Source organism: Actinoplanes sp. GCM10030250, from assembly GCF_042666575.1.
GTDB lineage: Bacteria > Actinomycetota > Actinomycetes > Mycobacteriales > Micromonosporaceae > Actinoplanes.
Map to the genome: position 1 here is coordinate 224,232 of NZ_JBHTDO010000004.1, position 55,478 is coordinate 279,709.

Consider the following 55,478-nt stretch of genomic DNA (forward strand, 5'->3'; position numbering starts at 1 on the left):
CCACCATCAGCGCCCCCGACGGAACCCTCCTCGTCTTCGGCCTCCTCCCACCCCTGCCGAGCGCGGCCGCGATGCCCCCAGCCCCGCCCAACGACGAGTCCGAGGGCCGCGAAGTCCTGTACGGCCCCACCGAACTCGGCTTCAGCATCCACACCGCCATAGCCACCCGCTACTTCACCGAGGCCGCCCACCTCACCTAACGCCCCCTCAACGCCAGCCGCCCAAACCAGCTGGCGCCCAGAGGTGCCTCCCAGCCCAAAACACCCCACTCAACGCCAGCCGACCAAACCAGCTGGCTCCCAGAGGTGCCTCCCAGCCCAAAACACCCCACTCAACGCCAGCCGAACCCCACCGGCTGGCTTTCAGTGTTGTCTCGGAGCGCGGGAAGCAGCACTGAGCACCAACTTTCCGCACAGCTCGGAAGGCCGGCGTCGCCGCCGCGCCGCCGTCAGTCGGGAATGTCCCAGGCTGACACCCGCAGCGAAATGGTTCGGTCCTGCGCAACTCCGGTGACGGTCACGATGGCCATCTTCCAGGTGTCGCCGGCGGTCTGGGCTTTGCCGCGCGAGGTCCGGACGCAGTACACGTCACCGGTCTTGACCGGTTGCCGGCCGTCGTTGGCGAGCGGGCCGCGATCGATGCTCGGGCCGCACTCCTCCACCTTGAGGGTTTCTTTGTGCCCTCCGCTGCCCTTGATCCCGGACTCGAGCTCGAAATAGGGGGTCGCATTGCAGGAGTCGTAGAACCTCAACTCGGCCACCTGCGCGTCCACCTGCACCTGAGGTTTGTCGAGGTCGAGATTGACGTAATTGCCGCAGGAGGCCGGAATTTTCAGATCCGTGCCGGTGTACCGCACCGCGTATTGGGTCTGCGGGCCGAGGGTCGGGATCGCTTCCGGGTCCGTGGTGGTCGGATCCGGGGCACCCGTCGGATCGGTCGCCGTGGAGAGCGCCGGCTCCGGCGCCGGTCCGGGCGGCACGGCGGTGGCAGTGGCGGTGGCGACCGGAGCGGCCCGGAGGCTGTCCGCCTTGTCCGCCGCATCCGTGGCGACGCTGTAGGCGCGCCACGAGAGCAGCACCGCGACCAGGGACAACACAAGGGCGGGCACCGCGACGAGAGTGGCCAACCAGTTCCGTTTGCGGGCCGGCTGTTTCGCCGGACCTCCCGGTGGAGGCGGGGGCACTGCCGGATCTTGCCGGTGAGGAGGTTCGTTGCTCACGGTTGAGGCATCCTTTGTGATCAATCACCGAGGTACCCGGCACCCTAGCGCCGCGAGCGGCGCGTATTACTGTCGCGAATACGTCATTTCGCGGTGGACGTGATCATGGTCCGTCAATCCATAATGTTCAGCCCGCATTCAGCGACGACTTCCCCGGGTGGCAATCGTGAGCAGCACTCCTCCGGCTCCACGGCCGAAGCGCGACATGGTCGCCTTGATTTCCACGGTGGCGGCCGTCGTGGGCGTCGTGGTGGCCGTCTTGGCGTGGCGATGGCCGGAGGCACCGCCCTCCGAGCAGGATCAGAAGGCCGTCACGGCCCCCACCACGACAGGTGGCACCGCTACCTCCCCCGCGCCGGCCGGCGGAACACCAGCGCCCTCCGCGGCGGCCTACCTTGATGCGCTACCCGTGAAGGGAGGCAGCCTAGCCGAGGTGCCCCGGAAGATCCGTGACCAGGCGGACTACCGCTCGCATCCGATCGCCGTCGCCTGCCCCTCGAACCAGATCGGCGACAAGGCGACGGAGGTGACGTGGCAGCTCGACCGCAACTACGTGGAGTTCCACGCTGACGTCCGGCCGTACTATCCGGCGGCAGGTGAGCAGCGGGCAGTCACCTACGTGACGGCGCTCAAAGGTGTCCGGCAGCGCGACACGACCGACAAGTTCGAGGAAATGGGCAGCCAGAAGACCGCACGGCCGGGTGGCAGCGCGCCGATCAGCGCCGACCTCGACGGGGGCGACACACTCACCCTCAAGATCGAGTGCCAGTACCCGGGCGGTTTCGTGATCCTCACCGATGCCCGCCTGGTTCCCGCAGGCTGAGCCTCAGTCGATCAGGCCGGCGGCGACAAGTTCGCTGAGCAACCGCTGGATGGCAGGCGCACACCGGTCCGCCTCAGCAGACGAGAACCAGGCCAGCTCCGCGATCTCGTTGGCCGCCTCCGGCTCCCCGCCGGCCGGCCCGACGAAGCACACCAGACGAACCCGAGTCCCCGCCGGCCGATTGTGCGCCGGCGCCTCGATGGTCGTGAAGAGCCGCAGCGCAGCCGGATCCACCGGCATCCCGACTTCCTCGAACACCTCTCGCGCGGCCGCTTCGGCGTGCGTCTCCCCCGGCTCCGGCTTGCCGCCCGGCAGGTAGAACGCATCCGAGCCGTCAGCGCGCACCACCAGCACCCGCCGCTCCCGGACGCACACCCACGCCGCCGCGACGACCTCGGGCGCCGTCATGCGAGCCGGAACGCGTCGCCGGCCTCGAACCGGGCCAGGTCCGCCAGCGTGGGCCGCACCGACCCGGACAGGTCCGAGGGCAGTTCATCGACCGCGTAGAACCCGGCGTCCAGGGTTTCGTCGGTGACCCGCACCAACTCCCCGGACCAGGAGTCCACCCGGCAGGCGAGGGAGACATGCTGGTACGTCGCCCCGTACGGATTGGTGTACAGGTTCTCCCCCGAGTACAACGCGAACGGCGTCACCGCGTGTGCGGTCAGACCCGTCTCCTCGTACACCTCACGGATCGCGCAGTCCCGCAGCGTCTGACCCAGCTCCATCGACCCCGCCGGCAGCGCCCAGCGCGCGTTGTCGTTGCGCTGGATCAACAAAACCCGGCCCTCGGGGTCACGGACCACCGCCCGCGCCCCGATCGTCATCAGTACCGGATCCGGCCCGGTCAGGGCACGCAGCTGACCGAGGTAGGACTCCTCCCACGGCACGACCGGTTCAGATCTCGTCGATCAGGTCGGCGACCGAGTTGACGATCCGCGACGGCCGGTACGGATAGGTCTCGCTCTCCAGCCGGCTGCTGATCCCGGTCAGCACCAGGATGGTCTCCAGTCCCGCCTCCAGACCACAGAGCACGTCGGTGTCCATCCGGTCGCCGATCATCGCCGTGGTCTCGCTGTGTGCCCCGATGGCGTTCAGCGCCGACCGCATCATCATCGGGTTGGGCTTGCCGACGAAGTACGGCTTCACACCTGTCGCCTTCGACACCATCGCGGCGACCGAACCGGCGGCCGGGAGCAGGCCGTCGTTGGAGGGGCCGGTGGCGTCCGGGTTGGTGCAGATGAACCGGGCGCCGCCGCTGATCAGGCGGATCGCCTTGGTGATCGCCTCGAAGCTGTAGGTGCGGGTCTCGCCCAGCACCACGTAGTCGGGGTCGAACTCGGTGAGGATGTAACCGGAGGCGTGCATCGCGGTGGTCAGGCCGGCTTCGCCGATCACGTACGCCGTACCCCCAGGCCTTTGATCGGCGAGGAACTGTGCGGTCGCCAGAGCCGCCGTCCAGATCGACTGCTCGTCGACCTCGAAGCCCATCCGGTAGAGGCGGGCCTGCAGGTCACGCGGAGTGTAGATGGAGTTGTTGGTGAGGATCAGGAACGGCTTGCCGGAGGCCTTCATTCGATTCACGAACTCGGGTGCGCCCGGCACCGGCTCACCCTCGTGGACGAGCACTCCGTCCATGTCGGTGAGCCAGCTCTCGATCGCCTTGCGCTCCTTCATGCTGGTGCTCCTCGTCGCGCGGGTGGGGGGCAGCAGTCCGCGGGGCAGACGTCCCAGGTCGGCACTGTACCGAGCGCGGCTTTCGGCCGGTCAGCGGTACGTTCCTGCACGAGTTCGCGCACCATCGACACGAACTTCGGGTGAATTCCGGGGCTGGCGGCACGGGCGAAACCGAGGCCGAGCCGGTCCGCGGTCTCCTTCGCCTCGTTGTCCAGGTCCCAGACGACTTCGAGGTGGTCGGAGACGAAGCCGATCGGGCTGAGCACCACATCGGTCACGCCCTTCTGGGCGAGCAGTTCGAGGTGGTCGTTGATGTCCGGTTCGAGCCAGGGGACCTGCGGAGGACCGGAGCGGCTCTGCCAGACCAGGTCGTAGCCGAGGTCGGCGGCGGCAGCGGCGTGGACCAGCCGGGCGGTCTCCTCGAGCTGGGTGGTGTAGCGCCCGCCGGTGGGACCGGCGGTGTCGGCCATGCTGACCGGAATCGAGTGTGCGGTGAAGATCAACCGGGTGGAGGCCCGGCGGTCCGGGTCCAGCTTTCCAAGAGCTTCCTGTACGGCCGACGCATGCGGTTCCACGAACCCGGGGTGGTCGTGGAACTGCCGCAGCTTGGCGATCCGCGGTGCGCCGGGGCCGACGTGCGCCCGGGCCGCGGCGATGTCCTCCCAGTACTGCTTGCACGAGGAGTAACCGCCGTACGCGCTGGTGGCGAACCCCAGCGCGTTCTCGACACCGTCGTCGCGCATCTGGGCGAGGGTGTCGGCGAGCATCGGGTGCCAGTTGCGGTTGCCCCAGTACAGGGGCAGGCCGATGCCGTGCTCGTCGAACTCGGCCCGCAGGGCGGCCAGCAGGTCGCGGCATTGCTGGTTGATCGGTGACACCCCGCCGAAGTGCATGTAGTGCTCGCGCACCTCGGCGAGGCGCTCGTCCGGGACCCCGCGCCCGCGCACCACGTTGCGCAGGAACGGCATCACGTCATCGGGCTTCTCTGGTCCGCCGAAGGAGAGCAGGACGAAGGCGTCGTATACCACCCGCCAATCCTGCCACCGTGCTAGGCGGCAATAGCGTGGTAACCCCCGTCAACGTGCACCATCTCACCCGTCGTGGCCGGGAACCAGTCCGAGAGCAGCGCGCAGACGGCGCGGGCCGTCGGCTCCGGGTCGGTCAGGTTCCAGCCCAGCGGCGCCCGCTGGGTCCAGGCGTCCTCGAAGTCGCTGAAGCCCGGGATCGACTTGGCCGCCATCGTGCGCAGCGGGCCGGCCGAGACCATGTTGCTGCGGATACCCTGCTTGCCCAGGTGCAGCGCGAGGTAGCGGGACGCCGACTCGAGCCCGGCCTTGGCCACGCCCATCCAGTCGTAGAGCGGGTACGCCTTGGTCGCGTCGAACGTCATGCCGACGATCGAACCGCCGGCCTGCATCAGCGGCAGGCAGGCCGCCGCCAGCGACTTGTACGAGTACGTCGACACCTGCAGAGCCTGGGCGACCTCTTCCCAGGTCGTCTCCAGGAAGGCGCCGCCGAGGGCGTTCTGCGGAGCGAAGCCGATGGAGTGGACAACGCCGTCCAGTCCGTCGACGTGCTCGCGGACCCGGTCGGCGAGGCCGTCCAGCTGTTCCTGATTGGTCACGTCGAGTTCGATGACGGGTGCGGGCTCGGGCAGCCGCTTGGCGATCCGCTCCACGAGCGACATCCGGCCGAACCCGGTGAGCACCACCTTGGCGCCGTTCTCCTGCGCCAGTTTCGCCACCGAGAACGCGATCGAGGCGTCCGTGATCACCCCGGTGACGAGCAGCCGTTTACCGGCCAGCAGTCCAGACAAAATTCTCTCCTGAAAAACTCGTTCTCGGAAACTTCGGTGAGCAATCTTCAACCTGGCATCGGGCTGCGGCTGCCGGGCCGTTGTCCGGCGCCGGCGACCGAGGCCCTCGCCACATTGAAAAAGGCTCAATGGCCCATGCCGAGGCCCCCGTCGACCGGGAGCACGGCGCCCGAGATGTACGCCGCACTGTCGCTCGCCAGGAAGGTCACCGCCGCGGCGACCTCGTCGGCTCCGGCCAGCCGACCGGCCGGTACGGCCTTGATGATCTCGGCCTTGCGCGCCTCGGGCAAGACGGCCGTCATCTCGGTCTCGATGAAACCGGGCGCCACCACGTTCGCGGTGATGTTGCGGGTGCCCAGCTCACGGGTGATGCTACGAGCCATGCCGACCAGACCCGCCTTGCTCGCCGCGTAGTTCACCTGGCCGGGTCCGCCGTACAGGCCGACCACCGAGGAAATGAAGATCATCCGGCCCCAGCGGGCGCGCAGCATCTTGGAGCTGGCCCGCTTGGCGCACCGGAACGCACCGGTCAGGTTGGTGTCGAGCACCCGCTCGAACTGGTCCTCGCTCATCCGCATCATCAGCGTGTCGTCGGTGATCCCGGCGTTCGCGACGAGCACCTCGACCGGGCCCAGCTCGTTCTCGACGACGGTGAAGGCGGCGTCGACGGCGGACGAGTCGGTGATGTCGCACTGCACGCCGAACAGCCCCTCGGGCGCACCCGAGCCGCGGTGGGTGACGGCAACCCGGTCACCCTGCTTCGCGAAAGCCTGGGCGATGGCCAGGCCGATACCGCGATTTCCTCCGGTCACCAGAACGGTGCGAGCCACAGCGCACTCCTTCGTCGCGTCATACCCAGGTAGGGGGTGCCGGGTGGCACCTGAGGGTCACGACAGCCGCGTACCAGCGCCGTAACCTGCTGGGAATGGAGACTATCGGCCCCCGGTCGCGTGACGGAGTGATGGGGCCGCTGACTTACCTAACGTTCAAAAGGGAAACACCGAGGCCACCGGGCCGCCACCGGTTCCTGGGCTATCTGCTGCCGGTGGCGCTGCTGGTGCTCACCGCGCTCTTTTTCGTGGCCTATGACGAGTTGAGCTCGAACCGGGACCTGCCCGACTGGTTCACCACGGTGCTCGCCGCGGGCTCCGTGGTCCCGGTGCTGCTGGCGCCCCGGTGGCCGCTGCTGGCCTGGCGGATCGCGTTCCCGATGCTCTTCCTCGGCGTGATCGACGCACCCAATGACGACTCCTGGCCGTGGAACGTGGTGCAGATCCTCGGTTTCCTCTTCATCCAGGCCCGGCTGGCCGCCGTCAGCGAGTCCATGATCACCATCTGGGCCACCGCCCTGGCCCTGGTCCCGGTCTTCGCCTTCGCACCCGACGCGAACGCCTATGGTGCCGCGCTCCTGATCGTCACGCTCGCGGCCCTCGGCGACATCGTGTCCCGCCGCCGCCGCACCAGCGAGATCCTCGCCGAGCAGTCCGAGCTCAACGAGCAGGAGCGGGCCAAACGCGCGGTCCTCGAGGAACGGGCCCGGATCGCCCGGGAGATGCACGACGTGGTCGCGCACCACATGTCGATGATCGCCGTGCAGGCCGAGACCGCGCCCTACCGGGTGGACGATCTTCCCGAGGCGGCCAAGGAGGAGCTGACCTCGATCGCGGCCGCGGCCAGGGAGGCGCTCACCGACATGCGCCGGCTGCTCGGCGTGCTGCGCGCCGAGGAGGATCAAACCCTGAAGACCCCACAACCGGGGTACGCACAAATTACCGCCCTCGTCTCGACCGCCCAGCGGGCCGGCCTCCCGGTCACCACGGACCTGCCCGCCGTCGAGGACCTTCCGGAGGCCGTCGGGCTCACGGCGTACCGCATAGTGCAGGAAGCTCTCGCCAACGCGGCGCGACACGCGCCCGGCGGCCCGGTGCGGCTGCGCGCTCGCGTCGATCCCGCCCTGCTCGAGCTGCACGTGCGCAACGAACTGACCGGCCCGGTGCAGACCGGCAAGCGTGGTCACGGGCTGGTCGGCATGCGTGAACGCGTCGCGCTGCTCGGCGGCGATCTGACCGCCGGTCCCGACGGCGCGGGCGGCTACCAGGTGACCGCCCGGCTCCCCCGGCAACCGCAATCACCAGGAACCGAAGCCGCCGCAGGCCGCCGGCATCGCGAACCGGAGGCATCGTGAACTTGATCAAGGTGTTGATCGCGGATGATCAGGCGATGGTCCGGCAGGGGTTCGGAGCTCTGCTCGGCGCCCAGCCCGACCTGCTGATGGTCGGCGACGCTCCGAACGGCGCGGCGGCGGTCGAGGCCGCTCGCGAGCTCCGGCCGGACGTCGTACTGATGGACGTCCGCATGCCGGTGATGGACGGCCTCGAGGCGACCCGCAGGATCACCGCCGCCCACCCGACCGGCGGACCGAAAGTGCTCATCCTGACCACCTTCGACCTCGACGACTACGTCTATGAGGCGCTGCGGGCCGGTGCCAGCGGTTTCCTGCTCAAGGACGCCCCCGCCGCCGACCTGGTGCAGGCGGTCCGGGTGGTGGCGGCCGGTGAGGCGCTGCTCGCGCCCTCGGTGACCCGGCGGCTGATCGCCGAGTTCGCCGCCCGGCCGCACCGCGACCGCCCCCGGCCGGTGGCGCTGAACGCGCTCACCCCGCGGGAGACCGACGTGCTGCGGCTGATCGCCCGTGGCCGCTCCAACACCGAGATCGCCGCCGATCTGGTGGTGGCCGAGCAGACGGTGAAGACCCACATCGGGCGGATCCTGAGCAAACTCGGACTCCGCGACAGGGCCCAGGCGGTCGTCTTCTCCTACGAGACGGGGCTGGTCGCCGCGGGAGAGTGACCCGATTTTCTTAAGCGGCACTTAAGGAGTACGCTCCCACACGGTTCCCAGGCCCGACGACTTTGTGGAGGTGATCGCTGTGCGAGATAGCGATCCTCCTAGTCGCGGCCGGGACGCTCGTCAGCGCCTCTGACCGCTGACCTGTTCTCACACCCCGCACCGTCCGGCTCTGCCATGGGCCGATCCGACCGTGCGCGGGTTTTCCGGCCGCGACGTGACCCTGACCTTGTTCAGTCACCAGGTTCAGTCACCAGCGGAAGTCGGTTCCCATGAAGAAGTTGGTCGCACCCCTCGGTTTCACCCTGCTGTCGGCATGGGTGCTCGTGCTCTTCGTCCTCGCCCACAACACGCCCTGACGAACCCCACAACACGCCCTGACGAAGCCCACCACACGCCCTGACGAACCCCGGCCTCACGGCAGCCGGGACGTCCAGAGCAGGCTCATCGTGGCGCCGAGCAGGCCGAGCAGCAGGCCCGCCGCGGCGTACCACTGCGTCACCTCGCGCGGCTCCGTCCGATGGCCGATCGAGCTGCCCATGTCCTCGTACACCTGCTTCAGCTCGCTGACCGACGCGGCCTCGTAGAAGAAGCCCTTGGTCTGCTCCGCCAGCTCCTGCAGCGACAGCCGGTCAACCGGCACCCGCTGCACCGAGCCGCGGATGTCCACCACGCCCTCGTCGGTGCCGAACGCGATCGTCGACACCGGCACGTTCGCCGCCGATGCCGCTGTCGCCGCGTCCTCGATCGAGCGGCCGGACGTCCGGTACCCGTCGGAGAGCAGCACGATCCGCGCGGGCGGTGCGCCGTCCGCGCCGTCGGACGGCACCGAGCGGACGGCGTCGAGCGAGGTGAAGACCGCCTCGCCGGTCGCGGTCGCCTCGGCGAGGGTCAGCCCGTCGATCGCGGAGATCACCGCGGAGCGGTCCTTGGTCGGCGAGACCAGCACGTTCGCCGCCTTCGCGAACGACACCAGCCCCAGGTTGAAGGTCGGCGGCAGCTCGCTGACGAACGCCTTCGCCGCCTCCTGCGCCGCCTCGATCCGGCTCGGCGCGACGTCGTCCGCCTGCATCGACAGTGACACGTCGATGGCGAGCATCACCGTCGCCCGTTCCAGGGGCTGCTCGGTGTCGACCGACGGGCGGGCCGTCGCGGCCGCGAGCGCACCGAGCATCAGCAGGAACGCGGCGGCGGAGACGTGCCGGCGCCAGCCGAGACCTTTCGGCGCGAGCGTGCGCAGCAGGTCGACGTTGGTGAAACGCATCGCGTAGGAGCGCTTGCGGAACTGCCGCCAGACGTAGACACCGGCCATGATCAGGACCGGCAGGATCGTCAGCAGCCACCACGGTTCCAGGAAACGGATCATCGTGTGGTCCCTCGGGTACGGGCGTGGCGTTGAGCGGCCACGAAGCGGACCATGTCCAGCAGCCAGTCGGTGTCGGTGCGCAACCGCAGGTGGGCGGCACCGGCGGCACGTAGCGACCGCGCGATCGCGGCACGCTGCTCCCCCGCAGCCTGCGCGTATCGCTCCCGCAGGCGCGGGTCGGACGTCTGCACCTCGTGCAGTGCACCGGTCTCCGGGTCGGCGAGCGTCAGCACGCCGACATCCGGCAGCTCCAGCTCACGCGGGTCGACCACCTCGATCGCGAGCACGTCGTGGCGTACCCCCAGCTTGCGCACCGGCCGGGCCCACCCCTCCACCGGCGCCAGGAAGTCGGAGATCACCACGGCCACGCCGCGCCGCCTCGGCGGCCTGTTCAGCATGTCGATCAGGGCGCCCAGGTCGGTGCGGCCGGGCTGGATCCTGGTCCGGGCGATCGCCCGCAGCAGGCCCTGTGCCTCCTTGCGGCCGGGCCGCGCCGGCAGGCGAACAAACGGGGCGGTGGGCGGCGGTGCGGGCGCCGTCGCCGTCCTGCGCCGCCACCAGCTTCCGCTCAGATCTTTCTGCGGTACGCCGGAGCCGGTACCCACGACCGCACCGATCCGGTTGCCACCTCTGACGGTGAGATGGGCGATCGCGGTCGCCGCGGCGATGACCAGGTCTCGTTTCAGCCACCGCGCCGTGCCGAAGTCCAGGCTCGCCGAGAGGTCCACCGCCAGCCAGGTCTCCAGCTCCCGGTCCGCCACGGTCCGGCGCACGTGCGGCAGCGTGGTCCGCGCGGTCACCGGCCAGTCCATCCGGCGCACGTCGTCACCCGGCCGGTACTCGCGGGACTCGCCCGCCTCGGTGCCCGGCCCGGGCAGCAGGCCCGCGTAGTCGCCCTGCAGCAGACCGTCCAGCTTGCGCGTCACGAGCAGCTGCAAACGGCCGAGAACCGCCTCCGCCCGGGCGGTGTCGTCCTGGGCGGCCGGCGCGGTCATTGCTGGCCGGGCCATCCGCCGCCGGCCTGCGGATAGGCCTGGCGGCTGTCGAAAGCGCCGGCCGGGATGCCGCTCGTCGGCTGCACGCCCGCGGGAGCCGCGCCGTTCGGTGCCATCATCGGGACGCCGGGCTGGCCGTTCGGAGAGGCGCCCTGCCGTGCCGCGACCGACGGCATCGGCACGGTCTGCATGATCCGGGCGACGATGTGATCGGCCGGGATGTCGTCGGCGAGGGCGTCGTAGCTGAGCACCAGCCGGTGCCGCAGGATGTCCGGCGCCACGTCGGTGAGGTCCTGCGGCAGCGCGTAGTCACGGCCGCGGAGCAGGGCGAGCGCCCGGGTGGCCCGGACGATGCCGAGCGAGGCGCGGGGACTGGCGCCGTACTGAATGAGCTGGGCCACGTCGGGCATGCCGTGCTGGGCCGGCGCCCGGGTGGCGAGCACCAGCCGGACCGTGTAGTCGACCAGGGCGTTGTGCACGAAGACCTGGTCCGCCCGGCGCTGGAGGGCGAGCAGGTCGGCCGGGTCGAACACCTGCTTGGGCTCCGGCGGGTTCACCCCCATCCGGTAGACGATCTCCCGCTCCTCGCTGTCGGTCGGGTAGCCCACCAGGATCTTCATGAGGAACCGGTCGCGCTGCGCCTCCGGCAGCGGGTAGACGCCCTCCTGCTCGATCGGGTTCTGCGTGGCCATCACCAGGAACGGATCCGGCACCTCGTAGCTCTTCCCGCCGATCGACACCTGGTGCTCGGCCATCACCTCGAGCAGCGCGGACTGCACCTTCGCCGGCGCTCGGTTGATCTCGTCGGCGAGCAGGAAGTTGACGAAGACCGGGCCGAGCTCGACGTCGAACTGCTCGCTGGACTGCCGGTAGATCCGGGTGCCGACGATGTCGGCCGGCACCAGGTCGGGAGTGAACTGCACCCGGGAGAACGTGCCGCCGACAACTTTCGCCAGGGTCTCCACGGCGAGCGTCTTGGCCACACCGGGAACGCCCTCGATCAGGCAGTGGCCGCGGGCGAGCAACGCCACGAACATCCGCTCGACCATCCGGTCCTGCCCGACGATGACCCGCTTGACCTCGAACATCGCGCGCTCCAACTGCGAAGCGTCGTGCGCGGGAGGCACCGGCGCACCGGTCTCGGGACTGGTCTCGCTCTCGGGCGTGCTGGGCTGCGCCACCGGTCCTCCACAGACGGTCGTGATGCGCCGGCGAATGATTGCCGACGTCCAAGACTTACACGACACCCAACCTCATACGGCTGGGAGGTTCCTAAGAGCCGGGTTCTCCGGCCGACGACAGACTACGGACCCGTCTCGTCACCTGACCGTCATCATGCTGGCAGCCGGGTGCTCATCGCAGCCCTGAGCACGCCATAGGCCGGACGTGTTGATCTTTCTGCGCGATCCGCCGGATCGGGCACCGTCACCGGGTGAATACGCGGCGGTGTGGAGCGTGTAGCATTTGGCTCGTCGCCGGGCGGCTTCCCCCGTGGCCGCCCGGCGCTAAAACAAACTCCCACGCGCTTCTCATTGCACTGCTTCTGATGCACTGCCTCTGATTGCACTGCTTCTGATCGCACTGCTTCTGATTGCACCGATTTGCAGTGCATAGACTTCAGCGCATGGTCGAGGATTTCTTCACACCCCATGTGCTCGAGCCTCAGTGCTCGGCCAAAGGCTGTCGTGCGACAGCGGCCTGGCAGCTCCGGTGGAACAATCCGAAACTGCACACCCCGGACTACCGCAAGACCTGGCTGGCCTGCCCGGAACACCGCACCACCCTCGGCGACTTCCTCGACGCGAGGGGCTTCCTGCGCGAGGTCACACCCTTCACTGCGGCGGGAGATGCCGTCATCTCCTAGGCTTCAGGTGTGAGCGAGCCGCCCCGTACCGCCGTCGATGCCCTTGAACCGTGGCCGGACACGGTCGTGTGGCGCCCGGTCTCCAGCAAGTTGATCATCATTGAGCTCATCGGCCTGGCCACCTGGGTGGCCATTCTGGTGGCCGGCCTGAGCGTCGGCTGGGCCCTCAACGGCCACACTGCGTGGCCGATCGCGATCACCGCGGTGGTCCTTCTGGGCGCCTGGCGCGCGGTCATCGCATCCCGAGCCGTGCAGGCGTGGGGGTACGCGGAACGCGACAAGGACCTTCTCGTACGCCACGGTCTGCTGGTCCGGCACCTGTCGATCGTTCCGTACGCGCGCATGCAGTACGTGGACGTCACAGCCGGGCCGCTGGAGCGGGCGTTCGGACTCGCCACGGTGCAGTTGCACACCGCCGCGGCGGCCAGCGACGCACGGATACCGGGCCTGCCGCCGGAAGAGGCGTCCCGGCTGCGTGACCGGCTCACCACCCTCGGCGAAGACCGGGCCGAGGGCCTGTGAGCAGCGCCGGAATCCCGCCCGGTCAGCCCTACCCCGGCGCGCCCGAACAGCCCCATCCCGCCCAGCCCTACCCCGGCCAGCCATATCCCGGTCCGGCCGACCAGCCGTATCCCGGCCAGCCATATCCCGGCCAGCCCGCTGCCGGCCAGCCCGCTGCCGGCCAGCCCGCTGCCGGCCAGCCCTCTGCCGGCCAGCCCGCTGCCGGCCAGCCCGCTGCCGGCCAGCCCTCTGCCGGTCCGGCCGAGCAGCCCTATCCCGGTGTGCCCGGTCAGGCGTATCCCGGTGCGGAGGGCCCGGCGCGCGGTGGGCTGGAGGAGCGGCAGAAGCTGCACCCGCTCAGCCCGCTCCTGAACGGCGCCAAGAGCATCGTGGTGATCATCGCGGCGCTCTCCTGGCAGACGTTCGGGCAGCTGGGTGCGGCCCACTTCGCCATGGTCGTGGGAGTGCTCGCGATCGCCGTGGTGATCTTCTCGGTGGTCGGCTGGTGGAACACCGGATATCAGGTCGTCGGCCGGGAACTGCGGATCGCCGAGGGCCTCATCTGGCGGCGCAACCGGGCCATCCCCCTCGACCGGCTCCAGGCCGTCGAACTGCGCCGCCCCCTGCTCGCCCAGCTCACCGGTCTCGCCGAGCTCCGCCTCGAAGTCGTCGGCGGCGGCAAGACCGAAGCGCCGCTCGCCTACCTCACGGTGCAGAACGCCACGATCCTTCGGGAAAGGCTTCTCGCGCTGTCCGGTCGTACCCCCGGCCCTGTCCCTGGAACGACCACCGACGGCCCGGCGGCAAACCCGGCAGCCGCGCCCCTCTTCCGCGTGCGCAACCAGGACCTCCTGGTCAGCCAGCTCCTGACGCCGCAGGCGTTCTTCCTGCCGATCGGCATCGCGTGGGTGGTCACGCAGTTCGTGATGGAAGGATCGTGGACGTTCATCGGCATCGCCAGCACCGTGACGGCGATGGCCGGCGTGCTCCTCCAGCCGATCCGGCGGGTGCTGCGCGACTGGAATTTCCAGCTGGCACACGACCACGACAGCCGGCTGGTCCTGCACTACGGCCTCGTCGAGACGCGCAGCCAGGTCGTGCCGTTGCACCGCGTCCAGACCGTACGCGTCACCTGGCCCCTGCTCTGGCGCAAGTCACACTGGCTGAACCTGCGCCTCGACATCGCCGGCTACTCGGCACCGGAAGCCGGCGACGACAAGAGCTCCGACCGCCTCATGCCGGTCGGCGACATCGCCACCGCCCGCTTCCTGATCGCCGCGGCCCTCCCCGGCGTCGACCTGGCCACCCTCGCCACCTCCCCGCCACCGCTGCGCGCCCGCTGGCTGCACCCGCTCGCGCTGCGCTTCTACGGCGCCGGCCTCGCCCCGGACGTCTTCGTGACACGGTGGGGCCGGGTCACGCGCGAGATGAGCCTGGTCCCGTACGCCCGCATTCAGAGCGTCCGCGTCGTCCAGGGCCCGCTCCAGCGCCGCCTCCGCCTGGCCACCGTCTACGCCGACACCGCCGGCGGCCGCAGCGGAATGGCCCGCGACCGCGACCTCGCCGAAGCGTGGGCCCTCGCCGAGCAACTCGCCATCCGAGCCCGTCAGGCCCGCGACCCCGAGTCGCCGTCGTCCAGTGCACCCTTCGCCCCGCCGGCGTCCGGTGCACCCTTCGCCCCGCCCACGTCTGGAGCGCCCTTCATCCCGCCCGCTCCCGGGGCGAGTTCACCGCCCGGACCGATCACGCCGGACGATGAGACGTTCTGGCAGCGGCCCTCGCAGCCGTAAGCTTTGACGATGGAGCTTCCGGAGTTCGCACCCGGTCTCACGGCCCGGGTCGAGTTGACGGTCACCGACGCCGACACCGCCCAGTCCCTCGGCTCCGGCGACGTGCCGGTGCTAGGCACGCCCCGGGTGCTCGCCCTGGCCGAAGCCGCCACCGTCGCCACCACCGCCCGCCTCATCCCCGGCGGGGTGACCACGGTCGGCAGCCGGGCCGAAATCGAACACCGCGCACCCACTCCCCTGGGCCACCGAGTGATCGCACAAGCCACCCTCACCAAGGTGGACGGCCGAAAACTCTTCTTCGAGATCCAGATTCACGACGGCGACACCCTGGTCGCCGAGGTCCGAGTCGAACGCATCCTCCTCGACCGCCAAAAGTTCATAGCCCGAGCCCTCGGCGACTGACCCGCCGCCCCCAGCCGCCACCCGGCTGGCGCTGAGCGGGCACAAAACGGACCCCCGACACCCCTGAGCGCCAGCCGAACGAACCAGCTGGCGCTGAGCGGGCACAAAACGAACCCCCGACACCCCTGAGCGCCAGCCGAACAGGCCGGCTGGCGCTGAGCGGGCACAAAACGGACCCCGGGCACCTCTGAGTGCCAGCCGAGCGGGCCGGCTGGCGCTGAGCGGGCACAAAACGAGCCCCGGGCACCCCTGGGAGCCAGCCGAGCGGGCCGGCTGGGGCTGAGGGGGGACGGGAGCTCAGAGGAGGGCGCCCCAGCGGGCGGTCAGCTCGGCAGCAGTAGGCATGGCGGTCGCCCCACCCTTGCGCTCACAAACCAGCCCCGCCACCGCCAGAGCAAACCGAACATGCCGCTGCCAGTCATCGAGCCCACCAGGCCGCCCCTCCCCGAGAAGCCGCCGCACCAGGGCACCCATCACCGAATCCCCCGCCCCGGTAGCGTCGATGGCAGCCACCGCAGGCGCCGGCAGCATCGCCGACCCGTCACCCGCCGCAACGTGAGCACCCTGGGACCCGCAGGTAACCACGACCGCCCCCGCCCCCAACCCGCGAATCCGATCCGCCGCAACCGCCGGATCCGCCGACCCGTAGAGCACCTCAGCATCAGCAGAACTGAGCTTCACCAGGTCGGCAGCCGCAAAGAACTCCTCGACCAGCTCACGCAGCGCAGCCACCGCCGCCGCATCCGGCAGGAGCGTAGGCCGCACATTGGGATCAAAAACCCGGATCGGGCCGGCCGTAGCCCACGCCGCCCGAGCCGCCGACCGGAACGGCTCCCGCAGCAGACAGATCGACCCGGTGTACAGAACATCAGCGGCCGCCACCGCGGAAACGTCCAGATCCTCCGCGCTGAGCAGGGCATACGACGGCGGCTCCCCGTAGAACGTGAACGTAGGCTCCGCCCCCTCGAACGTCGTCACCGCGAGGGTCGTCGGCACCGCGACACGCCGTACCCCAGCACGCCCGACCCCCGCCTCCCGCAGGAAGGCCGCCATCCGATCACCGAGCACGTCGTCGCTGAGAGAGCCCGCGTACTGCACCTCACCACCGAGCCGGGCCACTCCCACAGCGACGTTGAGCGGCGCACCACCGATCGCCTGCCGGTAGATCAGCTCGCCATCGGCATCGGCCTCGAGCAGGTCGATCAGCGCCTCACCCATCACCATCGCGTAGCCCATGATCGGTCCCTTCGCGTCTCGGCTCTCGACGTCCGGGATCAGCGTGCCATCAACGGTTGCCGGCAGCACAGGAACGTTCCGCGCGGTGGCAGAGTGCGCAAAGCCCCACCCCATATGGTCATCTTTGCGAAAATTCAGCCATGAAATCGGTATTCGTACTCCTGGCCGCCCCGCTCCTCCTGACCGGTGCCGCCGCGACGCCCGCTCACGTTCCGGCGCCGCTCACCGAGGGGACGTTCCGCGCTTGGAGCGAGGCAGCCCCCGCGGTCACCTACGACGTCGAGGCCGTTCCGCGCGGCGCGCAGGCGCGGGTGGAGGTCGAGGACACCAAGACCGGGACTTCCGTACGCCTGAAGCTCTCCGGTCTGATCCCAGGCCGGGTGTACGGAGCGCACCTGCACACCAAACCCTGCACCGACAAGCCGGCCGAGGCGGGCCCGCACTACCAGCACCGCATCGACCCCGCCTCCGACTCGACGCACTCGTCCGTCGACCCTGCCTATGCGAACCCGGAGAACGAGTTCTGGCTCGACTTCACCACCGACGCCACGGGTGCCGCCACCGCCACGAGCGTCCAGAACTGGCACGTCGACAACGCACGCCCACCGTGGTCGCTGGTCCTGCACGCCGAGCACACGCACACCGCGCCCGGACAGGCGGGAACGGCCGGCGCCCGGCTGGCCTGCATGACGCGGACCGCCGAAACCGCGTACGTGAACCGGGCCGGGCGGGGCTGACGAAGCGCCCGCCGCAGGATGTAACGTCGGGGCGAGCGAAGAACGGAGGCACCATGGCACAGCAGAACAACGGCGCGCAGCCCGCCAAGACGGAGTCGCACGACCCCGACTTCCCGGAGGCGTTCCTGCAGTTCATGCGCAGCGGCTGGCGCGAGGATCCCCTCGCCGTCACGCCCCTGCCCGAGGTGCCGAACTACGCGAAGCGCCGGGCAGCGCTCTCCGAGGCCTTCCCGGGCGAGACGCTGATCATCCCGAGCGGCAACGAGAAGGTCCGGGCGAACGACACGGAGTATGCGTTCCGGCCCGGCAGCGACTTCTTCTACCTGACCGGTGACCGCGACCCCGACAGCGTCCTCGTGCTCCGCCCGAGCGGTTCCGGGCACGACGCGGTGCTCTACACGCGGCAGCGCAACTCGAAGGACACCGACCGGTTCTTCCGGGACCGCAACGGCGAGCTGTGGGTCGGCCGGACGCACACCCTGGGTGAGAAGTCGACCGAGCTCGGCCTGGAGACGGCGTCGCTGGGCGAGCTGGGTCCGCTGCTGGCCCACTCGGCACCGGGCCGCACGCGGGTGCTGCGCGGCTTCGACGCGAACGTCGACCGGGCGGTGCTGGCCTACGAGCCCGACCGGGAGAAGCCGCGCGACCGCCAGCTGGCCCGGGTGATCTCCGAGCTGAAACTGGTCAAGGACGAGTGGGAGATCGCGCAGCTCCAGGCGGCGATCGACGCCACGGTTCTCGGCTTCGAGGACGTGGCCCGGGTCCTGCCGGCCGACCGCAGCGTGAAGGAGCGCCTGCTGGAGGGCGTGTTCGGGCTGCGGGCGCGGCACGACGGCAACGACGTGGGCTACAGCTCGATCGTCGGCTCGGGGCCGCACGCGACGATCCTGCACTGGGTGCGCAACACCGGTGTCACCACGCCCGGCGAGCTGCTGCTGATGGACATGGGTGTCGAGGGCAACAACCTCTACACGGCCGACGTGACCCGCACCGTGCCGGTCTCCGGGACGTTCACCCCGCTGCAGCGCCAGGTCTACGACATTGTGTACGCGTCACAGCAGGCCGGTATGGACGCGATCAAGCCGGGTGTCGCCTTCCGTGACGTGCACACGACGTGCATGCGGGTGCTCACCGAGGGCCTGCACGACCTGGGCCTGCTGCCGGTCAGCGTCGACGAGGCGATGAGCGACAAGAGCACCGTCTACCGCCGCTGGACGCTGCACGGTTTCGGCCACATGCTCGGCATCGACGTGCACGACTGCTCCAACGCCCGCGGCGAGAACTACCGGGACGGCCTGCTCAAGGAGGGCTACGTGCTCACCGTCGAGCCAGGCCTGTACTTCCAGGCCGAGGACGACCTGGTGCCCGAGGAACTGCGCGGCGTCGGCGTCCGCATCGAGGACGACGTCCTGGTCACCGCCGACGGCTGCCGCAACCTGTCGGACGGGCTCCCCCGCTCGTCCGGCGAGGTCGAGCAGTGGCTGGCCGCCCAGCGTGAAGCCGGCCCCCGCCTGCCCGGCTGACCCTTGTCAGGGCCGGCTCCGTTGCCGCGGAGCCGGCCACCAAACTCAGCCCACCCGCAACGCGCCGCCACCGGGCGCCACCCAGCCGGGCCGCCGGCCCAGGCCGCACCCAGCCGGGCCGGGCTGCCAGGCCGCACCCAGCCGGGCCGGGCTGCCAGGCCGCACCGCACCCAGCCGGGCCGGGCCAGGCCGCACCCGCCCTGAGCCGCACCCAGCCAGGCTGCACCCAGCCGGCCGGTCTCAGGCTCCCGGCTGATACGCCGAGATGATCCAGCACTCGGCGTCGGTCGCCGAGTCCGACACGTTGATGGTCACCTTCACCGGGTGGCCGTCGGCGGCGTCGAACTCCGTGGCCACCTCGGCGCCGTCCTCGTTCGCCGTCTGCGCCATGGCGACCAGTTCGCCGAGCGTCGGCACCTCGATCTCCTCGCCCTCCTGGCCGGTGATCGGGCCCAGATCCACCTCAGCCGACGCGGACGGCGCCGCCACCTCCCCGCCGATACGCTCGGAGGATGTCACCGCACCGCCCTGCACGACGGCCTTGTACCGCCCGATCGGCGCCGCCGCCTCGCAGCCGCGGGCCAGCTCGTAGGTGTAGGAGGCCGGCTCGGTCCAGGCAGGCGCCGAACCCCCGGCGACGGCCGGCGCGGACGCTGACGGGTCTGTGAACGTCGGCTTGTCACCCTCGGAGGACGAGGACGTGCAGCCCCCGGCCAGCCCCACGAGGACCAACGCGCACAGGGCACGCTCGAACCGCACCACGACCTCCACTCCGCGGCCACCGCGACTCGGGGCCATCGCGGCGCAATGTAGCGCAGCCCCGCACCACAGCCGTCAAGCGGCGTCGCTGACGAAGACCACCACGGAGCGGCCCGGCACCTCCAGCGCCACCACCCCGTCCCCCTCGACCTCCGCCACAGCCGCGCGCACCCGCGGATCCGCCGACTCCACCAGCTCCGGGTGCAGCTGCCAACCCGCCCCGCCCAGCGCCGGAACCCGCTGCCGGGTCGTCTCCTCGGTGGCGTTGAAGACCACCGCGAACTGACGCCAGCGGCGATCCAGGCCGGTCCCGTCGAGGCACATCACGATCACGCCGGGCGTCTCGCCCGGGCCGCCCAGCGGGAACGACACCCGTCGCTGCACCTCCTCGGCGGTGGGCAGGCCGAAGACCGGCGAGTCGCGGCGGATTCGGAGGAGTTCGCGGTAGCGCTCGGCGGTCAGGGTGATCGCGTCGGGCGGTGGCACCAGTGAGGGCTCGGCGAGCAGCGGCCGGGCGAACTCCCACTTGTCGCCGTTGTCCTGCTCCGGTGGGAGGCCCACGCCGAACCCGTTGCCGAGGGCCGGGTCCCAGCGGATCTGGTTGAACCAGTCGCCGGAGTTGAACGAGTTGCGGTCGAGCGATTTGGACCGGAGCCGCTCGCTGCCGAGGGCGACGAACCCGGCGCCCTGGCTCAGCACCACCAGGGACAGCGCCAGAACCTGCATCCGGGCCCGGTCCAGCGGCGCGGTGCCGAGGGGCAGCTTGAACGCCATGGCGTCATACAGGATCTCGTTGTCGTGGGCGTCGACGTAGTTGACCGCCTCGCCGGGCGAATGCGCATATCCACTCGGTGAGCCGTTGTATTCCAGTTGGGCGCCGCTGCGCTCGGCGCCGGTGTGCGTGACGAGGCGATAGGTGGCGAGGCCGCCGGCGAGGCCCACCTTGATCTGGTCGTGCAGCCAGAGCGGGGTGTGTGAGCCGAGCCCGGTGGCGAACCCGCGCACGCCCGGATCGCCGAACGAGCTGCCGCCGCGGGCCGCGTCCCGCAGCCGGTCGTTGAACGTGCCGATCCCGGTCCCGGCCATGTTGATCTGGGTGGCCTGGGCGAACCGGGCGTCATACGCCACCTCGCCGAAATTCCAGCCCTCGCCGTAGAGGCAGATGTTGCGTCCCTCATACCCCAGGCGGTCGAGCGCTATCCGGGCCTCCAGGATGTTGGCCCGCGGGTGGTGGCCCATCAAATCGAACCGGAAGCCGTCGATGCGGTACTCCACGGCCCAGGTGACGAGCGAGTCGATGACCAGCTTGCTCATCATCGTGTGCTCGGTGGCCGTATTCGGGCAGCAGCTGGACTCGGCGGTGCTGCCGTCGTCGAGGAGCCGGTGGTAATAGCCGGGGACGAGCCGGTCGAGGACGCTGAACCGGTGGAGCCCGTCGCCCATGGTGTGGTTGTAGACCACGTCCAGCACGACCCGCAGGCCGGCGCTGTTGAGCGAGGCCACCAGGGCGCGCAGCTCACGGATCCGGGCGGTGCCGGCCGGGTCGGTGGAATAGCCGCCGTCCGGTGTGGTCCAGTGCCACGGGTCGTAGCCCCAGTTGTAACCGTCCTCGTCGGCGACGGCCATCACCGCGCGCTGCTGCTCGGGCGAGTCCGGCGGGAAGGCGGCCAGGTCGCACGCGGGTGTCGCCTGGTCGGCCCGGCGGTCCGGCACGCTGGCGAAGTCGTTCACCGGGAGCAGGTGCACGTGGGTGAGCCCGGAGTCGGCGAGCGAGCGCAGGTGCCGCATCCCGTCCGAGCCGGGGTGGGTGAACGCCAGGTAGGTGCCGCGGTCCTTGGCCGGCACGGAGCCGTCGAAGACCGAGAAGTCGCGGACCGACACCTCGGCGATCTGCATCCGCGCGGGTGCCACCGCCGGCGGTTTCGTGAGCGTCTCCCAGCCGTGCGGGGCCAGCTCCGGATCGGCCAGGTCGACCAGCTGGCTGTGCGTGGAGTCGGTGGCGAGCGAGACCGAATAGGGGTCGGTCACGCTCGTCGTCACCACCCGCTGCGCCGCCGGGTGCCACACCTCGACCTGGTAGCGGTAGTAACGCCCGAGCCACTTGCGCTTGCCGGTGATCGACCAGACACCGGTGACCGCGTCCCGCTCCATCGGCAGCACCCGGGGCTCGTCGCCGGGCTCCCGGAACAGCTCCAGCCGCACGTCACGGGCGGTCGGCGCCCAGACGGCGAGCCTCGGTGGATCCTCCGCGGGCACGATCGGCCCCAGCTCGGTGTCGGACGCGTCCGCATAGAGGTCGTCGAGGACGCCGGCGAGCTGCACGGCGGTGAGCGCCACGATCCGGCCGTCGGCGTCGCGGCCGGCCACCAGGAGCTGGGTGCGCAGCAGGTCACCGAGCACCGGGTCGGCCAGCTCGCGCACGGCGAAGGCACGGTAGGCCCGCAGGTGCGGAAACTTGCGGCTCTGCGCCTGGAACAGCCCGCCGGGGCGGGGCACCAGGGCGAGCTCCTCGTCCTCCCCGGTCAGCTCGGTGCCCTCCCGGCGCAGTCTGCCGTCGGCGGAGGCGAGCAGGGTGAAGGTGACCGCCCGGTCGCCGAACCACTCGGGCAGCGCGACGGTGCCCCGGTCGAGGAAGACCGCGAACGCCCGGGCCGGGTCCAGCTCGGGGCCGAGGGTGTCGATGGCGGGGCGGACCGGTGCGGCCACCCCGGACTCCATCCACACCTCCCGGCAGACGGTGAGGTCGAGGCGCTGGTCGTCGGGAAGGTCCTTGGTGTCGCCGCGGTGCACCACGAAACGCAGGCCGACGGCGTCCGGCCGCACGGGCACCTCGAAGACGGCTCCATAAGTATCGAAGCGGGCGGGTGCTCTAGGCGTACCCCAAGGGGTTTTGTCCCTGACGTCGACGCCCTCCCAGCAGTGCAGGCCCCACCCGGAGTAGTCGCCGTCAGGCCGGCGGTAATGGATCACGGCGAAGCCGGGGTCGGTGGGGTGAGGGAGTGACGGAGGCTCGAAGCGCACCCGCCGGTCGTTGGCATGCAGCCAGACCTCGGCGGTCTTCTCCAGATCGACCCACCTGTCGATGTCCACGTCCTTGGCGCCGAAACGGTGCACCACCAGGAAGCCGACCTCGCGCGCGTCAGGGTCGAGACGGACCCAGGCGAACCGGCCGTGCTCATCCTCCCCGTCGAACGGAACACCCTCGGGGTAGGTCGTCTCGGTGCCGGGAGCGACGTCACCCCAGGCGTGCAGCATCCAGTCGGTGTAGTCCCCGTCGGGGCGCTGATAGTGCACGATGAGCCATTGCGGACGTGTCCGGGAATGTGGCGGAGCGGCCGTAGTGATCTCTATCGTCGTCACCGAGCCATCCTCGCACCGGCATACGACTATTTCAGCGCGTGCCGAGAACAGGGGCGTCCGAAATGTGAATGGTTTGTCACGACGGTCTAGGGTGACGGCTTCACATCCGTGCGGTACTCCTCCGGTGGTTTCTCGATGAAGATCCTGTTCTTGATCAACAACGCGTTCGGCGTCGGCGGGACCATCCAGACGACGTTCAATCTCGCCGGTGCGCTCGCCGAGCGGGGGCACGACGTGGAGGTGCTCAGCACGCTCCGCGGCCGTGACTCGCCGCAGATGCACGCGGACCGGCGGATCCGCCTGATGTCGCTGACCGAGACCCGTCCCTCCCACGCTGATCACGTGAAGGACGCGCGCGGGCGCGGCGACAAGCCGGAGGTCTACCCGCACTCCGACTACCGCGCCGGCGACTACGACCAGTGGGTGGAGGATCGCTACCGCCGCTACCTGCGGGCCAGCGACGCCGACGTGGTCATCGCGACCCGGCCCGGCCTGATCGCCTACGCAGCCCGGTTCGCGCCCCGCCACATGGTCCGGATCGGTCAGGAGCACCTGACGCGGGGCAGGCACAAGAAGAAGCTGCTCCGGGCGATGCCGCAGCACCTGCGCCGCCTGGACGCGTTCGTCACGGTGAGCTCGCGCGACGCCGAGGACTACCGCCAGCACCTCCACCTGCGCCGCACCAAACTGCTGCACATCCCGAACAGCATTCCGGCACCGCGGGTCGCGCCGTCGCACGGCCGGGCCAAGCTGGTGCTCGCGGCCGGCCGGCTGGTCCGCAGCAAGCGCTACGACGTGCTGCTCGAGGCGTTCGCCAAGGTGGTCGCCGAGCGCCCCGACTGGAACCTCCGGCTGTACGGAAACGGTCAAGAGCGCGACGCGCTGCGGGCACAGGTGCTCGAGCTCGGGCTGCACAACCACGTGCGGCTGATGGGCGCCTACTCACCGATCGAGACGGAGTGGGCCAAGGGCTCGATCGCGGCCGTCTCCGCCGACGTCGAGCCGTTCGGCATGACCCTCGTCGAGGCGATGCGCGCCGGGCTGCCGGTGGTCAGCACCGACGCGCCGCACGGTCCGGCCGAGATCCTCGACAACGGGGTGGACGGCGTGCTGACCCCGGTCGGCGACCCGGACGCGATGGCCGCCGCGCTGCTGCGGGTGATCAACGACGACGAGGGCCGGCGGGAGATGGCGGCCCGCGCGCTGGAGAACTCGGCGCGTTACGACCCCGGGCCGATCGCCGAGCAGTACGAGAAGCTGTTCGAGGAGCTGAAGGCACGCAAGTGGGGCTGGCACCTCAAGCGCACGCCGGTGGGTGCGCTCGGGCCGGCGACGTCGCTCGCGCTGCCCTCCGCGGACTGCGAGGTGACGGCCGACGGAACCATCGCCCTCCAGGCGCCGGACATCTCCGAGATGCACTGGCACCGGATCGGGGCGGACGAGCGCATCCCGGCCGGGGAGATCCTGCCCGCCGGTTCCTGGCAGCTCAAGAAGGGCGATATCGCCGTGCAGTCCGGGCGCCTCGACACCCGCGCGCTGCTGGAGCTGCACGAAGCGACCCGCACCGAGCTGCCCTACCGGCTGGGCGACGGCGGGCTGGCCCTGCGCGTGGTCGACGCGCCGGCCCGGGCCGAGGTGGACACGATCGACGTGGACGACGAAGGGGTGCATCTGACCGTGCGCCTGGTCGGCTCGGAGATCGGCGACGCGATGCTGGTGGCCCGCGGCAGCGAGGACCGGGAGTTCCCGATCAAGGCGGGTCAGGTGACCATCGCGCCCCTGCCGGCCGGCGATTGGACGCTTCACATCGGTACGGCCCGCCTGGGCAGGACCATCGACGACATCATCGACAAGCGCATCGCCTACGTGCTGCCGTCCACCCCCGCCATGCGGCCGTTCTTCACCGCCGCCAACGAACTGAGTATCAGCGCACAGCAATGACAGTGGTGATCTGGGGCCCGTCGTTACCGGTACGCATCAGGTACCGGTAACGCTCGCCGGTCACCGCCTGCCCCTCGCTGTCCAGGTACTCCCACTCGACCGAGACCAGCACCAGCGCCGCGGACAGGCTGAACACGTCGTCGATCCGCGCGTGGGCCGCGACGATGCGCTGCTCCCGGTACGCCGGCGCGGCACCCAGGAACGAGAGCGCCACAGCGGCGGGCGAGCTGAACGTGAAGCTGTACGAGTCGGACACCACCAGTCCGGGCAGCGTATGACAGCGGGCGATCCCCGCGACGTCGCCCGTCGTGAGCGCCGTGCCGTAGCGACCGAAGAAGTCAGTCAGCTGGTCCAGTTCCGCCGTTGGCGTCATGCGGCGCAGCATGCCCATGCATAGACAACGACAAACACTCGGTCACGGGTCCGGCCCCGGCTGAAAGGATCGGCACGTGGACCCCGCCTTGCGATGTCTAGCAAGACGGACGTACGGTTTAACGGAGACGTGAACCGAGAGTTAGGCAAACCTAACCCAAGGGTCGCCCGTTCGGTGCGAAAGACTTGACTTCCAGTCGCTGGGTGTGAAGGAGATGACGGTGGCCAGCCTCGACACCTTTGGTGCGAAGAGCGAGCTGCGCGTCGGAGACGCGAGCTACGAGATTTTCACGATCGACAAGGTGAAGGGGCACGATCGCCTGCCCTACTCCTTGAAGATCCTCCTGGAGAACCTTCTCCGTACGGAGGACGGCGCCAACATCACCGCCGACCACATCAACGCGCTCGGCAGCTGGGACCAGAACGCCGACCCCAGCGTCGAGATCCAGTTCACCCCGGCACGGGTGCTGATGCAGGACTTCACCGGCGTTCCCTGCGTGGTCGACCTGGCCACCATGCGTGAGGCCGTCAAGGACCTCGGCGGCGACCCCTCCAAGGTCAACCCGCTGGCACCGGCCGAGCTGGTCATCGACCACTCCGTCATCGCCGACCTGTTCGGCCGCGCGGACGCCTTCCAGCGCAACGTGGAGCTGGAGTACCAGCGCAACCGCGAGCGCTACCAGTTCCTGCGCTGGGGCCAGACCGCGTTCAACGAGTTCAAGGTCGTCCCGCCGGGCACCGGCATCGTGCACCAGGTGAACATCGAATACCTGGCTCGCACGATCATGGAGCGTAACGGCCAGGCGTACCCGGACACCGTCGTCGGCACCGACTCGCACACCACGATGGTCAACGGCCTCGGCGTGCTGGGCTGGGGCGTCGGCGGCATCGAGGCCGAGGCCGCGATGCTGGGCCAGCCGGTCAGCATGCTGATCCCGCGGGTCGTCGGCTTCAAGCTGTTCGGCGAGGCGCCGGCCGGCACCACCGCCACCGACCTGGTGCTCACGATCACCGAGATGCTGCGCAAGCACGGCGTGGTCAGCAAGTTCGTCGAGTTCTACGGCCCCGGCGTGAGCGCCGTGCCGCTGGCGAACCGGGCCACCATCGGCAACATGTCCCCGGAGTACGGCTCCACCGTCGCGATCTTCCCGATCGACGAGCAGACCATCGAGTACCTCCGCCTGACCGGCCGCGGCTCCGCCGAGATCGCCCTGGTCGAGGCCTACGCGAAGCGCCAGGGCCTGTGGCTGGACCCGTCCGCCGAGCCGGACTACAGCGAGAAACTCGAGCTGGACCTCTCGACGATCGTCCCGTCGCTCGCCGGCCCGAAGCGCCCGCAGGACCGGGTCCCGCTGAACGCCGCCAAGTCGATGTTCCGCGAGGCGCTGCCCAACTACGCGGCACCGCACGGCCACGCCGACGAGGCCAGCGAGGAGTCCTTCCCGGCGTCGGACTCCCCCGCCAACGGCGTCCAGGACGACGCTGACAAACCGGCTCGGGCGAGTGCCGCGAACGGCGCGACGGGCCGGGTCTCGAAGCCGACCCTGGTCAAGGGCGAGGACGGCGTCGAGTACGAGCTGGACCACGGCGCGGTTGTCATCGCCGCCATCACCTCCTGCACCAACACCTCGAACCCGCAGGTGATGATCGGTGCGGCGCTGCTGGCCAAGAAGGCCGTCGAGCGTGGCCTGACCCGCAAGCCGTGGGTCAAGACCACCCTCGCGCCCGGCTCCAAGGTCGTCTCCGACTACTACGACAGGTCCGGCCTCACGCCGTACCTGGACAAGATCGGGTTCAACCTGGTCGGCTACGGCTGCACCACCTGCATCGGCAACTCGGGCCCGCTGCCCGAGGAGGTCTCCGCCGCGGTCAACGAGGCAGACCTCACCGCGGTCAGCGTCCTGAGCGGCAACCGCAACTTCGAGGGCCGGATCAACCCGGACGTCAAGATGAACTACCTGGCGTCCCCGCCGCTGGTGGTCGCCTACGCCCTGGCCGGCTCGATGGACATCGACATCACCACCGAGCCGCTCGGCATCGGCTCCGACGGCAAGCCGGTCTACCTCAACGAGATCTGGCCGACCGCCAAGGAGATCGACGACACCATCGCCGCCGCGATCGGCGCCGAGGGCTTCAGCACCGCCTACCAGGACGTCTTCGCCGGCGACGAGCAGTGGCAGTCGCTGCCGACCCCGACCGGCGACACCTTCGCCTGGGCCGGTGACTCCACCTACGTGCGCAAACCCCCGTACTTCGAAGGCATGTCCGCCGACCCGTCACCGGTCACCGACATCACCGGCGCCCGCGTCCTGGCCAAACTGGGCGACTCGGTCACCACCGACCACATCTCCCCGGCCAGCTCGATCAAGCCCGACTCCCCCGCCGGCAAGTACCTCGCCGAGCACGGCGTCCCGCGCGCCGAGTTCAACAGCTACGGCTCCCGCCGCGGCAACCACGAGGTCATGATCCGGGGCACCTTCGCCAACATCCGGCTCCGCAACCAGCTGGTCCCCGGCGTCGAGGGCGGCTTCACCGTCAACCACCTCACCGGCGACCAGACCACCATCTACGACGCCAGCGTCGCCTACCAGGAAGCCGGCATCCCGCTGGTCATCCTGGCCGGCAAGGAATACGGTTCCGGCTCCTCCCGCGACTGGGCCGCCAAGGGCACCATGCTCCTCGGCGTCCGCGCCGTCATCGCCGAAAGCTACGAGCGCATCCACCGCTCCAATCTGATCGGCATGGGCGTCCTCCCCCTCCAGTTCCCCCAGGGCGAGACCGCCGAGTCGCTCGGCCTCACCGGCACCGAGACCTTCTCCTTCACCGGCGTCACGGCCCTCAACGACGGCGCCACTCCGCGCACGGTGCACGTCACCACCGACACCGGCCTGGAATTCGACGCGGTCGTCCGCATCGACACCCCCGGCGAGGCGGACTACTACCGCAACGGCGGCATCCTCCAGTACGTCCTCAGGAAGATGCTCCGCAGCTGATCACCATCGCCAATGCCCCGTCTGTTGCTGTCCGGCAGGCGGGGCGTCGGCGTTTCCGCCCCATCTCGCGCCTCACTTCCGGCTTCCCCGCTCCCCCGCTTCCCGCTCCCCCACTTCCCACTTCCCGCTCCCAGCGTCTGGCTCTCACCCTTCAAGATCAAGTTCAAGAACTTGCTGTCGCAGCGGGGTGGTGTGTACAGACCGCCGCTCACGCCGAGGGCCCGCCGGCCCGAGCTGGCCGCTGGCGCGTCCAAACCGCTCGACCCACCGGGCGACCTGCGTAAATGGGCACGCCCAACCCCAACCGCCGGTCCCGCCCCGCCCTTCCGCCCCGCCCTTCGCCCCGCCCTTCGCCCCGCCCTTCGCCCCGCCCTTCGTTTTCGCCCTCGCAGCTTCGTGTGGCCTTGCGTCGCCTCGGCCGGTCAGCTCTCTGGTGGTGGGCCGAGGAGGTCCCACTTGTTGCCGGCGATGTCGGCGAAGACGGCCACCTGGCCGTAGGGCTCGGTGCGCGGCTCGCGGACGAAGTGGACGCCGTGAGCGATCATCCGCCGGTGGGTGGCGTCGAAGTCGGACACGCGCAGGAAGAAGCCGACGCGGCCGGCCATCTGATCGCCCACCGCGGCCGCCTGACGTTCGCCGTCCGCGCGGGCCAGCAGCAGCCCGGTGCCGCCGCCGGGCGGGCGCACCACGACCCAGCGTTTGGGGCGGCCGTCGTTGGTCAGCGACGGCGAGTCCTCGGTCAGCTCGAAACCGAGGACCTCGGTGAAGAACGCGATCGCCGGGTCGTACTCCTCGACGATCACGGTGACCAGATCGATGTGGATCACGGGCGGAATCCCGTCCGGTCGGCGTCGGTGATCTCCCGGAGGACCCGCGCCGGGGTTCCGACGGCGATTACACCGGACGGGATCGAGCGGGTCACCACGCTGCCGGAGCCGACGATCGAGTTGTCGCCGATCGTGACGCCCTGATTGATGGTCACGCCGCCGCCGATCCAGACGTTGTCGCCGATCGTGACCGGCTTGGCGTAACAGCCGCCGGCCACACGCTCGGCGGCGTCGATGGCGTGGTTCGAGGTGTAGATGCCGACGCGCGGCCCGAAGAGCACGTTGTCACCGATCGTGATCCCGCCGCCGTCGAGCAGAACGCAGTCGAAGTTGGCATAGAAGTGATCACCGACGCTGATGTTGAATCCGAACTCGCAGCGGAACGTCGGCTCGAAGTAAGCGTCCCGCCCCACCTCACGCAGCAGCCGCCGCAGGATCGCCTCCCGCTCCTCCTGCGGTCTGCCGAAGCTGTCGTTGTACTCGGTTGTCAGCAGCACGGTCCGCTGCCGCGCCTCAACCAGCTCGGCGGTCAGGTCGTTGTACATCCGGCCGGTCAGCATGTGCTCCCGCTGCGCTTCTAGCGTCACCCGACGATCTTCCCACCCCCGTTCCGCCACCGCGGAGACCTGGTGCGGCTCTCCTCGCCCTCACGACCGCAACAGATCCCGCGGCTCCCACCGGCCTCACCCGTCAGCGGGCCCGGGCGGCCCTGGCAGCACTCCGTGGCCGAGTCAGTCAGCGCGGCCACGGCAGCTCCGGCGTGCGCCACGGCAGCCCCGGCGTGCCCTCCGCCGGCTCCCGCGTGGCCCCCGCCGGCTCCCGCATGGCCCCCGCCAGCTCCCGCATGGCCCCCGCCGGTCGAGCTCGGTTGGCGCGGGCCGCACTTTCCGCGTACCCCTGCCGTTGGGATGCTCCATGCCCCGCACTCCATGACCGCCCTCTGGTGAATAGGCTTCGGGAATGGATGACAAGAGTGTGCTGAGCCGGATCAACGGCCTGGTCGACGAAGAGCACGACCTTCGCCAGCAGCTGAGCCAGGGCAAGATCTCCTCGGACGAGGAGCACGCCCGGCTCAAGGAGCTGGAGGAGGCACTGGACCAGTGCTGGGACCTGCTGCGCCGGCGCCGTGCGGCCCGCTCGGTGGGGAACGACCCCGACGCGGTGCAGGCCCACGGCGTCAGCGAGGTGGAGGGCTACATCCAGTGACCGGCCCCGGTCGCGGCCGCCGTGGACGCGGCGGCCGCGGGCCGGGCCTGGGACGCCTGGTCAGAGCAGTCCCGCCTCGTAGTGCAGGCGCTCGACCAGTACGTCGGCGTCGACGGACAGGCCGCGGGAGCGGAACCAGTTCGCGACGTTGTGCACGTCACGGGCGATGAACTCGCCGCCGCGCGGGTTGGCGATCACGTCGATGATCTGCGGCAGGTCGATGAGCACCAGCGTCCCGTCGTGGACCATCGTGTTGTACGGCGACAGGTCACCGTGTGCCACCTGAGCCCGGGCCAGCACCGACAGCGCGTCGGTCATCTGCCGCCACAGATCGGCCAGCCCGTCAGCGTCGGTACGCACCTGGGCCAGTCGCGGCGCGGCCTCACCGGTCTCCCAGTCGCCGATGAACTCCATCATCAGCTCGGTGCCGATCAGCTGCACCGGGTAGGGAACGCGGATCATTCCGCTCTCTTGACCGATTTCCCACAGCCGGCCGAGTGCCCCGAACTCGGCGGCGGCCCACTGACCGGCGATGAGTTCCTTGCCGAACGAGGTGCGGTTGTTCATGGCCCGCATCTCGCGGGATCGGCGGACCCGGCGGCCCTCCATATATCCCGCGTCGCGGTGGAACAGCCGGTGCTCGCCGTCCCGGTAGCGTTTCGCGGCCAGCATGCTGACCTTGTCGGTGCCGGGGATGGCACGGCGGACCAGGAAGACGTCGGCTTCCTTGCCGGTCTTGAGCATGCCCAGCTCGGTGTCGACAGCGCCGTACTCGGTGCGCACCCAGTCGGGGCGCGGCTCAGGACCGTGCAGAGCACCGTCCCAGGTGGACCAGCGATCGCCCTCCTCGGGCAGGTCGGGGTCCTCCTTGAGGGCCGGCTCGGGCCGGCCGCGCTTCAGGAAGTCGGATTCGTCGTCGTCGAACTTGCGGCGCCCACGGCGCGTGGTGGTGGGGCCGAAAGAATCGTGCTCGCGCACTGGAGGATCTCCTCAGAGAAAGAAGCAAAAAGGGAAAACAGGACAGCAGCCATCACAAAGACAGCCATGGAGTCCACCCCCTTCTCTCTCGTCGGACCGTGCCGAACCATGCAGCCGACTCGTGCAGCCGAACCGTGCAGCCGAACCGTGCGGAGCCGAACCAACCGCGAGCCGACCGATCGTGCAGAGTCAACCGGCTCTGGCGATGTCAGACGGTGCGCGGCAACCACCTGGTCGCTCGTGCGGGCAACTCTCGCGGATCAGCGAGACGGCCGCAACCTATTTATGACCGGGTCGCCATGATGGCGGAGATCCCCTGGATGACGTTGCCCACCACCCGCGTCGGGGCGAACCGGGTGTCCACCCACTCGCGCCCACGATGCAGCCACACGCTGGGCAACCCCATCGCGGCCGCACCGCCGATGTCCGCCTCCGGGCTGTCGCCGACCACCCAGGCCCCGGCCAGGCGCATCCGGACCCGCTGCGCGGCGAGCGCGAAGATCCGCGGATTGGGCTTGCTCACCCCGCACTGCTCCGAGATCACCCAGTCGGCGACATAACGGTCCAGCCCGCACCGCCGGATCCGCGCCTCCTGCTGCTCGGCCGGCCCGTTGGTGACGACGACGGGAATCAGCCCCGCATCCCCGGCGATCTCCAGGGCGCAGCTCACCATCGGGTCCAGCCGCTCGAAGGCGAGCGGTCCCTCGTTCAGCTCGTCGACCATGTCGATCGACGTGACCCGCAGCTGGTAGCGCTCGCGGATCAGGTCGGCGAGGTCCCATCGGGAGGTCAGGCCGTCGGCGTCCACCGACACCAGCCAGTCGAGGTCCTCCTGCGGAGCGGCGATCTCGTCCAGGAAGCCTTTCGCCCACAGCCGGAACGCACCACTGCGGTCGAGCAGGGTGTCGTCCAACGCGAGGAAGACTAGAGGCACCCGGGCACTTTACGTGAGCGGCGACGGAAGCGAACAGTCCAGGAGTGTTAACAAAACGGGGACAGGACGACCAAATTCGCATCATCCGATCGTGGGATGCCCCAGCTTCAAAAGCCGTACGTACGGATTGCAAGCCGATGGCGCCCCGTGACACGATCAGCGAGTGCCCAGGGTTAGTCAGGACCAGCTAGATGCGCGCCGCCACGAGATCCTCACCGCGGCTCGTGCCTGCTTTGCCCGGTTCGGATATGAGGGCGCCACGGTCCGCCGGCTCGAAGAGGCCACGGGCATGTCACGTGGAGCAATTTTCCACCATTTTCGTGACAAGGAGTCGCTGTTCCTCGCGGTGGCCGAGGACGACGCCGCCCTGATGGCCGAAACCGTCACCCGCAACGGCCTCGTCCAGGTGATGCGCGACCTGCTGGAGCGCGCCGGCAACAGCGAGGGCGACACGGCCGGCTGGCTCGGCACCCAGCTCGAGGTGTCCCACCGGCTCCGCACCGACCCCGCCTTCGCCAAACGCTGGGCCCAGCGGTCGGCCGCCATCGCCGACGCCACCCGCGAGCGCCTGCAACGCCAGCGCGACGCCGGCGTGCTGCGCCAGGACGTGCCGGTCGAGGTGCTCACCCAGTTCCTCGAGCTGGCCTACGACGGCCTGGTGCTCCACCTGGCCACCGGCCGCCCTGCCGGCGAACTGGTCCGAGTCCTCGACGTCGTCGAAGAAGCCGTCCGCCGCTGACCCAGCCCTCGAAAGTCATGGCGGCTCCACCCACTCGCTGCCTAAAGTCCCGGACATGAGCAACGTGGGACAGCTGCTACGGCACTGGCGTGACGACAGGCGGATCAGCCAGCTAGACCTGTCCACCCGGGCCGGCGTCTCCACCCGCCACCTGTCATTCGTGGAGACCGGCCGCTCCCGGCCGACGAGCGAGATGATCCTGCGGCTGGCCGAGGAACTCGACGTACCGCTGCGGGCGCGCAACGAACTGCTGCTCGCCGGCGGGTTCGCTCCGGCCTTCGCCGAGTCCGAGCTGGACGGCCGACCGCTGGCCACCGTCCTGGCCGCGCTGCGCAACGTGCTCACCGGCCACGATCCCTGCCCCGCGATCCTGGTCGACCGGCACTGGACCATGGTGGACGCGAACGCCGCCGTGTCCCGGTTCACCACCGGATGCGCTGCCGAGCTGCTCGAACCACCGGTCAACGTACTGCGACTGGCCCTGCACCCGAACGGCATGGCGCCTCGGATCGGAAATCTGGCCGAGTGGCGTACGCATGTCCTGCACCGCCTCGACCGCCAGACCGCCGCCACCGCCGACCCGGTGCTGCGCGAACTGCGCGACGAACTCTCCCGCTATCCCGGCGGCCTGATCACCGCACAGCCGGACGGCCTGGTCGTACCCCTGCTCCTGGATGATCTCAACTTCTTCAGCATGACCTCGGTGCTCGGCACCCCCCGCGACGTAACCCTCTCCGAGCTGGCAATCGAGGCCTTCCTCCCCGCCGACACCGCCACCGCGAACGCGCTACAACGCCCCGCGAACGCGCTACAACGCCCCGCGAACCCGCCACAACGCCCCGCGAACCCGCCACGACACCCCGCGAACCCAGCTACCAACCCGGCCACCACGGACGCACCGACGCCGGAGATGGCAGGATCGACGCATGGATCTCGGGCTGGCTGATCGCGTCTTCATCCTCACCGGGGCCTCCCGCGGCCTCGGCTTCGCCACCGCGCAGGCCCTCGTCCTCGACGGCGCCCGGGTGGTGATCTCGTCCCGGTCCGCGGACAAGGTCGACGAGGCAGTCGCCGAACTGGGCACCGACCACGCGGTGGGCGTCGCCGCCGACCTCAGCGACCCCACCACCGCGCGCGAGCTGGTCGACACCGCGATGGAACGCTTCGGCCGCCTCGACGGCGCCCTGGTCTCGGTCGGCGGCCCGGCCGCGGGTTCGGCCGCGAGCATGACCGACGAGCAGTGGCGGGCCGCCTTCGACACCGTCTTCCTCGGTTCGGTCCGCGCCGCGCGGACGTTCGCATCGGCGCTGCACGACGGTGGCGCCGTCGGGCTGGTCCTCTCCACCTCGGTGAAGACGCCGCTGGCCGGGCTGGGCCTGTCCAACGGCTTGCGGCCGGGTCTCGCCATGGTGGCGAAGGACATGGCCGACGAGTACGGGCCGCGCGGCGTGCGGGTGCTGAGCGTCCTGCCGGGCCGGTTCATGACAGATCGGAATCGCGAACTCTTCTCCGCCCACGACGACCCGGCGACGGCGATGGCCGAGGTCGCGGCGGGGATTCCGCTGCGCCGCATCGGCGAGCCTTCGGAGTACGGTCGGGTCGCCGCATTCCTGCTGTCCCCCGCCGCGAGTTACATGACCGGGGTGGCGGTCGCGGTCGACGGCGGAGCGCTGCGCACCCTGTGACCGCTCCGGGGTCCTCGCTGCGCAAACCAACTCCCGCCGAGGTGGCGGCCGCCGCCGGTCGAACCATTCCCGACCTGTTCGGCCCCGGCCTCAAGGTGCTCTTCTCCGGCATCAACCCGAGCCTCTACTCGGCGGCCACCGGCCATCACTTCGCCAGGCCGGGCAACCGGTTCTGGCCGTCTCTGCACGGCGGCGGTTTCACCGACCGCGTACTGCACCCCTCCGAGCAACATCTGCTGCCGGGCCTGGGCCTGGGCATCACCAACGTCGTGGCGCGGGCCACGGCCCGAGCCGACGAACTGACGGCAGACGAACTGGTCGCGGGCGGCAAGCTCTTGACCGATTTCGTACGCCGAACGAAGCCCCGCTTCCTAGCCGTACTCGGTGTAACGGCCTACCGCGCGGCATTCGACCGCCGCAAAGCGAGAATCGGCCCCCAACCGGACACGATCGCCGACGTTCCCGTGTGGGTGCTCCCCAACCCCAGCGGCCTGAACGCGCACTTCCAACTCCCCGACCTAGCCGCCGAGTTCGCCGCGCTACGAGAAGCCGTCGAACGCTGACCCACGCCCGCCATTACACAGTGGACACCCCTTTATGGCCTGAAGTCGTCGTCCCCCGGGCGCGGCGGCAGCACCCGCTGCTCATGAACCGCCGTCTCCTTGCGGAACCGATCAGCCGACGGATGCCACATCTCGTCGATCGGCCCCATCACACCGCCGCCGATGCCCTTTCGCCGGGCCCACCTCGCGAACCGCAGAAACGCGAACCCGAGCACCCCCAGCACCACGAGCAGGACGACGAACTCCATCACGGCTCCACCGTCGTCGCGGGAACGGTCACGATCTCGACCTCGTCGCTCGTGAAGGGTGGCGGGCTGACCGCGAACTGAGTGCGGTACAGCTCGGCGTAGAGACCACCCGCTTTGATCAGGTCGGTGTGCCGCCCGCGCTCGGCGATCCGGCCCTGATCGAGCACCAGGATCTGGTCGGCCTCGCGGATCGTGGAGAGCCGGTGGGCGATGACCAGCGCGGTCCGGCCGCGCAACGCCGCCGACAGCGCCCGCTGCACCGCCGCTTCGGACTCGCTGTCCAGGTGGGCCGTCGCCTCGTCGAGGATCACGATCGACGGCTGTTTGAGCAGCAACCGGGCGATCGCGATGCGCTGCTTCTCCCCGCCGGAGAACCGGTAGCCACGCTCACCCACCACCGTGTCCAGCCCTTCGGGCAGGGCCCGGACCAGGTCGGCCACCTGGGCACCCTCCAGCGCCGCCCACATCTGCTCGTCGGTCGCGTCCGGGCGCGCGTAGCGGAGGTTCTCCGCGATGGTCTCGTGGAACAGGTGCGAGTCCTGGGTGACCACGCCGACCGTGTCACGCAGCGAATCCAGCGTCGCGTCGCGCACGTCGACGCCGCCGATCAGCACCGCTCCCTCGGTCACGTCGTAGACCCGGGAGACCAGCATCGACGTGGTCGACTTGCCGGCGCCGGAGGGACCGACCAGTGCCACCATCTGTCCGGGCTCGACGGTGAAGTCCAGCCCTCGCAGCACCGGCGCGTTCTCCGTCCGGTCGAGGGTCGCGACGTCCTCCAGGGTGGCGAGCGAGACCTCCTCGGCGCTCGGGTAGCGGAACCGCACGTCGCGGAACTCGACCCGGCCCGAGCCGGCCGGAATCGCCGTGGCGCCCGGTTTCTCGGCGATGCCGGGTTTCAGGTCGAGCACCTCGAAGACCCGGTCGAAGGAGACGAGCGCGCTCATCACGTCGACCCGCACGTTGCTCAGCGCGGTGAGCGGGCCGTAGAGCCGGGTGAGCAGCAGAGCCAGGGTGACGACGGTGCCGGCGGAGACCTGACCCTGGACAGCCAGCCAGCCACCCAGCCCATACGTCAGGGCCTGTGCCAATGAGGCGACGAGCAGCATCGCGACGAAGAACGTTCGCGAGTACATCGCCTGCTCGATGCCGATGTCCCGCACCCGGGCGGCGCGCTCGCCGAACCGGCCGGCCTCAGCCTCGGGCCGGCCGAAGAGCTTGACCAGCAGCGCACCGGAGACGTTGAAACGCTCGGTCATCGTCGCGTTCATCTTCGCGTCGAGGTTGTACGACTCGCGGGTGATCTCGGCGAGCCGCTTGCCGACCCGGCGCGCGGGGAGGATGAAGACCGGCAGGAGCATCAGCGACAACGTGGTGATCTGCCAGGAGAGGCTGAACATCACGACCGCGGTGAGCACCAGCTGGATGACGTTGCTGAGCACGCCGGACAGCGTGGAGGTGAAGGCGCGCTGTGCGCCCACCACGTCGTTGTTGAGCCGGCTGACCAGCGCACCGGTCTGTGTCCGCGTGAAGAACTGCAGCGGCATGCGCTGGACGTGGTCGTAGACCCGGGTGCGCAGGTTGAGGATGATCCCCTCGCCGATGCGGGCCGAATACCACCGCTGGGCCAGCGAGAGCAGGGCGTCGGCGACCGCGAGGCCGGCGATGAGCAGGGCCAGCCGCACCACGGTGCCGCCCGCGCCGGGGGCGTTGCCGGTGATCGCGTTGATCACGTGGCCGGCGAGCAGCGGCGTCGCCACCCCGATGCCCGCGGCGAGCACCACGGTCACCATGAAGACCCCGATGTCCCGCCTGTACGGCTGGGCGAAGCGCACGATCCGCCGGCTGGTCCCGCTGCGGACCTGGTGCTCACGAACCCGGTCGGAGTTCTGGATCGAGCGCAGCACACTCCAGCTCGGCATGGACATGCGTCACCTCCCGGGGCGTCGCTCGACGGACAGCGCACAGCCTGTCACGTGGGTACGACAACCCGGGAGGTAAGGACGCTATTCCTGCGGCTACTCCCCTGATCCCAGCAGGTCGCTGAGCCGGCGAGTCTGTGCCTCGCGTTCCGCTCGGTCCTGCTCCGCATACGTCCGGTCGGACGCACCGGTCAGCAGTGCCTTGATCTCCGCGACGGCGCCGGTGTCGGCTGCCAGCACGGCGGCGGCCAGGTCGGCGACCGCCCCGTCCAGCTCGGCCCGGGGCACGACGGCGGTGGCCAGGCCGATCCGGTCCGCCTCCTCCGCCGAGATCCGCCGGCCGGTGACGCAGATCTCCAGTGCCCTGGACGGACCGACCAGCTCGGTGAGCCGTTTCGTGCCGCCCAGATCGGGCACCAGGCCGAGTGTCACCTCGGCCATCGAGAATCGCGCGTCGTCGGCGAGAACACGCATGTCGCAGTTCAGTGCGAGCTGGAAGCCGGCACCGATCGCATGCCCTTGTACGGCGGCGATTGTCACAATGGACGGACTGCGCAACCAGGTGAACGCGCTCTGGAAGACAGCAATCTGATCCGCGCACTCGGACGCGGACAACTGTGCCAACCGACCCAGGGAAGAATCGCCGCCACCACGCGCGACAGACAGATCCAGGCCGGCGGAAAACGCGCGACCCTCGCCCCGGACAATGACGATGCGCACGTCACCCGGTAATTTTCTTGAAATGTCGCCGAGCTCCGTCCACATGGACGGAGTCTGTGCATTGAGAACGTCGGGCCGGCACAACGTCACCGTCGCTACCGGCCCGTCCTGTTCGTAACGAACGCCTACCTCATCGGCTGCACCGGGCCCGGCGTTGCCGGACGTCACGCCTTCTTGCGGCGGCGGGCGCCGCCCCGCTGACGCAACTGCACACCCGATTCGGTGAGCACCCGGTGCACGAATCCGTAGGACCTTCCGGTGGAAGCGGCCAGCGCGCGGATGCTCTCGCCGGAGGTGTAACGCTTCACCAGGTCCTTGGCGAGCGACTGCCGCTCGCTACCGACGATTCGACGACCCTTCTCAGTACTGGTAGCTGTGCCAGTGGCTGCCATCTTGAATCCTCACGTCGCAGACAGTGCGGTCAGATACGGTCCCACCTATTACACCGTCTCCAACGATCATGCGCCAGGTATCCGGCGTGCGTGAACGTGCCCATTTATTACTGTCAGGAACTTGACGGTTACCACGGGCATCAATGTCAGACAGTTTGCAGACAGTGCACGTTGCCGCATTTACTGCCGGGTAGCGGTGCGACGGCCGCTTCGCCAAGACCATCGATCACCTGCGGAAACACTCGATCGAGGCAACCCGCTGGTGGAGACGTTGACCGCTCCGGAGAGTGGTGTGATCGCTCCGTGGGGTGACGGGATTTCGAGCCGGACGCGACCGTCGTCGCGCCCGACCTGCCCGCAAACGCCTGAATATCGCACTGTCTGTGTGGGCACCAGTTGACAACTGACGATGCCGATGATCCGCCACCTTGAGAAGGTTCAAGCGACCCGCCAGGGAGCCTCAGGCGAGCTCGACGAGCTCCAGGAGGTCGTCGCTCCAGGTGTCCTCGTCGCCGTCCGGCAGCAGGATCGCGCGGTCCGGCTTGAGCGCCTGCACGCAGCCGGCATCGTGGGTGACCAGCACGATCGCACCCGGGTAGTTGGCGATGGCGTCGAGCACCTGCTCGCGGCTCACCGGGTCGAGGTTGTTCGTCGGCTCGTCGAGGAGCAGCACGTTGGCACCGGAGCAGACCAGGGTCGCGAGAGCCAGCCGGGTCTTCTCGCCACCGGAGAGCACGCCGGCCGGCTTGTCGACGTCGTCACCGGAGAAGAGGAACGCGCCCAGGATCTTGCGCAGTTCGGTGTCGGTCTGCTCCGCGGCCGCGCTGCGCATGTGCTCGAGGATCGTCCGGTCCACGTCCAGCGTCTCGTGCTCCTGGGCGTAGTAGCCCAGCCGCAGTCCGTGCCCGGCACGCACCTCACCGGTGTCGGGCTCCAGGAGCCCGCCCAGCATCCGCAACAGCGTGGTCTTGCCGGCACCGTTGAGGCCGAGGATGGCAACCCGGGAACCGCGGTCCACCGCAACGTCAACATCGGTGAAGATCTCCAGGGAACCGTACGACTTCGACAGGCCGGACGCGGTCAGCGGAGTCTTGCCGCACGGGGCGGGACTCGGGAACCGTACCTTCGCGACCTTGTCGGAGGCCCTGGTCTCCTCCAGCCCGCCCAGCAGTTTCTCGGCGCGGCGGGCCATGTTCTGCGCGGCGATCGTCTTGGTGGCCTTGGCCCGCATCTTGTCGGCCTGCGCCATCAGGGCACCGGCCTTCTTCTCCGCGTTCGCCCGTTCACGGCGGCGGCGGCGCTCGTCGGTCTCCCGCGCCTCGAGGTACGTCTTCCAGCCCATGTTGTACATGTCGACGACCGAGCGGTTGGCGTCGAGATACCAGACCTTGTTGACCGCGGCGTCGAGCAGCTCGACGTCGTGGCTGATCACGATGAGGCCGCCCTTGTGCTGTGCCATGTAACCGCGCAGCCAGGCGATCGAGTCGTGGTCGAGGTGGTTCGTCGGCTCGTCGAGGAGCAGGATGCCCTTGCCGTTCTGCCCGGAGTTGGCGAACAGGATGCGGGCCAGCTCGATCCGGCGGCGCTGACCGCCGGAGAGGGTGCCGATCGTCTGGGCCAGGGCGCGGTCGGGCAGTCCGAGGTTCGCGCAGATCCGGGCGGCCTCGGCCTCGGCGCCGTACCCACCCAGGGCGGAGAACTGGTCCTCGAGCTGGCCGTAACGGCGCACCAGCTTGTCGTCGGCGCTCTCCTCCAGCTGAACCTCGAGCTTCTGCATCTCGACGAGGATGGTGTCCAGGCCGCGGGCGGAGAGGACCCGGTCGCGGCCGGTGACGTTCAGGTCGCCGGTCCGCGGGTCCTGTGGCAGGTAACCGACCTCACTGGTCCGTTCGACCTGTCCCGCGTACGGCACGCCCTCGCCGGCCAGCACCTTGAGCGTGGTGGTCTTGCCGGCGCCGTTGCGGCCGACCAGGCCGATCCGGTCGCCGGGCTGCACCCGCAGGGTGGTCGGTGAGATCAGGATGCGCGCGCCGGCGCGAAGTTCGAGTCCGGTGGCGGTGATCATTATTGTTTCTCGCTCTCGGTGATCGGGCTGACTCAGGGCGCAAGAAAGCGCCGGCCATCCGGTAGGAGTCATCAACTCCCGGGTTGGTCGGCGCTGGGCAGGTCAGCCTTCGCAGAGCAGCACGACACCCATAGTACCGGGCCGCCCGACATGACTCCCACCCGATTAATTCACAAGATCATCGGGTACTCGCCGGTCAACCGTGGCGAAGGTAGGACGACATGGAACTCAACGAACGCGCCGACATCGACACCAGTCAGATCGAGGACGGCAGGCGCTCGGGCGGCGGAGGCGGCGGACTCGGCGGTCTGCCCATCGGTGGCGGCGGCCTGGCCGGCATCGTGGTGACCCTGGTCATCGCCCTCGTCGGCGGCTATTTCGGGATCAACACGATGGGGGGCGGCGAGCCAGGAACCTCCACCGGTGAGCAGATCAGCTGCAGCGAGGAGCAGAAGCTCCAGTTGCTGGAGTGCCGCAACGCGCTCTATGTGACGTCGATCCAGGCGTACTGGCGGGGACAGCTGCCGGAGTCGTTCGGCGAGCAGTACGTGCCGGCCACCACACATCTGTTCCAGCAGTCGGTGAACACCGGCTGCGGGTCCGCCGACTCCGGCGTCGGGCCGTTCTACTGCCCCGCGGACGACAAGGTCTACATCGACCTGGCCTTCTACGAGGTGCTGTCCCAGCAGCTGGGTGCGCCCGGCGAGTTCGCTCAGCCCTACGTGCTCGCTCACGAGTACGGCCACCACGTCCAGGACGTTCTCGGCACCGAGGCGGACATGCGCCGCCGCCAGGAACGCGACCCGGGCTCGGCCAACGAGGAGTCGGTCAAGCTCGAACTGCAGGCCGACTGCTACGCCGGCGCGTGGGCGAACGCGGCCGCCAACACCGTCGACAAGGACGGTGACAAGATCTTCAAGAGCCTGACCGAGCAGGACATCCAGCAGGGCATCGACACCGCCGGCAAGATCGGCGACGACGCGCTCCAGCAGCGCGGCGGCGGCAAGGTCAACCCGAAGGAGTTCACCCACGGCACGTCCGCGCAGCGCCAGCAGTGGTTCAAGGTCGGGTACGAGTCCGGCGACCCGAAGCAGTGCGACACGTTCAAGGCGGGCGCCCTCGGCTGATCCGCCCGCGCAAGCCCTCACCTGATCAGCCCGCGCAATCCCTCGGCTGATCAGGCCTCACGGGGCCTCGGCTGATCCGCCGGCGGGCTCCTCGGGCTAGCCCCGCTCGGCGGGCTCTTTGATCAGAATCGGAACGGCTCGGGCCGCGGCCACAGCGGAGACAAGTACCGCGTGCCGCGGCTCGGGCACATCCAGCAGACGACCGGCACGCAGCGCGGCCACCGGCGCCAACTGCGGCGCACCCAGGATCGCGTCGACGGCCGTGCGGTCGCCTCCGGCCACGAGTGCGGCCATTGCCCGTACCTCCGGAAGAAGAATGCGCCCCACGATGCCGGCGCCGTCGGCAGCCGCCGCCTTTGCCTGATTGTCCCGGCGGCGCGCGAAACGCTGCTGCGACCAGCCACCCGCCGCCGTGCGCCCCTGCACATAGTGGGTGTCCACCTTGGACTTGACCAGCTCCGGCCCGTCCGCGACACCGACCGCGACCGCACCCTTTCGGGCCAGCAGCAGCCCCAGCCGCCGCGGCGCCTGCGCCTGAAGGATCAACTCCGCCACCGTCGCGGCCGAACCGGCACCGGGCGGCATGTGCAGCGTCGCCGAGACACCGTCCTCAGCGATCAAAATCAGACCCTCTTCACGGTACGACGTGTGCCGCGCCCGGAAATTCTCCAGCCAGCGGGGCAGCCGCTCCGGCGCGACGTCCACCCATTTCCCGCCGCCTGCGGCCGCTCGTTCGCCCATTCTTGTCAGACTACGGTGGCAGGATCCTCGGCATGAGCGACCTCGCCGGGATCCTGATGGAGCGCCTCGTCCCCGCGTTCGAGTCAGGCCGCGATCCCGCCCGGGCCGTCGGCGCCGCCGCCTACATGCGCGACCAGTTCCCCTTCCTCGGCCTCACCGCCCCCGCCCGGCGCACGCTGGCCCGCACCGCCCTGGCCGGCCTGCCCAGCCCCGGCGAGGATGACCTGCGCGCCGTCGCCCTCGCCTGCTGGCGCCGCGACGCCCGCGAGTTCCAGCAGTTCGCGTGCGACTACCTGACCCGCCACGTCGCCGTGCCCGGACCCGCGTTCGTGGCCGTCCTCGCCGAGCTGATCACGACGAAGTCCTGGTGGGACACTGTGGACCCGCTGGCCACCCGCGTGCTGGGCGGCCTGGTGACACGACATCCCTCGCTCGCGGCCACGATGGACGAGTGGTCACGCGAGGAGAACATGTGGCTGGTGCGGGCGGCGATCCTGCACCAGCTGCACTACGGGGCCGCTACCGATGAGGAGCGGCTGTTCGGATATTGCACGGCGCAGGCGGGCCATCGCGACTTCTTCGTGCGGAAGGCGATCGGGTGGGCGCTGCGGCACTACGCCCGCACCGACCCGGAAGCGGTCCGGAGGTTCCTGGCCGGCCCGGGGACGGATTTGTCACCGTTGTCAGTCCGGGAGGCAGCGAAGCACCTCTGAGCGACACTCCCGGTCCCGGTCGGCACCGGCCGGCCTCGGTCGGCAGTGGCCGGATGGGGCTTGTCTGCCCGCCTGCAAGTCAATGCGGCCTCGACTGGCAGGCGGGTGCGACGTCAGCCGGTGGTCAGCAGGCGGATCGCCAGGACAGCGATGACGATGCTGGAGACGAAGGCGGTGATCAGACGGCCGCGAGGGCCGGTGAGGAGCCGGCCGATCAGCGTGCCGCCACCGGCGATCAGCAATTGCCAGCTCGCGGACGCGATGAACGCACCGGCTACGAACCACACGCCGCCCCCGGTCCCGCCGGAACCGAGCACCAGCGCGGCGAAATAGACCACGGTGGCCGGGTTGAGGAGGGTGAGTCCGAGAATCCCGGCGTACGCACGAAGCGCCGTAGTTGGCCGCTCCGCTCGTTGCGTGACACCGGGCCTCCGGATCGCTCCCCAAGCGGTCCAGCCCGCCAGCCCGAGCAGCACTGCCGCACCGATCCACCGGAGCGGGGTGGCAATCGGCGCGATCACTCCGGCGACGACAGCGCCACCGGCGACCGCAATCAGCGCGTAGATCCCGTCCGCCGTAGCTGCCCCGAGCCCCGCAGCCGCACCCACCCGAAGCGAGGTCCGGGCGCTGAGCCCCGCGATCAACACCGCGATGGCCCCCACCGGCACAGCAATTCCGTAGCCGGCGACCACGCCGGCCAGAAATGCCCCGCTCATGACAGCTGCTGCACGACCGCCGTTCCACCGGGCACCGTCTGCTGCTGCCGCACGGCCCGGTCGGCCACAGCGACAGGGACAGCGAGGTACGGCTTCAACTTGGTCACGCCGCCATCATCAAGCCGCTCCCCCGGCCGAGGCCACTCATTTTCAGCACCCGGGGCCGGCTGGCGCTCGGGCAGGCAACCACCGGCGCATTACCTGCGTGAGCGCCAGCTCACGACACCAACGTCAGGAGAGGCAGGCGAGGAAGTCCCGGTAGGTGCGGTCGATGTCGCCCTCGTGGCTGTGGATGACCTTCACTCCCGGGCGGGTGGCGAGCAGAGCGGTCAGACGGTCGTAAAGCCCGTTGATGTACGCCTCATCGCCGCGCCCGGGTGAATCAGCAGCAGCGGGCGAGGGCGGGACAGGAGGGAGGGTGAGGTTGGGGATGCGGTGGGTGGGATCGGGACTGGTGTGGGTCCGCTCGATCAGGCGGCGCAGGGCGTTCTCCTTGGAATCGAGCAGCGTGACCTCGTGAAACGCCACCTGCACGGAAGCCGCCACCTCCTCCAACTCCCCGACGAACCCCGGGTCGGTCAGCAACTGCGGTACCACCACGTCATGCCCGGCCCCCAGATGAGCACGCGCCCCGGCCACAGCCACCGACCGTGCCAGCAACCCGGCGGCGTAGGGCTGAGAGGGCCAGCCCCCGATGAGGTCGCGGATGCGGTCGATGTCGAGGGTGAGCGAGAGCGGGTTGTCCTCGACATAACGGCGCGCGAGGGTCGATTTGCCGGTTGCGGGCGGGCCGTTGAGCAGGATCAGCCGGGGAGTAGTCACATCGGGCTCCTTTCTGACCTCGGAACGTGACCAATCACGGTCTGTCTCGATAAGGTCCGATCATGGTCGCTGAACTGATTCTGGTCCGGCACGGGCAGAGCCTGGCGAATGTCGCCTTTCCCGCAGCGGATGCGGAGGAACTTCTGGAGACGGAGGTCAGCGGGCGCGACGCTGAGGTGCCGCTGACCGAGACCGGGGAGGCGCAGGCCGCGGCACTGGGGAGCTGGCTGGCCGCCCTGCCGGAGGAGCACCGGCCACAGGTGGTGATCACGTCGCCGTACACGCGGGCGCGGGAGACCTGGCGGATCGCGGCGGAGGCGTCGGGGCTCGACTTCGCGGAGCCGGTTACGGACGACCGGCTGGTGGACCGGATGATGGGCGACCTGGAGTTGCTGACGCGGGCGGCGGTGGCGCAGCGGTTCCCGGACGAGGCGGGCCGGCGGGCCGAGGCCGGTGAGTACAACTACGCCCCACCGGGTGGCGAGTCGTTCGCCGATATCGCGGTGCGCCTCAAGTCCTTCCTGGACGATCTGCACGCGGAACATCCGGGCAAGCGGGTCGTGGTGGTCGCGCACGACGCGGTGGTGCTGATGATGCGAGCCGTGATCGAGCAGTTGAGCTGGGACGAGGTACTCGCGGTCGAGGCGGAGGCGGGCAGCGTACGCAATGCGTCGATCACCCGCTTCGAAGGCTCGCCGGGCCACCTGGTCCTCGACCGCTACAACGTCGTCGACCACCTCCCGCCGGCCTGACGCATCGATGAGCGTCTTGCCAAGGCAAATCCGCGAACTTATGTTGAGTCGGTGCCTCCCTCACCGCGCCTTCGGTGCACGGTGAACCGGCAACTGGCCGCCCTGCTGACGGCCGAGGCGATCTCGATGCTCGGCAGCCGTATCACCTTCGTCGCCCTGCCCTGGCTGGTGCTGACGAGCACGGACTCGGCCCTGCTCGCCGGGGTGGCGGGCTTCGCCGAGATGCTCCCCTACGTTCTGGCCGGCCTGCTGGGTGGCCCGATCGTGGACCGGGTCGGTCCCCGGCCCACGGCGGTGGCCGCCGACGCCGCGAGCGTGGTGGCGGTCGCCGGCATCCCGGTCCTGGCCTACTGCGAGACGGTCTCGCTCGGCGCGCTGATGGCGCTGATCGCGCTGACCGGCGCGCTTCGCGGGTTCGGTGACGCGGCGAAACGGGCCCTGCTCCCCCGGGCCATCGCCGCCTCCGGCCTCTCCACCGAGCGCGGCACCACCCTCTACGACGGCATGTCCCGCGCGGCGACCCTGATCGGGCTACCTCTCGCCGGGGTGCTGATCGCCGCGTCCGATCCGGCGACGGTGCTGCTTTTCGACGCCGCCTCCTTCGGAGTCTGCGCGCTGTTGCTGGGCTTCGTGGTCCGCGTCGGCACGGCGGATGTCTCGGCCCGGGAGATCGAGGAGCAGGGGTACGCGGCAGCGCTGTGCAGCGGTTTCCGATATGTCCGCGAGGACCGGCTCATCCTGGGCATCATGTCGATGCTCTTCGTGACGAACATGTTCGACCAGGCGTTCGCGACCGTGTTCGTACCGGTGTGGGTGCGCGAGGGTCCGCACGGTCCCGCGGCACTCGGTGTGGTCGGCACCGCTTTCGGGCTCGGTGCGGTCGCCGGGAACATCCTCTACACCATCCTCGGACCCAGGATGCCGCGTCGTCGTACCCTCAGCGTCTGTTTCTTCGTCGGTGGCCCTGCCCAACTGCTCGCGCTGGCCCTGACCGACGAGGTCTGGATCGTCCTGGCCACCGCCGCCGTCGCCGGCGCGCTGATGTCGACGGTGAACCCGATCCTGCTGGCGTCGGTCTACCGGCGGATCCCGGTGAACATGCACGGCCGGGTGATGAGCGTCCTGATCGCGGTGTCCTGGGCCGGGATCCCTTTCGGTAGTTTCGTCGGCGGGTGGGCGACCGACCTGCTGGGCCTGCAGACGGCCGCACTGCTTGCCGGTATCGGTTATCTGATGGTCACCTCCGCGCCGTTCTTCCTTCCGGCCTGGGAGGCTCTCGACGAGCAGAGTCCGGCCAAGAGCATCAGGGTCGGCCGGCCGGCAACTCGGCGATCTGCTCCCGCTGTTCCACGGTGAGATCCATTTCGGACAGCTTGGTGAGTGTCTCCCGCACCGTCGCGGGATCGTCCAGTGTTGTGGCGAGTTCCGCGCGGTAGATCAGCGCTTCGGCGAGGACGGCCGGATCCTCCGACGTGCCGGCCTTGCGCAGGGCGGTGTCCAGGATCCGGGCCGCCTGCCGGGGATCACCGTGCGAGTCGGCGAGCACTACCGCGTTCGCCATCGTCGTGGCGAGGCGGCCGGGGGCGTCCGGAGTGGACCGCGGCGCTGTGGTGCTGATCCGGATCCAGTTGCCGCCCGGGTCGATCACGCTGAAGCCGGTCACGCCGTCGTTGTTCTTGCGGGGACGCGGGCGGGTCATCCTGGGGATGCCGGAGAGCGGGACCCGGCCGTAACGGGTTCGCAGTCCGGCGGCGAACTCGCGGTGGAGCTTTCCGATGTCCGGCACCACGACCAGGCAGGTGCCGTACGAGTCGGCGGGGTCGAAGCCCGGGATCCCGAAGAAGTGCAGGTGGAGGTCCCCCCGTTGCATCGCGGCATACGGGTTGGGGCGCACCTGCCGGAAGGTGGTCCGGAACCCGAGGGCGGCGTAGAACTCGGTCGTCTCGTCGATCGAGGCGCGGGGCAGCAGCGGTACGGTCATCTCATCGGCCATGGCCACCATTCATCCAGGTCAGCGCGATCGGCGCCCATGGATTGGCACATCGCAGCCCTGAGCAGTGGGTATGGCCATGTACGGTCTCTGCTGATGACTATTGCCTCTGATGTGACAGGCGACGGCCCGGCTGTCCTCCTGCTGCACTCGACGGTCTGCGACCGCCGGATGTGGGACCCGCAGGTGCCTGTCCTCGCGGCTGCCGGCCACCGGGTGATCCGCTGTGACCTGCCCGGATATGGCGAGAGCCCGGTGCCCGCACAGCCCTACGACGAGGCTGCCGCGGTGGCCGGCCTGCTCGGCGCTGAGCCGGCCACCGTCGTCGGCGCGTCCGGCGGTGGCCGGGTCGCCCTCGAGATCGCCGGCCGGTGGCCGGAGCGGGTGACCAGGCTGGCGCTGCTCTGCACCGCGATGGCCGGGCACGAGCCGAGTGACCGGCTGCGTGAGTTCAGCGACCGGGAGGACGCCCTGCTGGAGGCGGGAGACGTCGCGGGGGCGACGTCACTCAACGTGGATCTCTGGCTCGGCCCCGAGGCCGACGATCAAACCCGGGAGAGGGTACGGGCTATGCAGCACCACGCGTTCGACGTGCAGCTCGCCGCCCCGGAGGAGACCGGCCCGCTGCACACCGACCCCGATCTCGCCCGGATCACCGCACCCACCCTGCTGATCTCCGGCGCCCACGACCTCCCGGACTTCCGGGAGATCGCGATCCACCTGGCCGGAGTACTGCCCGGCGCCCGCCACCTCGAGCTGGACTGGGCCGGTCACCTGCCCAGCCTGGAGCGCCCCGACCTACTGAACCCGGTGCTGCTGGACTTCCTGGGCTAGCCGCACGAACCCCTCGGGGTCCGGATCGTCCGGGGTGGGCTGCAGCACCACGGTGTCCGCACCGGCGTCCGCCCAGCGGCGAACCTGGTCCGCCACCTCGCTCGCGTCACCGATCACCATCCGGTCCTCCACAGTCGGGTAGCCCCACCGGACCCGCTCCCGTTCGGTCCGCTCGGCCGCGTCCCGGCCGGTCGCGGTGTGCAGATAGACGACCAGCCGGCCCGTCCCGATGATCTGGCGGGCGGCCCGCACCTGCTCGGGCGTGGTGCCGCCGGTGAGGATCACGCCGTCCGCCTCCGCACCGGCCAGCCGCATGGTCCTGGGCCCGACCGCCCCGACGAGGATCTCGGTGGGAGCGGTCGGCGGCAAGTCCAGGGCGACGCCGTCGAGATGCACGTAACGCCCGTCGACGGTCACGCGGGAACCGGCGAGCAGCTGGCGCAGTGCCGCCACGTATTCACTGAGCAGCGTCATCGGGGACTCCGCCCGGGCGCCGACCTGGCCCATCCAGTCCAGGACGCCGTGTCCGACACCGATCGTGGCGCGGCCGGGGAAGAGCCGGTGCAGGGCGGAGAGCTCCATCGCGGTGAGAGCGACGTTGCGCAGCGGGACCGGGAGCAGGCCGACGCCGACCTTGAGACGGTTCGTCCAGGCGAGGACCGCGGACGCGGTGGCTATCCCGCCGGCCAGAAAGCAGTCCTCCCAGAGCCACAGCTCGTCGAGTCCCACCTCGTCGGCGGCTTCCGCGACACTGCGGAGACGTTCCGGGGCCAGTTGCGGCAGGGCGACAACGCCGATAGTGGTCATAGATCGAAAACTACGCCGCCGCCTCAGCCCGCGAGATCCCGCCCGCGCGGCTGCCCCCCACCCGAGAGATCCCGCCCGCGGCTGCCCCCCACCCGAGAGATCCCGCCCGCGGCTGCCCCCGGCCCGCGAGGGTCCGCCCGCGGTGCCGCCTCAGCTTGCGATGCTCCATTCGCGGAGTTGCTCGGCGACCGCTCGGTCGCCGTCGATGCGGACGCTGGACAGGGCGATCCGCCGGTAAAGCCAGAGGACCAGATCGCTGGCCGTGCCGTGGATCCGGGTCACCGGCTCGCCGCTGGCCGCCGGGTCGGCGTGTGCCCCGGACGGGGACAGGTCCAGCGTCCAGGAGGGGCCCTCGATCGCCTGGAAGGCCACCCGGGCCGGGCGGTGCGGCCACGGCCCCAGCGTGCCCAGGAAGACCGACAGAAACTCGGCCACGCCGTCGACCGCGACCGCAGCCGGGATCGGCTCCGGCTTGCCGATGGTCTCCTGGGCGTCGAAGGCGTGCACCGCCGCCTCCTGCACCTGGTGCCTCGCCACCGCGCCGGCGGTCAGCGGTGCACCCGACCCCGCCCACCACGCCCAGCTGGGCGCATCCGGCCTGGCGGCGCCGAGGGCGGTCAGCAGGAGCCGGGTGGACTCGGCGGACCACTCCAGGAGGTCACCGTGCGGCTCGCGGTCGGGGCGCTGCTCCTCGGGAGGGGGTGCCGAGTCGTCGGCCAGGCTCACCGTGACGGCCCAGAACCGCTGGACACCGCCGAGGTGGGCGACCAGATCGCGCAGCGACCACTCGGGACAGCCGGGCACCCGCGCCTCCGGGTCGGCCGGGCCGGCGGCCTCGCGCAGCGCCTCGGATCGTGCCTCGATCAGGGACAGCAGCTCGGGGAACGACGGTGTCGGAGTCATCCCCGGTTTCTACCACCGGGGTACGACAAAGGGCGGCACGCTTGCCGCGTACCGCCCTCATGGCGTACCCCGAAGGTCTGCTCTCAGACGTTGAAGCCCAGCGCCCGCAGCTGCTCACGCCCATCGTCGGTGATCTTGTCGGGGCCCCACGGCGGCAGCCACACCCAGTTGATCCGGAAGTCCTGGACCAGCCCGCCGCCGGGGCCGGTGGTCAGCGCCTGGCGGGTCTGGTCCTCGATCACGTCGGTCAGCGGGCAGGCCGCCGAGGTCAGTGTCATGTCCAGGGTGACCACGTTGTCGTCGTCGACGTGGGTGCCGTAGACGAGGCCGAGGTCGACCACGTTGATGCCGAGTTCGGGGTCGACGACGTCCTTCATCGCTTCCTCGACGTCGGCATCGGTGGCCTTCGGGCGCTTCACGGCGCCGGCATCAGCAGCGCCACCGGAAGCCGCGTCGGAAGAAGCAGCCGGGTCGGCGGAAGCAGCCGGGTCGATGGAGACGGCGGCCTCGGGAGAGACAGCCGCGTCGGGGGAAGCGGTGTCGGCCGGGGCCAATACGGTGGCGTCCGGTACGTCGACCGGCTCGCCGGCCTCCGCGGCCTCGGCGCGCTCCGCCGCCAGCCAGGCGGGGACCTCGTCCGCGACGTCGGTGGCCGCGCCAGGAGCCGTGGCCACGGTCTGAGCAGTCTCGAGTTTGTCAGTCATGCCTTCACCTCCGGGCTCACGCCCACCTCCACGCCGGCACGGGCGGCCGCGTCCTTGAAAGCCATCCACGGTAGCAGTGCGCATTTCACACGAGCCGGGAACTTGGCGACCCCGGCGAAGGCGATGCCGTCGCCGAGTACGTCCTCGTCCGGCTCGACCTGGCCGCGGCCCTGCATCAGTTCGACGAACGCGTGGTGGATCTCGGACGCGGTCGTGACGTCCTTACCCTTCAGCAGTTCGTGCAACACCGATGCCGAGGCCTGGCTGATCGAGCAGCCGAGTCCGTCGTACGAGATGTCCGACAGGTCGGCGGCGACCCGTACGGTGATCTCGTCTCCGCAGGTCGGGTTGACGTGGTGCGCCTCCCCGTCGAACGGGTCGCGCAGTCCCCGGCCGTGCGGATGCTTGTAGTGGTCGAGGATGATCTCCTGGTAGAGCCCGTCGAGCATCAGCCGAAGACCTTTCGCACCTGGTCGAGACCGCGCGCCAGGGCGTCGATCTCGTCCGTGGTCGTGTAGAGGTAGAACGAGGCCCGGGTCATCGCCGGCACGCTGAAGCGCGAGCACACCGGCCGCGCGCAGTGGTGGCCGACGCGCACCTCGACACCGAGCGCGTCCAGGATCTGCCCGACGTCGTGCGGGTGGACCCCGTCGACGCCGAACGACACCGTGCCGCCGCGGCCCTCGACCGTCGCGGGCCCGTAGATCCGGACGCCGGGTACGGCGGTGAGAGCTTCCAGCGCGTACCGGGTGATGTCCTGCTCGTGCTGGTGGATCGCCTCCATGCCCAGCCCGGTGAGGTAGTCCACCGCCGCGCCGAGGCCGATCGCCTGGGTGATCGGCGGCGTGCCGGCCTCGAACCGCGCCGGCGGCGCCGCGAAGGTGGTGCCGGTCATCGTGACGGTTTCGATCATCGAACCGCCGGCCAGGAACGGGGGCATCTGCGCGAGCAGGTCGAACCGGCCCCAGAGCACGCCGATGCCGGTCGGGCCGAGCATCTTGTGCCCGGTGAAGGCGATCAGGTCGGCGCCCAGGGTCCGCACGTCCATCGGCAGGTGCGGCACCGACTGCGAGCAGTCCAGCATCAGCAGCGCGCCGGCCGAACGAGCAGCCTGAGCGATCCGCGACACGTCGTTCACGGTGCCCAGCACGTTCGACATGTGTACCAACGAGACGATCTTCGTCCGCGAGTTGATCAACGAGTCCAGACCGGATTCGTCCAGCCGGCCGTCATCGGTGATCCCGAACCAGCGCAGCGTGGCGCCGGTCCGCTCGCAGAGCAGCTGCCAGGGCACCAGGTTGGAGTGGTGCTCCATCTCGGAGATCACCACCTCGTCGCCGGGGCCGAGGCGCAGCATCTGCCCGAGCGAGTGGGCGACCAGGTTGATCGCCTCGGTGGAGTTCTTGGTGAACACCACCTCGTCCGGGCTGCCCGCACCGAGGAAGGCGGCGATCCTGGATCGCGCGCCCTCGTACGCCTCGGTCGACTCGGTGCCGAGCGTGTGCACGGAGCGGGACACGTTGCCGTTGTACCGCTCCTGGTGCGCCCGCATGACGTCGAGCACCTGCACCGGTTTCTGCGAAGTGTTGGCGCTGTCCAGATAGACCAGCGGGTGCCCGTTGACCTCCCGCTGGAAGATCGGGAAGTCCTTACGAACCCGCTCGACGTCGAAGCTCATGAAAACCCCTGTCAGGCCCGGGTGAGGAACTTCTCGTAGCCCTCGGCCTCGAGCAGCTCGGCGAGCTCGGGGCCGCCCTCCTGGACGATCCGGCCGGCCACGAAGACGTGCACGAAGTCCGGCTTGATGTAGCGCAGGATCCGCGTGTAGTGGGTGATCAGCAGCAGGCCGGTCTGCCCGGTCTCGCGGACCCGGTTCACGCCCTCGCTGACGACCCGCAGGGCGTCGATGTCGAGGCCGGAGTCGGTCTCGTCGAGGATCGCCACCTTCGGCTTCAGCAGCTCCAGCTGCATGATCTCGTGACGCTTCTTCTCACCGCCGGAGAAGCCCTCGTTCACGTTGCGCTGTGCGAACGCGGGGTCCATCTGCAGCTTCTCCATGGCGCCGCGCAGCTCGCCGGCCCAGGTGCGCAGCTTCGGCGCCTCACCGTCGATAGCGGTCTTGGCGGTGCGCAGGAAGTTCGCCACCGAGACACCGGGCACCTCGACCGGGTACTGCATGGCCAGGAAGAGGCCGGCGCGGGCGCGCTCGTCGACGGTCAGCGCGAGCACGTCGACGCCGTCGAGCGTCACCGAACCACCGGTGATCTCGTATTTCGGGTGGCCCGCGATCGAGTAGGCAAGCGTCGACTTGCCGGAACCGTTCGGACCCATGATGGCGTGGGTCTCGCCGGCCTTCACGGTCAGGTCGACCCCGGCCAGGATCGGCTTCAGCTCGCCATCCGGCAGCTTCACCGAAACCTGCAGGTCGCGGATCTCCAGGGTGCTCACGGCTCTACTCCATTGCTCGGTGTCGTCGAAACGTAGATGTCGCCGTCGCGGATCTCGACGGGGAAGATCGCCACCGGCTCGATGGCGGGCGGTCCGGAAGGCTCACCGGTACGCAGGTCGAAGCGGGAGCCGTGCAACCAGCACTCCAGCGTGCAGCCGTCGACCTCGCCCTCGGAGAGGGCCACCGAGGCGTGACTGCACTCGTCGCGGACCGCGTAGAAGTTGTCGTCGTCGGCGTGCACGACCGCGACCTCGACACCGTCGACCTCCACCTGGAGTGCGGTGCCCTTGGCGACGTCCGTGACCGGACCGACGTACTCGAAGTTCATGAACCGGCCGAGGCCAACCGGGCCTCGATCGTGTCGCCGAGGCGCTCGCGCAGCTCCTCGACCGGGATCTTGTTGATCAGCTCGGCGAAGAAGCCGCGGACCACCAGCTTGCGGGCCTCACCCTCGGTGATGCCGCGAGCCATCAGATAGAAGAGCTGCTCGTCATCGAAGCGGCCGGTTGCGCTCGCGTGGCCGGCACCGGCGACCTCGCCGGTCTCGATCTCCAGATTGGGTACGGAGTCCGCGCGCGCCCCGTCCGTAAGGATCAGATTCCGGTTGATCTCGTATGTGTCGGTGCCGGTCGCCGTGGCCCGGATCAGCACGTCGCCGACCCAGACGGTGTGTGCCGACGCGCCCTGGAGCGCGCCGCGGTATCCCACGTAGCTGCGGCAGTCGGGCACGCTGTGGTCGACCAGCTGGCGGTGCTCCTGGTGCTGGCCGGCGTTGGCGAAGTAGAGACCCCACAGCTCGGCGTCGCCGCCGCGCCCGGTGTACTCCACGCTGGTGAACTGGCGGACCAGGTCGCCGCCGAGGGTGACCTGCACGTGCTGGACACGGGCGTCCTTGCCGACCCGGATCTTCACGTGCTGCGCCTGGACGGCGTCGCGGTCCCACTCGGCGAGGGTCACGAAGGTCAGCTGGGCGCTGTCGCCGACCACGACCTCGATGTTGTCGGCGAGGGTGACCGAGCCGGTCTGCTCCAGCACGATCGTCGCCTTGGCGAAGTTGCCCACCTTCACATAGGTGCGCGCCGCCGCGGCGTCACCGCCCTTGCCGACCAGCCGGATGACCGCCGCCTCGGCCGGCTCGGCCTCGGGCGCCACCTCGATAACGGTGACACCGGCAGCCGAGCCGTACGCCAGCGCGCTGATCCGGTCGAACGGGGTGAGCACCGCGTCCGCGTCGCCGGTGGAGGACACCGTCACGCCGGCCGGCAGGTCGCCGTACTCGACCGACGGCGCCGCACCGGTCAGCGACGTGGCGGTGACCAGGTCACGCAGTCGCTTGAGCGGGGTGAATCGCCATTCCTCCTCCAGCCCGTTCAGGGCCGGGAACTCGGCGACGTCGAAGGAGCGCAGCACCTGCGACTTGGTGCTCGGCGGGGCGATGGCCTCGGTAGTCATTTCTTCCTTAATCCGCTTTGCGAATGGCCGGGCTGATTAACCCACGGCCCCTTCCATCTGCAGCTCGATCAGGCGGTTCAGCTCGAGGGCGTACTCCATGGGCAGTTCCTTGGCGATCGGCTCGATGAAGCCGCGCACGATCATCGCCATCGCCTCGTCCTCGGTGAGGCCGCGGCTCATCAGGTAGAAGAGCTGGTCCTCGCTGACCTTGGAGACGGTCGCCTCGTGACCCATGTTCACGTCGTCCTCGCGGATGTCGACGTACGGGTACGTGTCGGAGCGGGAGATCGTGTCGACCAGCAGCGCGTCGCACTTGACCGTGCTCTTCGAGCTGGACGAGCCCTCCAGCACCTGCACCAGACCGCGGTACGACGTGCGGCCGCCGCCCCGGGCGATCGACTTGGAGATGATCGTCGAGGAGGTGTGCGGCGCGGCGTGCACCATCTTGGCGCCCGAGTCCTGGTGCTGGCCCTCGCCGGCCATGGCGATCGAGAGCACCTCGCCCTTGGCGTGCGGGCCGGTCATGTAGACCGCCGGGTACTTCATCGTCACCTTGGAGCCGATGTTGCCGTCGACCCACTCCATGGTCGCGCCCTCTTCGCAGGTGGCGCGCTTGGTGACCAGGTTGTAGACGTTGTTCGACCAGTTCTGGATGGTCGTGTAGCGCACCCGGGCGTTCTTCTTCACGACGATCTCGACGACCGCGGAGTGCAGCGAGTCGGACGAGTAGATCGGCGCGGTGCAGCCCTCGACGTAGTGCACGTAGCTGCCCTCGTCGGCGATGATCAGGGTCCGCTCGAACTGGCCCATGTTCTCCGTGTTGATCCGGAAGTAGGCCTGCAGCGGGATGTCGACGTGCACACCCTTCGGCACGTAGATGAACGAGCCGCCGGACCACACGCTGGTGTTCAGCGCGGCGAACTTGTTGTCGCCGACCGGGATGACGGTGCCGAAGTACTCCCGGAAGA

Annotated in this window: 57 protein-coding genes and 1 pseudogene (2 of these 58 cut by a window edge); 22 read left to right on the forward strand and 36 right to left on the reverse strand. The window is 69.7% G+C overall.

From position 1 onward, the window contains the following. On the forward strand, window positions 1–200 hold the end of the coding sequence (locus ACFQV6_RS08905) for an NUDIX domain-containing protein (RefSeq protein WP_378026880.1). 304 nt of this gene lie to the left of the window's left edge; the window shows 200 of its 504 coding nt (coding positions 305–504); its start codon lies beyond the left edge, outside the window; it ends in the stop codon at window positions 198–200. Between the two features lie 248 nt (window positions 201–448). Here ACFQV6_RS08905 and ACFQV6_RS08910 read toward each other — a convergent pair whose 3' ends face one another. Then, the gene (locus tag ACFQV6_RS08910; RefSeq protein ID WP_378026881.1) at window positions 449–1,108 is read right to left on the reverse strand and encodes a hypothetical protein; all 660 of its coding nucleotides are present in this window, start codon (window positions 1,106–1,108) and stop codon (window positions 449–451) included. 277 nt (window positions 1,109–1,385) lie between these two features. Here ACFQV6_RS08910 and ACFQV6_RS08915 point away from each other — a divergent pair, with 277 nt between their 5' ends. Next, entirely contained in the window at window positions 1,386–2,042 is a 657-nt protein-coding gene (locus ACFQV6_RS08915) for a hypothetical protein (RefSeq protein ID WP_378026882.1), read from the forward strand. Between the two features lie 3 nt (window positions 2,043–2,045). Here the strand turns inward: ACFQV6_RS08915 and ACFQV6_RS08920 are convergent, their stop codons facing one another. From ACFQV6_RS08920 to fabG, 6 genes are all read right to left on the reverse strand, one after another. Continuing rightward, window positions 2,046–2,450: an NUDIX domain-containing protein gene (locus ACFQV6_RS08920; RefSeq protein ID WP_378026883.1), complete on the reverse strand. Its 405-nt coding sequence runs from the start codon at window positions 2,448–2,450 to the stop codon at window positions 2,046–2,048. Further along, the gene (locus ACFQV6_RS08925) at window positions 2,447–2,869 is read right to left on the reverse strand and encodes an NUDIX domain-containing protein (protein WP_378026972.1); all 423 of its coding nucleotides are present in this window, start codon (window positions 2,867–2,869) and stop codon (window positions 2,447–2,449) included. Before ACFQV6_RS08925 ends, ACFQV6_RS08920 begins: the two co-directional genes overlap by 4 nt. A gap of 70 nt (window positions 2,870–2,939) precedes the next feature. Further along, window positions 2,940–3,776: an HAD-IIA family hydrolase gene (locus tag ACFQV6_RS08930; RefSeq protein WP_378026973.1), complete on the reverse strand. Its 837-nt coding sequence runs from the start codon at window positions 3,774–3,776 to the stop codon at window positions 2,940–2,942. Next, on the reverse strand, window positions 3,716–4,747 hold the full coding sequence (locus ACFQV6_RS08935) for a ferrochelatase (RefSeq protein ID WP_378026884.1): 1,032 nt from the start codon (window positions 4,745–4,747) through the stop codon (window positions 3,716–3,718). Before ACFQV6_RS08935 ends, ACFQV6_RS08930 begins: the two co-directional genes overlap by 61 nt. Before the next feature lie 20 nt (window positions 4,748–4,767). Continuing rightward, on the reverse strand, window positions 4,768–5,535 hold the full coding sequence (gene fabI / locus ACFQV6_RS08940) for an enoyl-ACP reductase FabI (protein WP_378026885.1): 768 nt from the start codon (window positions 5,533–5,535) through the stop codon (window positions 4,768–4,770). 125 nt (window positions 5,536–5,660) lie between these two features. Continuing rightward, complete coding sequence (gene fabG / locus ACFQV6_RS08945) at window positions 5,661–6,365, reverse strand: 3-oxoacyl-ACP reductase FabG (RefSeq protein ID WP_378026886.1); 705 nt, start codon at window positions 6,363–6,365, stop codon at window positions 5,661–5,663. Between the two features lie 215 nt (window positions 6,366–6,580). Between fabG and ACFQV6_RS08950 the strand changes: the two genes are divergently transcribed. Beyond that, window positions 6,581–7,720, forward strand: coding sequence for a sensor histidine kinase (locus ACFQV6_RS08950; protein ID WP_378026887.1), 1,140 nt, complete (start codon window positions 6,581–6,583; stop codon window positions 7,718–7,720). Window positions 7,721–7,722: 2 nt separating this feature from the next. After that, window positions 7,723–8,385, forward strand: coding sequence for a response regulator (locus ACFQV6_RS08955; protein WP_378026974.1), 663 nt, complete (start codon window positions 7,723–7,725; stop codon window positions 8,383–8,385). Window positions 8,386–8,797: 412 nt separating this feature from the next. Here ACFQV6_RS08955 and ACFQV6_RS08960 read toward each other — a convergent pair whose 3' ends face one another. Genes ACFQV6_RS08960 through ACFQV6_RS08970 form a run of 3 tightly spaced genes read right to left on the reverse strand, consistent with a single transcriptional unit; the run spans window position 8,798 to window position 11,924 of the window. After that, window positions 8,798–9,748 carry a VWA domain-containing protein gene (locus ACFQV6_RS08960; RefSeq protein WP_378026888.1) on the reverse strand — a complete coding sequence of 317 codons (951 nt, stop codon included), beginning with the start codon at window positions 9,746–9,748 and terminating at the stop codon, window positions 8,798–8,800. Then, window positions 9,745–10,758, reverse strand: a complete 1,014-nt coding sequence (locus ACFQV6_RS08965) for a DUF58 domain-containing protein (RefSeq protein ID WP_378026889.1) — start codon at window positions 10,756–10,758, stop codon at window positions 9,745–9,747. The genes ACFQV6_RS08960 and ACFQV6_RS08965 overlap by 4 nt, the downstream gene beginning before the upstream one ends. Then, on the reverse strand, window positions 10,740–11,924 hold the full coding sequence (locus ACFQV6_RS08970) for an AAA family ATPase (protein WP_378026890.1): 1,185 nt from the start codon (window positions 11,922–11,924) through the stop codon (window positions 10,740–10,742). The genes ACFQV6_RS08965 and ACFQV6_RS08970 overlap by 19 nt, the downstream gene beginning before the upstream one ends. A gap of 443 nt (window positions 11,925–12,367) precedes the next feature. Here ACFQV6_RS08970 and ACFQV6_RS08975 point away from each other — a divergent pair, with 443 nt between their 5' ends. Genes ACFQV6_RS08975 through ACFQV6_RS08990 form a run of 4 tightly spaced genes read left to right on the forward strand, consistent with a single transcriptional unit; the run spans window position 12,368 to window position 15,300 of the window. Further along, entirely contained in the window at window positions 12,368–12,607 is a 240-nt protein-coding gene (locus ACFQV6_RS08975; RefSeq protein ID WP_378026891.1) for a hypothetical protein, read from the forward strand. 9 nt (window positions 12,608–12,616) lie between these two features. Next, a complete protein-coding gene (locus ACFQV6_RS08980; RefSeq protein ID WP_378026892.1) occupies window positions 12,617–13,129 on the forward strand; it encodes a PH domain-containing protein in 513 nt (170 codons plus the stop codon). Further along, complete coding sequence (locus tag ACFQV6_RS08985; protein WP_378026893.1) at window positions 13,126–14,898, forward strand: PH domain-containing protein; 1,773 nt, start codon at window positions 13,126–13,128, stop codon at window positions 14,896–14,898. The genes ACFQV6_RS08980 and ACFQV6_RS08985 overlap by 4 nt, the downstream gene beginning before the upstream one ends. A 3-nt stretch (window positions 14,899–14,901) precedes the next feature. Continuing rightward, window positions 14,902–15,300, forward strand: coding sequence for a thioesterase family protein (locus tag ACFQV6_RS08990; protein ID WP_378026894.1), 399 nt, complete (start codon window positions 14,902–14,904; stop codon window positions 15,298–15,300). 297 nt (window positions 15,301–15,597) lie between these two features. Here the strand turns inward: ACFQV6_RS08990 and ACFQV6_RS08995 are convergent, their stop codons facing one another. Beyond that, entirely contained in the window at window positions 15,598–16,536 is a 939-nt protein-coding gene (locus ACFQV6_RS08995) for a carbohydrate kinase (RefSeq protein ID WP_378026975.1), read from the reverse strand. 140 nt (window positions 16,537–16,676) lie between these two features. Between ACFQV6_RS08995 and ACFQV6_RS09000 the strand changes: the two genes are divergently transcribed. After that, window positions 16,677–17,273 carry a superoxide dismutase family protein gene (locus tag ACFQV6_RS09000; RefSeq protein ID WP_378026895.1) on the forward strand — a complete coding sequence of 199 codons (597 nt, stop codon included), beginning with the start codon at window positions 16,677–16,679 and terminating at the stop codon, window positions 17,271–17,273. A 53-nt stretch (window positions 17,274–17,326) separates the two neighbouring features. After that, window positions 17,327–18,796 carry an aminopeptidase P family protein gene (locus ACFQV6_RS09005; protein ID WP_378026896.1) on the forward strand — a complete coding sequence of 490 codons (1,470 nt, stop codon included), beginning with the start codon at window positions 17,327–17,329 and terminating at the stop codon, window positions 18,794–18,796. 240 nt (window positions 18,797–19,036) lie between these two features. On the opposite strand, the gene ACFQV6_RS09010 is transcribed toward ACFQV6_RS09005, so the two are convergent. Next, entirely contained in the window at window positions 19,037–19,594 is a 558-nt protein-coding gene (locus ACFQV6_RS09010) for a hypothetical protein (RefSeq protein ID WP_378026897.1), read from the reverse strand. Window positions 19,595–19,630: 36 nt separating this feature from the next. Next, window positions 19,631–22,915, reverse strand: a complete 3,285-nt coding sequence (gene pulA, locus ACFQV6_RS09015; RefSeq protein ID WP_378026898.1) for a pullulanase-type alpha-1,6-glucosidase — start codon at window positions 22,913–22,915, stop codon at window positions 19,631–19,633. A 135-nt stretch (window positions 22,916–23,050) separates the two neighbouring features. On the opposite strand from pulA, the gene ACFQV6_RS09020 reads away from it, so the two are divergent. Then, entirely contained in the window at window positions 23,051–24,856 is a 1,806-nt protein-coding gene (locus tag ACFQV6_RS09020) for a glycosyltransferase family 4 protein (RefSeq protein WP_378026899.1), read from the forward strand. On the opposite strand, the gene ACFQV6_RS09025 is transcribed toward ACFQV6_RS09020, so the two are convergent. Continuing rightward, the gene (locus ACFQV6_RS09025; protein ID WP_378026900.1) at window positions 24,840–25,229 is read right to left on the reverse strand and encodes a hypothetical protein; all 390 of its coding nucleotides are present in this window, start codon (window positions 25,227–25,229) and stop codon (window positions 24,840–24,842) included. The two genes, ACFQV6_RS09020 and ACFQV6_RS09025, sit on opposite strands and share 17 nt — an antisense overlap. A 205-nt stretch (window positions 25,230–25,434) precedes the next feature. Between ACFQV6_RS09025 and acnA the strand changes: the two genes are divergently transcribed. Then, window positions 25,435–28,221, forward strand: coding sequence for an aconitate hydratase AcnA (gene acnA, locus ACFQV6_RS09030; RefSeq protein ID WP_378026901.1), 2,787 nt, complete (start codon window positions 25,435–25,437; stop codon window positions 28,219–28,221). Between the two features lie 422 nt (window positions 28,222–28,643). Here acnA and ACFQV6_RS09035 read toward each other — a convergent pair whose 3' ends face one another. Both ACFQV6_RS09035 and ACFQV6_RS09040 read right to left on the reverse strand, forming a co-directional pair. Continuing rightward, window positions 28,644–29,045: a VOC family protein gene (locus tag ACFQV6_RS09035; RefSeq protein WP_378026976.1), complete on the reverse strand. Its 402-nt coding sequence runs from the start codon at window positions 29,043–29,045 to the stop codon at window positions 28,644–28,646. Then, entirely contained in the window at window positions 29,045–29,635 is a 591-nt protein-coding gene (locus tag ACFQV6_RS09040; protein ID WP_378026902.1) for a sugar O-acetyltransferase, read from the reverse strand. Before ACFQV6_RS09040 ends, ACFQV6_RS09035 begins: the two co-directional genes overlap by 1 nt. A 373-nt stretch (window positions 29,636–30,008) precedes the next feature. Here ACFQV6_RS09040 and ACFQV6_RS09045 point away from each other — a divergent pair, with 373 nt between their 5' ends. After that, on the forward strand, window positions 30,009–30,254 hold the full coding sequence (locus ACFQV6_RS09045) for a DUF2630 family protein (protein WP_378026903.1): 246 nt from the start codon (window positions 30,009–30,011) through the stop codon (window positions 30,252–30,254). A 60-nt stretch (window positions 30,255–30,314) separates the two neighbouring features. Here ACFQV6_RS09045 and ACFQV6_RS09050 read toward each other — a convergent pair whose 3' ends face one another. Both ACFQV6_RS09050 and ACFQV6_RS09055 read right to left on the reverse strand, forming a co-directional pair. After that, window positions 30,315–31,232 (reverse strand): serine protein kinase RIO, encoded by a 918-nt coding sequence (locus tag ACFQV6_RS09050; RefSeq protein WP_378026904.1) that lies wholly within the window; start codon window positions 31,230–31,232, stop codon window positions 30,315–30,317. A gap of 283 nt (window positions 31,233–31,515) precedes the next feature. Next, window positions 31,516–32,166 (reverse strand): HAD family hydrolase, encoded by a 651-nt coding sequence (locus ACFQV6_RS09055; RefSeq protein ID WP_378026905.1) that lies wholly within the window; start codon window positions 32,164–32,166, stop codon window positions 31,516–31,518. A gap of 163 nt (window positions 32,167–32,329) precedes the next feature. Between ACFQV6_RS09055 and ACFQV6_RS09060 the strand changes: the two genes are divergently transcribed. From ACFQV6_RS09060 to mug, 4 genes and pseudogenes are all read left to right on the forward strand, one after another. Next, window positions 32,330–32,905 (forward strand): TetR/AcrR family transcriptional regulator, encoded by a 576-nt coding sequence (locus tag ACFQV6_RS09060; RefSeq protein ID WP_378026906.1) that lies wholly within the window; start codon window positions 32,330–32,332, stop codon window positions 32,903–32,905. A gap of 55 nt (window positions 32,906–32,960) precedes the next feature. Then, a pseudogene (locus tag ACFQV6_RS09065) lies at window positions 32,961–33,698 on the forward strand (helix-turn-helix domain-containing protein); the annotation flags it as partial. Between the two features lie 133 nt (window positions 33,699–33,831). Further along, window positions 33,832–34,590 (forward strand): SDR family oxidoreductase, encoded by a 759-nt coding sequence (locus ACFQV6_RS09070; protein ID WP_378026907.1) that lies wholly within the window; start codon window positions 33,832–33,834, stop codon window positions 34,588–34,590. Beyond that, window positions 34,587–35,153: a G/U mismatch-specific DNA glycosylase gene (gene mug, locus ACFQV6_RS09075; RefSeq protein ID WP_378026908.1), complete on the forward strand. Its 567-nt coding sequence runs from the start codon at window positions 34,587–34,589 to the stop codon at window positions 35,151–35,153. Before ACFQV6_RS09070 ends, mug begins: the two co-directional genes overlap by 4 nt. Before the next feature lie 32 nt (window positions 35,154–35,185). On the opposite strand, the gene ACFQV6_RS09080 is transcribed toward mug, so the two are convergent. From ACFQV6_RS09080 to ACFQV6_RS09100, 5 genes are all read right to left on the reverse strand, one after another. Further along, window positions 35,186–35,401, reverse strand: a complete 216-nt coding sequence (locus ACFQV6_RS09080; protein WP_378026909.1) for a hypothetical protein — start codon at window positions 35,399–35,401, stop codon at window positions 35,186–35,188. Next, window positions 35,401–37,323 (reverse strand): ABC transporter ATP-binding protein, encoded by a 1,923-nt coding sequence (locus ACFQV6_RS09085; protein ID WP_378026977.1) that lies wholly within the window; start codon window positions 37,321–37,323, stop codon window positions 35,401–35,403. Before ACFQV6_RS09085 ends, ACFQV6_RS09080 begins: the two co-directional genes overlap by 1 nt. 96 nt (window positions 37,324–37,419) lie before the next feature. Beyond that, complete coding sequence (locus ACFQV6_RS09090; protein WP_378026910.1) at window positions 37,420–38,211, reverse strand: enoyl-CoA hydratase/isomerase family protein; 792 nt, start codon at window positions 38,209–38,211, stop codon at window positions 37,420–37,422. After that, entirely contained in the window at window positions 38,208–38,435 is a 228-nt protein-coding gene (locus ACFQV6_RS09095; RefSeq protein ID WP_014441759.1) for a helix-turn-helix domain-containing protein, read from the reverse strand. Before ACFQV6_RS09095 ends, ACFQV6_RS09090 begins: the two co-directional genes overlap by 4 nt. Before the next feature lie 460 nt (window positions 38,436–38,895). Next, window positions 38,896–40,500, reverse strand: a complete 1,605-nt coding sequence (locus tag ACFQV6_RS09100; protein WP_378026911.1) for an ABC-F family ATP-binding cassette domain-containing protein — start codon at window positions 40,498–40,500, stop codon at window positions 38,896–38,898. A gap of 221 nt (window positions 40,501–40,721) precedes the next feature. Here ACFQV6_RS09100 and ACFQV6_RS09105 point away from each other — a divergent pair, with 221 nt between their 5' ends. Next, window positions 40,722–41,627 (forward strand): neutral zinc metallopeptidase, encoded by a 906-nt coding sequence (locus ACFQV6_RS09105; RefSeq protein WP_378026912.1) that lies wholly within the window; start codon window positions 40,722–40,724, stop codon window positions 41,625–41,627. Window positions 41,628–41,723: 96 nt separating this feature from the next. On the opposite strand, the gene ACFQV6_RS09110 is transcribed toward ACFQV6_RS09105, so the two are convergent. Continuing rightward, the gene (locus ACFQV6_RS09110) at window positions 41,724–42,368 is read right to left on the reverse strand and encodes an acVLRF1 family peptidyl-tRNA hydrolase (protein WP_378026913.1); all 645 of its coding nucleotides are present in this window, start codon (window positions 42,366–42,368) and stop codon (window positions 41,724–41,726) included. 32 nt (window positions 42,369–42,400) lie between these two features. Here ACFQV6_RS09110 and ACFQV6_RS09115 point away from each other — a divergent pair, with 32 nt between their 5' ends. Then, window positions 42,401–43,081, forward strand: a complete 681-nt coding sequence (locus ACFQV6_RS09115; protein WP_378026914.1) for a DNA alkylation repair protein — start codon at window positions 42,401–42,403, stop codon at window positions 43,079–43,081. Window positions 43,082–43,194: 113 nt separating this feature from the next. On the opposite strand, the gene ACFQV6_RS09120 is transcribed toward ACFQV6_RS09115, so the two are convergent. Further along, a complete protein-coding gene (locus ACFQV6_RS09120) occupies window positions 43,195–43,797 on the reverse strand; it encodes a LysE family transporter (RefSeq protein WP_378026915.1) in 603 nt (200 codons plus the stop codon). A gap of 231 nt (window positions 43,798–44,028) precedes the next feature. Then, window positions 44,029–44,619, reverse strand: a complete 591-nt coding sequence (locus ACFQV6_RS09125; RefSeq protein ID WP_378026916.1) for an AAA family ATPase — start codon at window positions 44,617–44,619, stop codon at window positions 44,029–44,031. Window positions 44,620–44,681: 62 nt separating this feature from the next. Here ACFQV6_RS09125 and ACFQV6_RS09130 point away from each other — a divergent pair, with 62 nt between their 5' ends. Together ACFQV6_RS09130 and ACFQV6_RS09135 are read left to right on the forward strand one after the other, a co-directional pair. Then, complete coding sequence (locus tag ACFQV6_RS09130; protein ID WP_378026917.1) at window positions 44,682–45,371, forward strand: histidine phosphatase family protein; 690 nt, start codon at window positions 44,682–44,684, stop codon at window positions 45,369–45,371. Window positions 45,372–45,452: 81 nt separating this feature from the next. Beyond that, window positions 45,453–46,727 (forward strand): MFS transporter, encoded by a 1,275-nt coding sequence (locus ACFQV6_RS09135; RefSeq protein ID WP_378026918.1) that lies wholly within the window; start codon window positions 45,453–45,455, stop codon window positions 46,725–46,727. Here the strand turns inward: ACFQV6_RS09135 and ACFQV6_RS09140 are convergent. Beyond that, window positions 46,675–47,364: a bleomycin resistance protein gene (locus ACFQV6_RS09140; protein ID WP_378026919.1), complete on the reverse strand. Its 690-nt coding sequence runs from the start codon at window positions 47,362–47,364 to the stop codon at window positions 46,675–46,677. The genes ACFQV6_RS09135 and ACFQV6_RS09140 overlap by 53 nt on opposite strands. A 93-nt stretch (window positions 47,365–47,457) precedes the next feature. Between ACFQV6_RS09140 and ACFQV6_RS09145 the strand changes: the two genes are divergently transcribed. Then, the gene (locus ACFQV6_RS09145; protein ID WP_378026920.1) at window positions 47,458–48,195 is read left to right on the forward strand and encodes an alpha/beta fold hydrolase; all 738 of its coding nucleotides are present in this window, start codon (window positions 47,458–47,460) and stop codon (window positions 48,193–48,195) included. Here ACFQV6_RS09145 and ACFQV6_RS09150 read toward each other — a convergent pair. From ACFQV6_RS09150 to sufB, 9 genes are all read right to left on the reverse strand, one after another. After that, window positions 48,160–49,002 (reverse strand): LLM class flavin-dependent oxidoreductase, encoded by an 843-nt coding sequence (locus ACFQV6_RS09150; RefSeq protein ID WP_378026921.1) that lies wholly within the window; start codon window positions 49,000–49,002, stop codon window positions 48,160–48,162. The genes ACFQV6_RS09145 and ACFQV6_RS09150 overlap by 36 nt on opposite strands. 150 nt (window positions 49,003–49,152) lie before the next feature. Beyond that, window positions 49,153–49,905: a maleylpyruvate isomerase family mycothiol-dependent enzyme gene (locus tag ACFQV6_RS09155; RefSeq protein WP_378026922.1), complete on the reverse strand. Its 753-nt coding sequence runs from the start codon at window positions 49,903–49,905 to the stop codon at window positions 49,153–49,155. Window positions 49,906–49,988: 83 nt separating this feature from the next. Then, the gene (locus ACFQV6_RS09160) at window positions 49,989–50,399 is read right to left on the reverse strand and encodes a metal-sulfur cluster assembly factor (protein ID WP_378026978.1); all 411 of its coding nucleotides are present in this window, start codon (window positions 50,397–50,399) and stop codon (window positions 49,989–49,991) included. 206 nt (window positions 50,400–50,605) lie between these two features. After that, window positions 50,606–51,061, reverse strand: coding sequence for a Fe-S cluster assembly sulfur transfer protein SufU (sufU, locus tag ACFQV6_RS09165; RefSeq protein ID WP_378026979.1), 456 nt, complete (start codon window positions 51,059–51,061; stop codon window positions 50,606–50,608). Further along, the gene (locus ACFQV6_RS09170) at window positions 51,058–52,287 is read right to left on the reverse strand and encodes a cysteine desulfurase (protein ID WP_378026923.1); all 1,230 of its coding nucleotides are present in this window, start codon (window positions 52,285–52,287) and stop codon (window positions 51,058–51,060) included. The genes sufU and ACFQV6_RS09170 overlap by 4 nt, the downstream gene beginning before the upstream one ends. Window positions 52,288–52,298: 11 nt before the next feature. Further along, a complete protein-coding gene (gene sufC, locus ACFQV6_RS09175; RefSeq protein WP_378026924.1) occupies window positions 52,299–53,057 on the reverse strand; it encodes a Fe-S cluster assembly ATPase SufC in 759 nt (252 codons plus the stop codon). Further along, window positions 53,054–53,386, reverse strand: a complete 333-nt coding sequence (locus tag ACFQV6_RS09180; protein ID WP_378026925.1) for a non-heme iron oxygenase ferredoxin subunit — start codon at window positions 53,384–53,386, stop codon at window positions 53,054–53,056. Before ACFQV6_RS09180 ends, sufC begins: the two co-directional genes overlap by 4 nt. After that, entirely contained in the window at window positions 53,383–54,510 is a 1,128-nt protein-coding gene (gene sufD / locus ACFQV6_RS09185; RefSeq protein WP_378026926.1) for a Fe-S cluster assembly protein SufD, read from the reverse strand. Before sufD ends, ACFQV6_RS09180 begins: the two co-directional genes overlap by 4 nt. Window positions 54,511–54,546: 36 nt before the next feature. Then, window positions 54,547–55,478, reverse strand: partial view of a Fe-S cluster assembly protein SufB gene (gene sufB / locus ACFQV6_RS09190; protein ID WP_378026927.1) — the 3' portion only. It continues 490 nt past the right edge of the window; only the last 932 of its 1,422 coding nucleotides appear in the window; the start codon falls outside the window, past its right edge — the gene reads right to left on this strand; its stop codon occupies window positions 54,547–54,549.

Excerpts from the sequence above, each read along its gene's own strand:
- ACFQV6_RS08920 (WP_378026883.1), bottom strand. The coding sequence starts at position 2,450 with ATGACGGCGCCCGAGGTCGTCGCGGCGGCGTGGGTGTGCGTCCGGGAG.
- ACFQV6_RS08925 (WP_378026972.1), bottom strand. The coding sequence starts at position 2,869 with ATGACGATCGGGGCGCGGGCGGTGGTCCGTGACCCCGAGGGCCGGGTT.
- ACFQV6_RS08960 (WP_378026888.1), bottom strand. The coding sequence starts at position 9,748 with ATGATCCGTTTCCTGGAACCGTGGTGGCTGCTGACGATCCTGCCGGTC.
- ACFQV6_RS08965 (WP_378026889.1), bottom strand. The coding sequence starts at position 10,758 with ATGGCCCGGCCAGCAATGACCGCGCCGGCCGCCCAGGACGACACCGCC.
- ACFQV6_RS08975 (WP_378026891.1), top strand. The coding sequence starts at position 12,368 with ATGGTCGAGGATTTCTTCACACCCCATGTGCTCGAGCCTCAGTGCTCG.
- ACFQV6_RS08995 (WP_378026975.1), bottom strand. The coding sequence starts at position 16,536 with ATGGGCTACGCGATGGTGATGGGTGAGGCGCTGATCGACCTGCTCGAG.
- ACFQV6_RS09000 (WP_378026895.1), top strand. The coding sequence starts at position 16,677 with ATGAAATCGGTATTCGTACTCCTGGCCGCCCCGCTCCTCCTGACCGGT.
- ACFQV6_RS09005 (WP_378026896.1), top strand. The coding sequence starts at position 17,327 with ATGGCACAGCAGAACAACGGCGCGCAGCCCGCCAAGACGGAGTCGCAC.
- ACFQV6_RS09010 (WP_378026897.1), bottom strand. The coding sequence starts at position 19,594 with ATGGCCCCGAGTCGCGGTGGCCGCGGAGTGGAGGTCGTGGTGCGGTTC.
- ACFQV6_RS09020 (WP_378026899.1), top strand. The coding sequence starts at position 23,051 with ATGAAGATCCTGTTCTTGATCAACAACGCGTTCGGCGTCGGCGGGACC.
- ACFQV6_RS09025 (WP_378026900.1), bottom strand. The coding sequence starts at position 25,229 with ATGACGCCAACGGCGGAACTGGACCAGCTGACTGACTTCTTCGGTCGC.
- ACFQV6_RS09045 (WP_378026903.1), top strand. The coding sequence starts at position 30,009 with ATGGATGACAAGAGTGTGCTGAGCCGGATCAACGGCCTGGTCGACGAA.
- ACFQV6_RS09070 (WP_378026907.1), top strand. The coding sequence starts at position 33,832 with ATGGATCTCGGGCTGGCTGATCGCGTCTTCATCCTCACCGGGGCCTCC.
- ACFQV6_RS09080 (WP_378026909.1), bottom strand. The coding sequence starts at position 35,401 with ATGGAGTTCGTCGTCCTGCTCGTGGTGCTGGGGGTGCTCGGGTTCGCG.
- ACFQV6_RS09085 (WP_378026977.1), bottom strand. The coding sequence starts at position 37,323 with ATGCCGAGCTGGAGTGTGCTGCGCTCGATCCAGAACTCCGACCGGGTT.
- ACFQV6_RS09095 (WP_014441759.1), bottom strand. The coding sequence starts at position 38,435 with ATGGCAGCCACTGGCACAGCTACCAGTACTGAGAAGGGTCGTCGAATC.
- ACFQV6_RS09100 (WP_378026911.1), bottom strand. The coding sequence starts at position 40,500 with ATGATCACCGCCACCGGACTCGAACTTCGCGCCGGCGCGCGCATCCTG.
- ACFQV6_RS09105 (WP_378026912.1), top strand. The coding sequence starts at position 40,722 with ATGGAACTCAACGAACGCGCCGACATCGACACCAGTCAGATCGAGGAC.
- ACFQV6_RS09110 (WP_378026913.1), bottom strand. The coding sequence starts at position 42,368 with ATGGGCGAACGAGCGGCCGCAGGCGGCGGGAAATGGGTGGACGTCGCG.
- ACFQV6_RS09115 (WP_378026914.1), top strand. The coding sequence starts at position 42,401 with ATGAGCGACCTCGCCGGGATCCTGATGGAGCGCCTCGTCCCCGCGTTC.
- ACFQV6_RS09120 (WP_378026915.1), bottom strand. The coding sequence starts at position 43,797 with ATGAGCGGGGCATTTCTGGCCGGCGTGGTCGCCGGCTACGGAATTGCT.
- ACFQV6_RS09130 (WP_378026917.1), top strand. The coding sequence starts at position 44,682 with ATGGTCGCTGAACTGATTCTGGTCCGGCACGGGCAGAGCCTGGCGAAT.
- ACFQV6_RS09140 (WP_378026919.1), bottom strand. The coding sequence starts at position 47,364 with ATGGCCGATGAGATGACCGTACCGCTGCTGCCCCGCGCCTCGATCGAC.
- ACFQV6_RS09145 (WP_378026920.1), top strand. The coding sequence starts at position 47,458 with ATGACTATTGCCTCTGATGTGACAGGCGACGGCCCGGCTGTCCTCCTG.
- ACFQV6_RS09150 (WP_378026921.1), bottom strand. The coding sequence starts at position 49,002 with ATGACCACTATCGGCGTTGTCGCCCTGCCGCAACTGGCCCCGGAACGT.
- ACFQV6_RS09155 (WP_378026922.1), bottom strand. The coding sequence starts at position 49,905 with ATGACTCCGACACCGTCGTTCCCCGAGCTGCTGTCCCTGATCGAGGCA.
- ACFQV6_RS09170 (WP_378026923.1), bottom strand. The coding sequence starts at position 52,287 with ATGAGCTTCGACGTCGAGCGGGTTCGTAAGGACTTCCCGATCTTCCAG.
- ACFQV6_RS09180 (WP_378026925.1), bottom strand. The coding sequence starts at position 53,386 with ATGAACTTCGAGTACGTCGGTCCGGTCACGGACGTCGCCAAGGGCACC.
- sufD (WP_378026926.1), bottom strand. The coding sequence starts at position 54,510 with ATGACTACCGAGGCCATCGCCCCGCCGAGCACCAAGTCGCAGGTGCTG.